This is a genomic window from Pontibacter indicus (assembly GCF_900156345.1).
Classification (GTDB): Bacteria; Bacteroidota; Bacteroidia; order Cytophagales; family Hymenobacteraceae; genus Pontibacter; species Pontibacter indicus.
Genome location: NZ_FTPP01000004.1, coordinates 1 through 57,671, shown reverse-complemented (window position 1 = coordinate 57,671; position 57,671 = coordinate 1). Strand labels below are relative to the sequence as shown.

The window sequence follows — 57,671 nt, the reverse complement described above, 5'->3', positions numbered from 1 at the left end:
CTTTGGCTGCTGCCCGTAAAGAAACTCACCGTCATAGGCACCATCGGGAACACGCAAGGCGTAAGCAGGGCCACCAGCCCCGACCCGAAGGCTATCAGCATAAAGGTCCAGATGCTTCCGCCGGAGGCGTCTTCGTTCGAAAAATCGATCAGAGCGGGCGTTACGGTTTCAGCAGTTTCCTCTTTTTCCAGAGCTTCCTCAGCAGCCAGCACCGAGTCCTGACTAAGGGCAGGCGGTACTGCCGTATCGAGACCATCCGGAGCCGTAGCCTGTGTTGTGGCTTGCTCAGGGGCCTGATTGATGGCTTCGGCAGGTGTCTGGGTAGGCGTAGAAGTCGGCGTTACCGCGCCGCTCGCAGCTGTTACTTTGATCTGCGCATTGGTAAAGGCAAAGTCATCGTCAAACGGGATACACTTGCCGTCGATGTCGGTGCATACCTGGTATTCGTAAGTACCCTTCACAACCAGGTCGGGCTGCAGCACTTTCACTTTCTGCCTGAACTGAGCGGTGCCTACAAAGTAGGTATACTCTCCTTCCCAGAGGTCATCGTATTTCTTTTTGGGATTTACGGGCTTGATCTTGCCCACCAGCTGGTAGGACGGGTGTTTTTCAAACTTGAACTCCGTCACCATCGGCCCCAGATCAGGGTCAAAATCAGAGGAGTAGAGGTACCAGTCCTTGTCTATTTTTACGTTGAAAATGAGCTCGACTTCCTCACCTACTTTGACTTCCTTTTTGGAAACATCGTAGCTCCAGGAGGCAGGCTTCAGCACCTGCGCCTGCGCCATTTGCGCTGCAAGAGTCATCAGGACCACCAGCAGCCAGGGCATCCGGAGTGCCAGCCTCGGTTTATTTCTCATAAGGGTATACCTAGTTAATTCTTTAGATCACAGACGCCAGCAAGGGCGCTACAAAAGTACGAAATTTGGACGAAAGCCCCATCCGTTCAGCAGCATCGTTCCCTCACCAAAGACAGAAGACCAGCAATTGCCTGCCTATGCCGCCCCCAGTGCCATGAATAACAGAAAACAGGTATAGGTTGTTTCCTGGCTGCACCGCATGCCGCTTCTTTTGCTCTTCCCTTTGTTTCAGGACTGTAGGCAAGCATAACAAATCACTGATAACCAACACAATGACGTTCACCCTGAGTTTCATACCGTTCACGGATATGGCAGGTATAGCAGGCGTTTCGAAGGAATCTTACACTCCCTCCAAACGTCTATTCTATATCAGTTTATATACAAATTGTCCATCTGAAACTATGAATCTAAACTTTCAGCCACAGGAATATACCCCTATTAAAACCGTCTGCGGCAGAGCGCTTGATTCTACCTTCAAGGCCATCAAGCTTGCGCGCGACGAGAAACACAATTTCCATATTGTGTACCGTACTTTCTCAGACGAATTCATTTACTCCTTCTGCAATCCCTTCCTCGATACTCCTTCAGAGCATGATTACAGAATAATTTCCGAAGAAGAGGCAAAGGCGATCTTTCTGCCGCTGCTTTCTGCGGAAAATGCCCGCGAGTTGTTCAGCACCGCCCAGGCACCCACCATGCTGGCTCAGTACTAGCCAACTGAAGACGTATCAACAAGAAAAGGTGCCCTGGCACCTTTTCTTGTTTTAGCCCTTTGCCGCCCCGTACGGCGCCTCAAATCCTGATTCTTGCTAATAGCCTATACATATATATTAAAAACACGTAATTTAGCTTAATTTTACGCTGCCGGAAGCAAACCGCGCCGTAACACACTATGGTCCTAAACATCTTACTCACTATATTCCTGGTATTGCTCAATGGCTTCTTTGTGGCGGCGGAGTTTGCCATCGTGAAGGTGCGCGCCTCACAGATCGAACTGCGGGCACAGGCGGGCAGCTCGATGGCCAGGCTTGCCCAGCACATGCTCACCCACCTCGATGCCTACCTCTCGGCCACGCAGCTCGGTATTACGCTGGCTTCGCTTGGCTTGGGTTGGATCGGAGAGAGTGTTGTGGCCCAGATCGTAATCAACGTAATGGAGTTCTTCGGCTTTCAGGGCAGCGCCGCGCTGGCCCACAAAATAGCATTGCCGATCTCTTTTGCCATCATCACGGTGCTGCACATCGTGTTTGGCGAGCTGGCCCCTAAGTCGCTGGCCATACAGCGCTCCGAGGCAACTACGCTGGCCATCACCCTGCCCCTTCGCTTTTTCTACTACCTGTTCAGGCCCTTTATCTGGATCCTCAACGGCTTTGCCAACATGGTGCTGCGCTCAATGGGTATCCGCCCTGTGCACGGCTCCGAAGTACATTCCCCCGAGGAGCTGCGCCTCCTCTTTGAGCAAAGCGCTGAGGGCGGCCTGCTGGTTGACTCCCAGCACGAACTCCTCGAAAACGTGTTCGAGTTTAACGAACGAATGGTGAAGCAGATCATGGTGCCCCGCACCCGCATGGTGGCCATAGATGTGAACATACCGGAACCGGAACTGATGGAGATCATTTTTGAGGAAGGCTATTCCCGCCTCCCGGTTTACGATGGCTCGATCGATAATATTGTGGGCGTGCTGTACGTGAAAGATATTCTGAGCCTGATGCGCCTGAATGAGCCGATCATTATTGAGAAGCTGATGCGCCCGGCCTATTTCGTGCCGGAGACTAAAAAGATCCCGCGCCTGCTGCAGCAGTTCCAGCGCCGCCACATGCACATGGCCATCGTGACGGATGAGTTCGGCGGTGTGTCGGGTATCGTGACCATCGAGGACATCATCGAGGAACTGGTGGGCGAGATTCAGGACGAATACGATGAAGAGGTGCCAATTGTAGAGCGTCTCGGCGATTTCGAGTACCGTGTGAATGGCGGTGCCCCAGTTTCGGATGTGAACGACTATTTGCCTTTCCCGATCCCAGAAGGTGAGGATTACGAAACGATAGGCGGCTTTGTGACCCTGCTCTATGGCCATATACCGGACGACATGAACGAGGCCGCTGACTTTAACGAGTACCAGATACGGGTGCTGGATAAATCGGATCGCCGGGTGGAATGGGTGCTCCTGACGGTAAAGGAGGATTTTCACTCCCAGATAGAGCCACAAACGGACGAACCAAATAATTAACAGAAAGGCTATACCGGACAGGTATAGCCTTTCTGTTTTGGAAGCCTACACCTCCGGGTTAGTAAACCAGCCGCTGTACATCACATAGTTGTTGGCTACTTTATCCAGGCCCTCGATCTGCTCATGGCTGAGTTGTTTTACCTTTTTGGCAGGTATACCGGCGTAGATGTAACCCGACTCACATACGGTGTTTTCCAGCACGATAGCGCCCGCCGCCACAATGCAATTTTTCTGCACCAGCGCGTTGTCCATCACAATGGCTCCCATCCCGACCAGCACATTGTCTTCCACGGTGCATCCATGCACAATGGCGTTGTGCCCAATCGATACATTGCTGCCAATGGTTGTAGCCGCCTTCTGATAAGTGCAATGGATCACAGCGCCATCCTGAATGTTGGTTTTGTCGCCGATCCGGATTGCATTCACGTCGCCCCGGACCACAGCATTGAACCAAACCGAGCATTCGCGCCCCATCAACACATCGCCCACAATGGTAGCATTCTCGGCTACGAAACAATCGTCGCCGAGCTGTGGGCTTATTCCTTTTACAGGTAAGATAACTGGCATATTTTAAGTTAGAAAGTTTAGAAGTTAGAAAGTTAGAAAGTTTAGAAGTTTGAGAGTTTTTTGCAGGGACAGGTCGCGACCCGTCCGAATCGTGCACCGGCAATGATGCAGGAAATGATTTCCGAATCTTGCACCAAACAATTAGCAACCAGCAATCAACAATTTAACAATTCAGCAATTTAACCATCAAATTAACCGCTTCCACGTCCCTTTGCTTAGGTTATATTTCAGTGTGCTGGGGAGGGCTTTCCAGAAGTATTTGTTTATTTCTACGGCGAAGCTGGGTTGCATGTAGCAGTTGATGGTGCAGCCTTCGCAGGCCGGCAGTCGCCCCTCCAGTTGCTTCAGTTCCTCTACCTCATCACTAAGGTATAGCGCACGCAGATTTCCCTGTATCGGGAAGCTTTTGGTGCCCAGGTGGTAGCAGGGTAACACCAATTCGTTTTCCGGAGAGATGACCAGTGTGGTGCTGGCGGCTTTACAAACCGGATCGGCCACCTTATTGCCCCCGTCCCGACGCAGTTGCACAAAGCCTTCGTTCAGGTATACGCCTTTGCGTTTTCCGAAAGCGGTCAGAAAATCTAATTCTTCTTCCGTGAGCTGCTCCCCTACCGCTACGTCATTGTACTCAAAAGCCGGGTTGATGATCAGCATCAGATTATTGGGCTGCGTAATGGTGCGGTATATCTCCTCGAGTTGGTCCAGATTGTGCCGGAAAACCGTGAAGAGAATATCGGGTCGCTCGCCCAGTTGCTTAGCCACTTCTATCGATTCCATCACAAAATCGTAGCAGGCCACACCGCGACCGGCATCGTGTTCATCTTTGTGGGCCGAGTCCAGCGAGAAGTGCAGCATGTCCACTTTACCTTTCAGTCGCTCCGCTAACTTAGGGTACAGCATGCCGTTGGTGGTAAGGGTAGTGATGAAGCCCATGTCGTGCGCCATTCCCAGCATCTGGTCGATTTGCCGGTGCAAGAGCGGCTCCCCGCCTGTAAAGTCAATCACCTGCACCCCCAGCTTTTTCAGGTCGCGCAGGTTTTGGGCCACATCCTCCAGTGTGATGTAGGGCGATGGCTTCTCCCAGATGTCGCAGAACGAGCACTTCGCGTTACAGCGGTAGGTAACGTAGTAGTTGCATAGCACAGGCTTCGATCTCAGACGCATCCGGGGAAAGTTGTTTACCCAAAATTAAGGATTCTGTCCGAGTATCAGGTATGGTAGTAGTTGAATTGCTAAATTGTTGGATGGTTGAATTGTTGATGGTTGATTGCTGATTGTTTGATCATGCACGATTCGGACAGGTCGCGATCTGTCCCTACAAGCTCTAACTCCTAAACTCTCTAACTCCTAAACTTTAGAACTCATGAAAAGACAGAACATCTCCTCCGGCGCGGTATGGGAAGATACGATTGGGTATAGCCGGGCTGTGCGCGTGGGCCATGTAGTAGAAGTGGCGGGCACCACGGCCATGGATGGTGACCAGGTAGTAGGTGTAGGCGATGCCTATGAGCAGACCCGTTTCATCCTCCAGAAGATAGAGAAGGCCCTGCAGGAAGCCGGCGCCACACTGCAGCAGGTAGTGCGTACACGCATCTACGTAACCGATATCAGCCAGTGGGAAGCGGTGGGTCGCGCGCACGGCGAGATCTTCAGAGACATAAAGCCCGCCGCTACCATGGTGCAGGTAAGCGCCCTCATCAGGCCGGAGCAACTTGTGGAAATCGAGGCAACCGCTATCCTGTAGGCTACACTAGAAATTAACAGTCACCCTATGCCGTAAATCAAATTTTCTATATATTAGATATTTGGTATTTACTCGCAGCCATCATTTTACAGGTATAGGGGCAATGGAACAGCACGAAATTGAAAAGGCGGAAAAGCATATTCGCAACGCATGGGTTTTAGGGATCATCTCTACGGTTTTAACCATTTTAGCTTCGCTGATAGGTACTTACCATGAAGATTTCAGGTATAGCTCAGGCTTCAACACATGGACGCTGTTTGACGCGGCACTGATCGCCGCACTCACATTCGGCATTTATAAAAAAAGCAGGTTCAGTGCGTTAGGCCTGCTGGTATACTTTGTGCTTTCCAAGTTTATTGAATCTGCCTATAACGGACAGTTTCCTCTTAGCTTTGGCACCCTGATTTTTGGGTACTTTTACCTGATGGGTACCATTGCCGCCTTTAAACTACACACCCATACCAAGCGCCTTGCCGAACTGGAGCATGGCCCTCAGAAACGGAGTATTGCATTTTATGTGCTGTCCGGATTTAGCGTGCTCGTGCTGGGTCTTTTTATCTGGCTAGTCGTGGTCGCCGCTGGTGGCCCGGGTACTGAGGTTGTTCCCGGCAGACAGCTGAAGGCAAAATATGTGAGTTTCGCCACCGACGAAGGTCTGTTAGACCCTACTGAGCAAATCCAATACTGGTACTCGGATGCTTTCAGCGACTTTACAGACGGTTTCTATTTTTTCACTGACAAAAAGGTAGTCGTGTACAACAACTCCTGGGACGAACCGGCCATCCTCATGCCCTTCGACTCTATCCAGAACATCACTTTCCATGCAGACCCCTCTTTCCTGGAGGACAGCCAATTGTTCCTCGAATTGAAGGACGGCACCTTCGTCAACTTTCCAGTCTCGAGCGAGAACGGCGGGGACCAACGCTTTCACAAACGGTTGCGGTCACTCTGGAAAGAAGCACAGGCCGCACAACTGACCAATACCCATATGGAACTGGAAGCGGGCGAAGTAAATGTTGTTTCCAAAGAGCAACTTTAAGTGACAGATCCGGAGACGGAGATGATTATTATTTGATTAATCCTATAACAAGACTTACTATACCCTATATTCACACGGTTACGTACTAAAAGGCTATTGATAATTCGTTATACCTGTGCCGCTTTGGCTAAGGTATAACCATGTAGAATTTAATCTGATAGCTATGAAAAATTTAGTGCTGACCATATTCGCGCTGTTTGCCCTTAGCACGGCAGCACAGGCGCAGTTCCTGACGGGTGGACTTAAGGCGGGCGTGGGCTCATCGAGCGTGAGTGTGCATGACGTCACCAGCAACCCCGCTGAGTATGCAAAAAAAGAATCTGTGACCAGTTACCATGCCGGTGCCTTTGCCCGCATCAACATCTTAGGCCTTTTTGTGCAACCCGAAGCCGTGTTTACACAGACGGGTGGCCGCCTAGAGTCGAACCCCAACGCCACGCTAGCCAACCGTGTAGCCGATATCAAGTTCAATCGCCTCGACGTGCCCATTATGGCAGGTATAAGCTTGGGCAATGTAGTGCGCCTGCAGGCAGGTCCGGTGGCCTCCACGCTGCTGAGCGCACGCCAGGACGGGCAGAGTATCAAGAGTTTTATGGAGAACTCTGACTGGGGCTACCAGGCGGGCGTTGGCCTCGACATTCAGCGCCTGACATTGGACGTGCGCTACGAACGCATCAACCGCAGCTTCGATAACCCAACTAATCAGAGCAATTACGACCTGGCTAATAAGCAGATCCTGGTAAGCGTGGGTCTGAAGTTGTTTTAAGGCATAGCCTCCATTAAGCAACCCGCTTAAAACAAAAGAGCCGAAGCAGTTTCTATACCTGCTCCGGCTCTTTTTATATTAAAGGCTATACCTGTTAGGGCATATACAGCTGTGCTCCCGGGCCAATCGGCAGGTCCAGCAAGATCCAGACAATAAACATTAGAACCCAGCCGATCAGGAACACGATAGAGTAAGGCAGCATGGTTGAGATAACGGTGCCTAAACCTGCTTTCTTGTCGTAACGCTGAATGAAGGCCACGATCAGGGCGAAATACGACATCATCGGCGAGATGATGTTGGTTACGCTGTCGCCGATGCGATAGGCCGTTTGGGTGAACTCCGGCGAGTAGCCCAGCAGCATGAACATCGGGATGAACACCGGTGCCATGATCGCCCACTTGGCAGAGGCAGAGCCCATGATCATGTTAATGGAGGCCGACACCAGGATGAACATGATCATCAACGGAATGCCGCTCAGTCCCAAGGTCTTCAGCACATCAGCCCCGTTAATGGCCAGGATCAGCCCCAGGTTGGTCCAGTTGAAGTAAGCCACGAACTGCGCTGCGAAGAACACCAGCACGATGTAAGAGCCCAGTGTCTCCATCGACTTGGACATGCCGCGCATCACGTCGCTGTCATTTTTGATGGTCTTGGCGCCGATACCGTATGCTATACCTGCAATGGCAGAAAGCAGGAAGATAAAGGCCACAATGCCTGACATGAAAGGCGAGTTGAGGATTTCACCCGTCTCCGGGTTGCGCAGGTAACCGCCTTCCGGCAGCAGGCCGCCAAGTACAAAAGCAGTGGACAAGATGATGGAGATGGTTGCGTAGAGCAGGCCTCTCTTCTCCTGCTTGTTCAGGCGGTCAATACTTTCCGGTTTTTCGTCTCCGTTATACTCTCCCAACCTTGGCACCACGATTTTTTCCGTCACCCAGGTGCCCAGCGCCGCCACTACAAAGGTAGATGCGAACATAAAGTAATAGTTGGCAGCCGGGTTCACGGTATAGTTCGGATCGATGATGCGGGCCGCCTCCGTAGACAGGCCAGCCAGCAGCGGGTCAATGGTGCCCAGCAGCAGGTTAGCGCTGTAGCCACCCGACACACCGGCAAAAGCTGCGGCCAGACCAGCCAGCGGATGACGGCCGGCCGCCAGGAAGATCACCGCAGCCAGCGGCACCAGCAGTACATAGCCTACTTCAGAAGCCGTGTTAGAGATAACACCTGCGAATACAATCACAAAGGTGAGCAAGCGCTTTGGTGAGGATAGCACCACCAGGCGAAGCACCGCCCCAATCAGGCCCGTGCCCTCGGCTATACCTATACCCAGCAAAGAAACAAGCACCGTGCCCAGCGGGGCGAAGTCGGTGAAATTGGTTACCATGCGGGTCAGGATCATGTGGAGTCCTTCTGCCGAGAGCAGGTTAACCGGTGTTATGATCTTGCCGGTGCCGGGATGTGTCACTGCCAAATCGAACATACTGGCTACCCACGAGAGGATGATAACCAGCAGGGCAAAGCCCGCAAACAGCGTGGCCGGGTGCGGCAAGGCGTTGCCAATACGTTCTATCACCGACAGAAACTTGTCAACTCCTGACTTTTTTGTCTTGATTTGCGTCATAAAAAGGTTGGTTTAAGGTTCCCGCCCGCGCAGCACTTGTTCAGGTAGAGGTGCCGGGCAACCAAGGCCATAGCAAACGGGGTTCCGAATTTGTTCAAAATTTTGCAGCCTCGCAAATTTTAACAAAAAGCCATACCTTCGCTTATCATCAAAAATTGCGTTACCCATGATCAGACCGCTACAGCCCGGCGACAAAATCGCCATCATCGCCACCGCCCGCCTCATCAGCCGCGAAGAAATAGCCGCCGCCATCGACATACTGCAAAGCTGGGGTTTGGAGGTAGAGGTCGGCCCTACGGTGGGGGCGCAGTACGGTGTGTTTGCCGGCGAAGATGCCCTGCGCCTGCAGGACCTGCAGCAGGCCCTCGACCGCCCCGATATCAAGGCCATTATCTGTGCCCGCGGTGGCTACGGTACCACCCGCATCCTCGATCAGGTAGATTTCAGTAAGTTCCAGCAGCACCCGAAGTGGATCGTTGGCTTCAGCGACATCACCTCCCTCCTTTGCCACATCCACAGCTTAGGTATAGAAAGCGTGCACGGCATCATGCCCCTGCTCTTCCCTACCGGCACTGTGGCTGCGCTGGACAGCCTGCGCCGCGTGCTCTTCGGTGAGGAGCTCAGCTACAGCACCGCTTCGCATGCCTTCAACCGCACAGGTATAGCCGAAGGCCAGCTGATCGGCGGCAACCTGGCCCTGTTGCACAACGTCTCCGGCACCAGCTCTGATTTCAACACAAAGGGCAAGATCCTGTTTCTGGAAGACGTGGACGAGTACCTCTACAGCATCGACCGCATGATGGTGCACCTCGACCGCGCCGGCAAACTCAAAGACCTCGCCGGCCTTATCGTGGGCCATTTCAGCGATATGAAAGACAACGCCATCCCTTTCGGAAAAGACGCCTACGAGATCATCGCCGAGCACAGCGGCAAGTATAGCTACCCTGTTTGCTACGGCTTCCCAACCGGCCACGAGCCGGACAACCTGGCGCTGGTGTGCGGCCGCACGGCAAGGCTGGAAGTTGCGGAGAATGGGGTGAGGCTGGAGTATGCTCATTCCTCATAACTACGCTATATTAGATGTTATAGGGAATAATTCCTTATAGACAGTAATTGTGCGTCTAAAGATCTAAATTACAAGGACATGGATAAGAGAATTGCAATTAAAATCATGTTATGGCTAATCGTAGCTATCACTATTTTTCACATGGCTATTCTTTTCAAGCTTATTCCCTATGAAATCACATGGGGTGGTAGATTGAAGAGTGATGCTGAGATGTACGTATTCGAATCGATATCTTTGGCAATCAACATCTTTCTGGGCTTCGTTCTTTTAATAAAAGGAGAGTATGTGAAGCAGATCTTGCCACTGAAGATTGTGAACCTTGTTTTATGGGCCTTCCTAGGGTTGTTTGTCTTAAACACGATCGGAAACATGGTAGCAAAGACAAATTTTGAGAAATTCTTTGCCATCATAACGCTTTCTTTCTCTATCCTAATTTGGATTATTTTGAAAAAAGCAAAAGCTATGAAGGCGCAACAACACCTATAGCGCTTATAAACGCACCATCGCCAATTCCGTCTCAACCTCGAAACAGCTGCCTCACAAACCGGAATGAATAACATCCTCATAAAAAGAGTTAGCCTAAACGACATTGCGCAACTGCAAAAAATCAGCAGGCAATTTTTTTTTGATACATTCTCAGCTACCAATACCGAGGAGAACATGAAAAAGTATCTGGAAGAAGAACTTTCTGTTGAAAAGCTGACGGCTGAACTAAACAATAAAGATTCCGAATTCTATTTTGCTACAGTTGATGATAAAATAGTTGGTTACCTAAAGGTGAACACAGGCCAGGCGCAGACAGAACTTAAAGGCGACAGCGGCCTTGAAATAGAACGAATCTATGTGTTAAAGGACTATCACGGCAAAGGTGTAGGTCAGATGCTTTATGAACATGCTCTCCAAATTGCACGGCAAATGCAAGTCGACTATGTATGGCTGGGTGTCTGGGAAGAAAACCGAAGGGCGGTCAATTTCTATAAGAAAAACGGGTTCGTCGAGTTTGACAAACATATCTTCAGACTGGGAGATGACGAGCAGACAGACCTTATGATGAAGCTTCTATTGTAGCGGTATCAGTATGCTAAGAACCCAAAACAAAACCCGAAACATCTCTCTGTATCATATGACCAAACGTCTACTCCTCCTTACTTTACTCCTTTGCATTTTTCAACCTTCCATGGCTCAGAAAAGAACCGATGAACAGCTGCGCAACCTGCTTTTGAAAGCAGGCAACGAGAGTGTGAACGTGCTGCTCCAGGATCTGGAGAAATATCGTGTGCAGATCATCTATACCGAGATCAACCGCGACAAGCACAACAAGCCTTCTTTCAAGAACCACTACTTTAACTACGATCCGGATCTTTATTTCAACCCGGCCTCTACGGTAAAGATGCCGCTGGCTTTCATGGCCTTGGAGAAGCTCAACACGCTTCAGAAGAAAGGGATAGACAAACACACGCCTGTGGTGTTCGACAGCAGCCAGGTTGGGCAGACGCCACTCCATGCAGACGCTACCGCTGCCAATGGCCTGCCCTCCATCGCGCACTTCATCAAACGGGCCCTGCTGATCAGCGAGAACGACCCTTATAACCGCCTGTACCAGTTTGTGGGGCAGCAGGAAGTCAACCGCAGCCTGCAACGGAAAGGCTACAAAGATTCCCGCATTGTGCGGCAGTTCATGGGCTTTACCACAGAGCAAAACCGTTACTCCAATCCGGTGCGCTTCCTGAATGCAGACGGCAGCACCAAATATGCCCAGCCGGCACTCTACAACACCGATTCCATTGACTTCAGCCAGGTCATCAAACTCGGCAAGGCGCACTACGACAGCCGCGACACGCTGGTGCAGGGGCCTTTTGATTTTACAGCGCATAACAAGCTGCCCCTGGAGGATCTGCAGCAGTTACTGCAGTCGGTGATGTTTCCGAAGTCGGTACCCAAAAAGCAGCGCTTCAACCTCACCAAAGACGATTACGACTTCCTGTACCGCTACCTGTCGCAGTACCCGTCCGAAACGCCATACCCTAAATACGACGACTCGATTTACTACGACAGCTATGTGAAGTTCTTCTTCCGGAACGACTCGCACCAAATGCCAAGACATGTGCGGGTATTCAACAAAGTGGGCTGGTCCTATGGCTTCCTGACGGATGTATCGTATGTAGCGGATTTTGAAAACCAGGTTGAGTATATGCTCTCGGCCACGGTGTACGTAAACAGCGACGAGGTGCTCAACGACGGCAAGTACGACTACGACACCCTCGGCTACCCCTTCCTCTATCATCTGGGGCAGATCATTTACCAGCACGAGCTGAAAAGAGAGCGCAAGTTTAAACCCGATTTGTCTGCCTTTCAGGTGCAGTATGAAAAGCGCGACGAAAACGACAAACGTCCTGCCTTAAGCGAAGTGGATAATTAAAGCATCTGATCAGGTATAGGTATAGCAAAAGAAGTTCGGCTATACCTATACCTGCAACTCTGTTTCCAAGGTATAGCTTTTTATCAGGCGGCCCTGTCTATACCTTTCGCACGCACCTGGTTGTAGTAATTGCAGACGCCGTTCAGCACGCACTTTTCGCACCGCGGGTAAGACCAGGTACAGATCAGCTGTCCATGTTTGAGCAGGTGTTTGTGAAAGTTGAAGAGTACCAAGGCATCTTTGGGCAGCATACCCAGTAGGATGTCGTGTGCTTTGTTGGCGGTGACTTTGGCTCCGATCAACCCCACCCGCTGGCTTATCCGGAACACGTGCGTGTCGACGGGCAGCACCGGCTTTTTGAAGTTGAACAGCAGCACCAGTGTGGCTGTCTTCAGGCCTACGCCCGGCAGGCGGGTCAGCCAGGCCAAGGCCTCCTCCACCGGCATATCTTCCAGGAAGTCAATACTGAACTCTCCCCGCTCCTCCTTGATGATGCGCAGCGCCTCCTGTATCTGGGGCACCTTCTGGCCCGGGTAGCGCGTGGTGCTGATGGCCTCGGCCAGGTCGTCGAAAGGCGCATTCATTACGCCTTCCCAGTCGCCGAAGCGCTCCATCATGGTATAGAAGGCCTTCTCCTCGTCTTTGTGGTTGGTGCGGTGCGAGAGCATCGTCGAGATCAGCTCGTGCATGTGGCTGCGGCGCGGGTCGAGCCGCAGGGGCTTGTACTCCTGGTTGAGCAGCTCGTGCGTAATCATTGTTTTCTCTTCAGCAGGTAGTTCGTATCCTTCCATAGCGCATGTGGGTTAGCCAGTTCTTCATTAACGGCTTTACGCAAAGGACGTTTCCGGTAAAATCTGCTGATTAAGACAAGAGTATATGTTCGAACATTTGTTCAGAAAAATTGCATTATATTACAACAAAATATTTACGTTCCCGCTATACCTGTAATCTCAGTCCAAAACGGCATTAACTTTCATTCTATGCAGATCAAATTCTTAGGAACAGGAGGTGCCTTTGACATCGATTACCTGAACTCTGCCGCGCTGGTGTCGCTACGTGGGAAGTGTATTTTGCTTGATTGTGGCTTTACAGTATACCCCACGCTGGTGCACAAAAACCTGCTGCACCGGGTTGACTACATCCTGCTCACGCACCTGCACAACGACCACTGCGGCAGTCTGGCCAATCTGCTGCTCCACAAGCATGTGGTGGACAAAGCCCCAAAGCCCGTTCTCCTCTACCCAAACGACCAGTTCAGGGCGCAGGTATATGAGTTTCTCAAAATACAGGTCAAGAATCCGGACAAGTACGTGGAGTTTGTGCCGCTCGAGCATTTTGAAGGTATAAAGGCTGTCGACACGTATGGCGTGCACTCAGAGGGGCTGCAGTCCTTTGCCTACATTTTCGAAGAAGACGACAGGCGCATTGTGTACTCCGGCGACTTGGGCAAGCCCGACGTGCTGTTCGACAGGCTGAGCCGCATGCCCTCGCTGCCTACCTGCGTTTACCACGACATTACCTTCAACCCCGAAAACACAGGCCATACCTTTTACAAAAAGCTGCTCCCCTACATGAACGGCGTGGAGATGTTCGGCTACCACTGCGACCCGACTCAGAACCCGGAGGACAACCCCATCAGGCTGGTATTTTACCAAAAAGACCTCCTGGCCTGACGCTTTTCGGAAAGCCTGTATCCAATTAGGTAAAACATGTGTATCAGATGAGGGTTAATGCTGCAGCATTACACCAAACCAGTTGGCACATGACATTTACGATGACTTTCCGCTCCAAGAAGAAACGGTCTTTCCTGCAGAGTCCGCTGCACATGGCCTATGCAGCCATTCTTGTGAGTTTTGTGGCCTACACGGGCTTCACTACACCTGATTTGCTCAACTGGCTGCTCGAGAACTCGCTCACCATCTCGGTGCTGATCGTGCTGGCGGCATTTTACAACATCTTCCGCTTCTCCGACACCAGCTATACCTTAATTTTCCTGTTTATGATGCTGCACGTGTACGGCAGTTATTACCAGTACGCCGACAACCCGTTCGGGGAGTGGATGAAGGAGCCGTTCAACTTCCAGCGCAACCACTACGACCGCCTGGTGCACTTCAGTTTCGGACTCCTGCTCACGTATCCGATCTACGAAATTGCGAGAAGAGGCTTTCATCTGAGTGTGTTCATCAGCAGTGTGCTCACGCTCTCGCTGGTGCTGGCGCTGGGTGCGGTGTATGAGATTGTGGAGTGGGTGGTGGCCGACCTGGTGTACGATGGCGATAAGCAGGGAATGGCCTACCTGGGTATGCAGGGGGACATTTGGGATGCGCAGAAAGACATGGTGCTTGCCTTGCTCGGAGCCGTCATCGCCCTCGGGTTTGCCCTGGCTCTGCGCAAACGCAACCAACCTGCCGACGACAAAAACTGACAATAAGAAAGGCGGCTATACCTTCTCAGGTATAGCCGCCTTTCTACTGGTTGATTTGAGTACTACAGTTCACCGCGCTCAGCGGCTTTCTTCATTTTCTCGTTTGCAAAAATCGCGATCTCTACACGACGGTTTGCCTGACGGCCGGCTGCAGTGGAGTTGTCGGCTACCGGGTGGTCGAAAGCCCAGCCCTGGGTAGTGATGCGGTTACGTGCAACGCCCTGCTGGGTGGCATAGCTCGCCACCGACTCCGCACGACGCTCCGACAGACGCTGGTTCAGGTCGCGGCTACCGGTGTTGTCGGTGTGGCCCTCGATGATGATGTTTGTGTCTTCGTATTTCTTCAGCGTGGCTGCCAATTGCTCGATGTCAGTTCTGGCGTTGGCGCGCAGGTCAGCTGAGTTTACGTCGAACAGGATGCCTGAGTCGAAGGTGATTTTGATACCCTCCCCTACACGCTCTACTTTCGCATTCTCGAGGTCACGGCGTAGTTCCTCGGCCTGTTTGTCCATACGGCGACCGATCAGAGCGCCAGCCGTGCCGCCTACGGCAGCACCGATAATGGCACCTGCAGCCGTGTTTCCTGCCGCCCTGCCAATGACGCCACCTACCACGGCACCGCCACCAGCGCCTATGGCACCGCCCTTGGCTGTGCGACTGGCATTACAGGAAGATAATAAGAAACCAAATACGGCAAGCGCCATCAAGTAAATTCTGATATGTTTCATTGTCTTAAGTTTTTAAATTTCCAATTACAGTTGTCAGATTAAGCCCTTAATACTCCAAATTCGCTAAAATGTTGTATTCACATATAGCACTTATACTGGTTCCTATACCTTGCGCCTTTACTAATCAACTTGTTAAAAGCAGCATCTGCGCAGGATAGATTTCAATAGATGAAGTGTATACGCAAACCCGCCGGAGTAATTTTCAATACCAGTAAAAAAGGGCCTTGGCGGCCTGTATAAGTGGGCTTTGGCTTTACTACGATGCACAAAAAAAAGCGCCCGCCAGGTATACCTGACGGGCGCTTCAGCACAGGTGCTATACCTGATGCCTTATTTTATCTCGCCGCTCTCGGCAGCTTTCTTCAGCTCTTCGTTCGCAATGATGATCACTTCTACACGGCGGTTTTGCTGGCGACCTTCTGCAGTCGTGTTGTCAGCAATCGGCTGGTCAAAGGCATAGCCTTTTGCCTGCATACGCGATCCGTCTACACCAAGTGTACGGGCGTAGTTGGCTACTGACTGCGCACGACGCTCAGACAAGCCCTGGTTCAGCTCGCGGCTGCCGGTGTTGTCGGTGTGGCCTTCGATTATGATGTTCGTTCCATCGTATTTCTTCAGCGTCTCTGCCAGTTTCGCAATGTCCTTTTTAGCAGCGGCGCTTAGCTCGGCAGAGTTTACGGCAAACAGGATACCTGAATCGAAGTTAACGCGGATACCCTCACCCACGCGCTCTACGTTCGCATTCTCCATGCTCTTCTGCAGCTCTTCGGCCTGCTTGTCCATGCGGCGACCGATGATAGCACCGGTAGCACCACCCACAGCAGCACCCACAATGGCACCAGCGGCCGTGTTACCCATTCTGTTACCAATAATACCACCTACCACAGCACCGGAGCCCGCTCCGATAATGCCGCCCTTGGTAGTCTTATTCATACCTTTCTTCTCCTGGCCGGTAGTAGAGGTATCAGTTCTGTTACCTGTTGTAGTAGAGGTGTCGCCTGTACCGGAAGCGGTAGGGCGCGTAGTCTGGCATGATGTAAACAGCATAGTTACTGCCAGCATTGATGTCAACGATAGTTTTACTAGTTTCATAGTCGTGTGATAAATTTGAAAAATTGGTTTTGGTTGATTTAGTATTGAAATCTGTTTAAAAATTGCTTTTGCGCCGAGTTTAGGCACAAGCGCGTCACATTACTTTTTGTGCATTCGCAATACTAATGCCAAACTTAGGCACAATATTGTGCTTTACCCAAACTATTACTTTCATAAGCCGAAAAGGTTCATTTCTACCTGTCAGGCTTATACTTTGTCCTGTTTGAGTACTAGCAGAAGAGCCTGTCAGCTTCACTAACAGGCTCTTGAAGGCTTATTTTTTATGCAATTGGCTTAAGACGACTTGGCTACTTTCTGAACCTTGGCAGTACCATTGCTTTCTTCCGAAGCAGGCATGATCATGGCCAGCAGGTCAACCAGGCGCTGCTTCAGTTCTTTGCGATCCACGATAAAGTCCAGGAAGCCGTGCTCCAAAACGAACTCTGCGCTCTGGAAGCCTTTCGGCAGGTCTTTCCCGATCGTTTCCTTGATCACACGCGGTCCGGCAAAACCGATCAGTGCACCCGGCTCCGCGATGTTGAAGTCACCCAGCATAGCGTATGAGGCTGTTACACCACCTGTGGTCGGGTCGGTGAGCAAAGAGATATAAGGCAGTTTCTCTTCTGAAAGCAGGGCAAGCTTGGCAGAGGTTTTGGCCATCTGCATCAGCGAGAAGCCAGCCTCCATCATACGGGCACCGCCTGATTTGGAGATCATCATAAACGGAGTGCGGTGCTTACGCGCATGGTCAATGGCGCGGGCGATTTTTTCACCCACCACAGAACCCATGGAACCGCCGATGTAGGCAAAGTCCATACAGGCGATGGTGATGTCGCGGCCACCCGACTTGCCATAGGCAGTGCGCACGGCGTCCTTCAGCCCGGTCTTGCGCTGCGTTTCGGCGGTGCGCTGTGGGTATGGCTTGGAGTCAACGAAGTCAAGCGGGTCGCCTGAGCTCATCTCCTCGTCCATCTCCGTGAACTTGTTGTCGTCGAACAGAATGGCAAAATATTCCTTCGAGCCAATACGATCGTGGTAGTTGCACTTCACGCAGGTCCGCAGGTTTTTTCGGTGCTCGGTCATGCTGGTCACCGTTTTGCAATCCGGGCACTTAAACCACAGGCCATCCGGGGTTTCCTTCTTCTCCTCTGTCGGCGTGATAATTCCTTTTTCTACTCGTTTAAACCAAGGCATCATAATCGTATCGGTCGTGCGTGCTGCACATTAAATGGTTATTTGGCCACACTCGTGTCCCCAAATCGGCAAATTTGGGCACAAATATAGCCTGCTCCGGAATACTCACAAAAAAGCATTTCCAAAGCAGGCTGTAAAATTAGTTAATAATCAGCAGTTCTGCTACTGATTAGGCAAGTGTAATGTCGTTGGCCAGGTATACGTCCTGAATCGCGTTCAGCAGTTCCACGCCAACTTTCATGTCTTTCTGGAACGCCTTACGACCCGAGATCAGGCCCATACCGCCGGCACGCTTGTTAATAACGGCTGTACGCACGGCATCCGCCAGATCCGACTCGCCCTTCGACTCACCACCGGAGTTGATCAGACCGGCGCGGCCCATGTAGCAGTTCGCCACCTGGTAGCGGGCCAGGTCAATCGGGTTGTCAGAAGAAAGCTGCGAGTACATCTTCTCGTGCGTCTTGCCAAATCCGATCGCCTTAAAGCCACCGTTGTTCTCCGGCAGTTTCTGCTTGATGATGTCAGCCTGGATCGTCACACCCAGGTGGTTAGCCTGCGCCGTAAGGTCGGCGGCTACGTGGTAGTCCACGCCGTCTTTCTTGAAGGCGTTGTTACGGGTATAGCACCACAGGATAGTGGCCATACCGAGCTGGTGCGCTCTTTCGAACGCCTCGGCCACCTCGATGATCTGGCGGGAAGACTCCTCAGAACCGAAGTAGATGGTAGCACCCACGGCCGTGGCACCCAGGTTCCAGGCCTCATCCACAGAGCCGAACATGATCTGGTCGAATTTGTTCGGGTAAGTCATCAGCTCGTTGTGGTTGATCTTCACCACAAACGGAATACGGTGCGCATACTTGCGCGACATCATGGCCAGGTTACCGAAGGTTGTCGCCACGGCGTTGCAACCACCTTCGATGGCCAGCTTGATGATGTTTTCCGGGTCGAAGTAGATCGGGTTTGGAGCAAAAGAAGCACCCGCTGTGTGCTCAATGCCCTGGTCTACCGGCAGAATGGACAGGTAGCCAGTACCCGCCAGACGGCCTGTGTTGAAAAGCTGCTGCAGGCTGCGCAATACCTGCGGGTTGCGGTTCGAGAGTGAGAACACGCGGTCCACAAAATCGGGGCCCGGGGCGTGAATCAGGTCTTTAGAAATGGTTTTGCTTTCATACTGAAGCAGGCTCTCCGCTTCAGAGCCAAGTAAGGAAACGATGTTATCGTATGACATTTTTTAAAATTTAAATAAAGGGACGTATTGAATTGCAGAACAAATATATAACGCTTTTTGAATACTCAGAAATTATCACCGTTTCAGTTTCCGTAGAGGTGTGCTGCCCCAACATACCGTATACCTTGCCAAAATGTTGCCATCTCCCTGACCCAAAATTTATACCTGCGAAATTTGCTATACCTGTGCCTGCTATACCTTACGTTGCGCCACATCTTATTTAAAGCAGGATTCGTTACATAAAGCACTAGGTATAAGCTTTTTAAACCTCCATCACATGGCACACAGACTTCTCAGAGATACCGTTCTGCCAATTCTGCTGCTCTTGGCAGGTATAGCAGGCTGCGCTTCTTCCACACAAATTCTGGGGTCCTGGAAGAGTCCGGAAATAGAGGCGCAAGAATACCGTCAGGTAGTGGTGGCCGCCCTGACCGATAATGTGCTGGCCCGGCAGGAAGTGGAGAACGACTTGCAGGCACAACTGCAGAGTCGTGGCATTGAGGCTACCCGCAGCATCGACCTTTTCCCGCCATCTACCGCTTCCAAGTCCGGGCCCGATGTGAACCTGCTCATGGAGCGCATCAAATCGAACGGCCACGACGCCATCCTGACTGCCGCCCTGGTTGACGAACAAACCGAGACGCGTTACGTGCCCGGCTCCATGGGCTACCGCCCCATGACCCGTTATATGTGGTATGGCAGTTTCAGAGGTTACTACACCTTCTGGTACCCCACTCTGTACGATCCCGGCTACTACACCGAGAACAAGGTATACTACCTCGAAACCAACCTCTACGATGTTGCTTCGGATCGCCTGGTTTGGTCAGCCCAGTCCAAGTCGTACAGCCCCCGAAACCTGCGCAAGGCAGCGAGCCAGTTTGCTGAGGTTACCGTACAGAAAATGACGGAAGACAATGTGCTGCCCTCTGTTGTAGCCCAATAAAAAAGGCGCTCTGTCAGGAGCGCCTTTTCTGTTCGTCAGGCATAGCCTTACTCATTGTAGAGCACGTGCAGCACGGTCTGGCCCACTGCCTTCAGGGTGTTCTTGCTGATGATGTCCATCGTGTCGGTGTGGCGGTGGTGGTAATGGCCGAAGTAGTCGTCCTGGTTCGCCATGTTGTACTCGATGATGTCGATCATGCGGATGCCGCCGATGGTGTTCACATAGTAATGGTCGTCTGTGATGGCCGGGGCGTTCACGTACTTGAAGTAGTCGGAATAACCGATGCGGTTGCCGGCACGCCATACCTTGTCCACGATGTTGCGGGCATACTGCATGGAGGTACCCTCGCGGGCAAACTTGGCATTCTCGGCACCCACCATGTCGAGCAGGATGCCGTAGCTTGCCTTGTAGTTCGGCTTATGCTTGTTCTTGCTCCAGTACTGCGAACCCAGGCACCAGTCGTCCTGCATGTAAGGATGGTCGCTGTTGTCAGGACGTCCGTAGTCTTCCCCATCAAAGAAAATGATGTCGATGCCTATACCTGGTTTTTGGTCCGCCGCCTGTATAGTGCGGGCAATCTCCAACAGCACGCCTACACCGCTGCCGCCGTCATTGGCTCCGTCAATGGGCTTGTTCTGATCCTTGTCGTCTTTGTCGGCAAAGGGACGCGTATCCCAGTGCGCGGCCAGCAGTACCCGCTTGGTCGCGTTCGGGTTGATGGTACCGATGATGTTGCGCAGGTTGAGCATGGTGCCGTCAAAAGCGCGGGCCTGAAAGGCCTGTACCTCTACCTCGGCCCCATAACTGCGCAGCGTCTCGATCAGCCACTCCCCTGTTTTGTAGTGCTCTGCCGTGTTGGGCACGCGTGGCCCGAAAGCTACCTGCCGGTCCACAAAGAAGTAAGCCGAGTCGGCATTGAATTCAGGCGCCTGCACCACAGCTTCTTCCACCTCTGTAGTCGCCACACGTTCGCTGGTGCTCCCGTTTTCAGAAGAGTCGCAGCTGTTAAGTCCCATCGCACCAAACACCAGCATGGCCAGTAACTTCATATTATTCTTCATAAGCCCAGTCAATTCCGGTTTTCAAGTCCTTGATCACGATGCCCTGCTTTTTCAGCTCGGCCCGAATGGCGTCTACCTTGTCGTAGGCCTTGTGCTCTTTGGCCTCTTTGTAAAAGCCAAGCACCAGCTCCAGCATTTCCTCCATATCGGCGGTCGGTTCCTCTTTCAGGCCCAGCACGTCGGTCACCAATTCGGTATAAGTCGTGCGGATGGTGTCGAAGGTGCCGCGGGTGAGCGCGCTGAGCTGCAGCTGCCCCAGGTATAGGCTGTTGATTTTCTTGAGCAGGTTGAAGAGTGAGGCGATAGTGCGGGCCGTGTTCAGGTCGTCGTTCAGGCCACGGAAGCAATCCTCCGTCAGTTTCAGCAGTTCCTCGTTCAGCTTCTCGTCCGGTGTTCCTATACCTTCCTCCGGGTAATTTAGCTTCTCGAGCACACGCATTCCGTTCATCAGCTTTCTATACCCTTTCTGGGCGGCCTGCAGCGCCTCGTTGCTGAAGTCGAGGGTACTGCGGTAGTGTGCCTGCAGGATAAAGAAGCGGATCGTCATCGGGCTGTAGGCCTGCTCCAGCATCTTATGGTTGCCGCTGAAGAGCTCGCTCAGGTTGATGAAGTTGCCCAGCGACTTGCCCATCTTCTGGCCGTTCACGGTGATCATGTTGTTGTGCACCCAGTAGCGGGCGGCATCGGAGTGGCTGTGGCTGGCCTGGCTCTGCGCTATCTCACACTCGTGGTGCGGGAACATCAGATCCAGCCCGCCGCCGTGTATGTCGAAGGTCTCGCCCAGGTACTTGCGGCTCATGGCCGAGCATTCCAGGTGCCAGCCCGGGAAGCCATCGCTCCAGGGCGAGGGCCAGCGCATGATGTGCTGCGGCGAGGCTTTCTTCCAAAGGGCAAAGTCAAGCGGCGAGCGCTTCTCGCCCTGCCCCTCGGTGTCGCGGGTGTTGCTCAGCAGGTCTTCGATGATGCGGCCGGAGAGCTTGCCGTAGTTGTTGTTTTTGTGATAGGCCGGCACGTCGAAGTATACCGACCCGTTCACCTCATAAGCCATGCCGTTCTCCAGAATTTCCTCGATCATCTGGATCTGCTCGATGATGTGGCCCGAAGCGCGCGGCTCAATGTCCGGCGACTTCACGTTGAGCGTGGCCATGTCCTTCTGGTACACGTTGGTATAATACTGCACCACTTCCATCGGCTCCAAATGCTCCAGCCTGGCTTTTTTCTGAATCTTGTCTTCCCCTTCGTCCGCGTCGTGCTCAAGATGCCCTACGTCTGTGATGTTGCGCACATAGCGCACCTTATACCCCAGGTACTTAAGGTAGCGGTAGAGCACATCGAAGGTCACGGCGCTGCGGGCATGGCCCAGGTGCGGCTCGCCGTATACGGTCGGTCCGCAGACGTACATGCCTACAAAAGGGGCGTGCAGTGGCTCGAAGACCTCCTTCTTGCGCGTGAGTGTATTGTATAGGTTGAGTTTGTGTTGCATGGTATGTTTATGCACAAAGCACCGCTCAGGGGCTTCTTGATGATACATGTATATAATAGCGCCGCAGGTATACGGTACGCAAAGTTATAAACTTAAATCTTATCCCTCCCGGCTACTCCGTTTCCTTCGGCTTTATGATATAAGTAGCCGATATGGGAAAATGATCGGAAAGCGCCATTTCGTAGTGCGTTCTGAAATCATGCGCCTCGAGTCCTTCGCTGTAGAACTGGTTATCGATACGCAGAAAAGGCAAGGGACCGTTGTAGGTAGCCCCCATTCCGTTTCCGGCCTTCTCAAATGAGTTGGTCATTTCCCGCACCAGTTGGCTGTAGGTATAGCTGAAAGGAATGTCGTTGAAGTCGCCGCTCACGATGGTGGGGTATGGCGAGGTCTTCACATGATCCAACAACTCCTGTACCTGCATGGCGCGCGCCCGGAAGCCCATGCGCAAACGGCGGGCCAGGTTACGGCTCTCCTTCTTGAAGCTCGCCTCATCCCCTATCGCAGAATAAGTGTTCTCGATATCCTCTGCCCGGATGCTCATCGACTGCAGGTGTACCGCGTATACCCGCACAGTGTCTCCTTTCACATCGATGTCTACCCAGGCCGCCCGGTTGGCGCTGCGCTTGGTTGTGTTCGAGAAATGAAGCGTATTACCTCTAATGATCGGGTACTTCGAGAAGATCACGACGCCAACATCCGAAACAATCCGATCGCTCTGGTAGGTGGAGGCAAACACATAGCGGTTATACCTTTTGCCGATCCGGTTGAAGTTGTTGAACTCCGTAGAGTTGACGCGGCTGTAAAATTCCTGCAGGCAGAATACATCAGCCGGGTGCGTGGCCACCCAATCCACCATCTCCTCTGACACATGCGGCACGCCTTTCACAATTTTGTCGTAGGCATTGAATATATGCACGTTGAAGCTGAGTACTTCGAGGGTTTTGGCCCCGGCAGGCAGCTCCTTTTCCCAGGAAATGGACAACAGCCGACCGTAGTGGTTCCAACCAAGACCGATCACGGCGAGTGGCAGAAACACATACCATGAGCGCTTGAATAGCCAATAGATGAAAAACAGAAAATTGAGTACCAGTGCGCCAGGCAGCGAAAAGGCCATAAAACCGGCAGGCCAGAATTCGTAAGGAGGCACACGCATGCTCAGCACACCCAGCAGGAGCCAAAGCACCACCAGGATGTTCAGGATTAGCCAGATTCTCCGGCGTATATGTTTGAATGTACCTGCCACGATGGCAAACTTACAAATTATGCGTGTAGGAATCTCAAGCCTCGCTTCAGAATATATTTAGGTACGGCAGCTGTACTTGGCTTAACAGGCGCAACTCTTCTGTACGTTATTTCTTACCGCTGCAAAGTGGCGGTTTCAAATGCGCTGGCAACTGACTAAATGCCGCCCGAAATGACCAGAAACAAGATAATTACAGCGTACTTCGCCAGAAATTGTTGTTTATATAATGTTTTTATAGTAAATTTGTGACATTATTTCCAAGGAGATGAGGGGACGCGAGGTCCCCTTCTTTATTTTCTTTAAATAAATATGGCAATAACGGCACAAAGTATTCGCGCTATGGCGGAAGCGAGCCTTCCGGAAAACGACCTGTTCATCGTGGATGTGGCCGTGTCGGATTCAGCGGTGCGTCCTAAGATAACGGTGCTGGCCGATGGCGAGCAGGGCATCACGATCGACCAGTGCGCCACGATCAGCCGCCGCGTGAACGCGAAGATCGCGGAGACCTACGGCGAGGAGGTGTCTTACGTGCTGGAGGTGAGCTCGCCGGGCGTAGACTTCCCACTCACGCAGCCGCAGCAGTACAAGCGCAACATCGGTCGCAGCCTGAAGCTGAAAATGCAGGATGGCAGCGAGAAAATTGGCAAGCTGGAAGAGGTGACCGAAACAGGTTTAAACCTGACACAAGAAATCAAACAAAAAGGCAAGAAGGCAACGTATGAGCCTGTGCAAATACCTTTCGGGGAGATTGTAAAAGCAAATGTTGTAATATCTTTTAAATGATAAAATAATGAACAGTTCAGTCCTGATCGAGTCGTTCGCTGAATTTGCGAAATTCAAGAACATAGACCGCCCGACGATGATGCGCATCCTGGAGGATGTATTCCGTACCATGATCCGCAAAAAGTGGGGTACCGACGAGAACTTTGACATCATCCTGAACGTGGAGAAGGGTGACCTCGAGATCTGGCGTAACCGCGAAATCGTGGACGACAACTCGGAGGATATCTGGGACCATGACAAGATCAGCCTTTCGGAGGCTCAGAAAATTGAGCCTGACTTTGAAGTGGGCGAAGAGGTATCGGAAGAGATACAGCTCGAGGACTTTGGACGTCGCGCTGTACTCACAGCGCGCCAGACCCTGATCCAGCGCATCAAGGACATGGAGAAGGAGCTGCTGTTCCAGAAGTACAAAGACCTGGTGGGTGAGATCATCTCCGGCGAGGTATACCAGGTATGGAACCGCGAGGTACTGCTGCTTGACCAGGAAGAGAACGAACTGCTGATCCCGAAAGGTGAGCAGATCCCGAAAGACCGTTACCGCAAAGGCGACGTAGTGCGTGCTGTAGTACAGCGCGTGGAGATCGTGAACGGCAACCCGAAGATCATTCTTTCCCGTACCTCCCCGGCTTTCCTGGAGCGTTTGTTCGAGAACGAGGTACCAGAGATTTATGACGGTTTGATCGCCATCAAAAAAATTGTGCGTGAGCCCGGCGAGCGTGCTAAAGTAGCCGTAGAATCGTTTGACGACCGCATTGACCCGGTAGGTGCCTGCGTGGGCATGAAGGGTTCCCGTATCCACAGCATCGTACGCGAACTGGAGAACGAGAACATCGACGTGATCAACTACACCGACAACCTGGAACTCTACATTCAGCGTGCCCTTAGCCCGGCTAAGATCACGAGCATGAAGATAGACAACGAGAACGGCCGTGTGTCGGTGTTCCTGAAGCCAGACCAGGTATCGCTTGCGATCGGTAAAGGCGGTCAGAACATCAAGCTGGCCAGCAAGCTGGTGGACATGGAGATCGACGTGTTCCGTGAGTCGGAAGTGTACGAAGAGGACATCAGCCTGGAGGAATTTACCGACGAGATCGAGGACTGGGTGATCGCAGAACTGCGCCGCATCGGCCTGGACACTGCCAAGAGCGTGCTCGCGGTTTCGAAAGAAGACCTGCTCCGCAGAACAGAGCTGGAAGAGGAGACGATCGAAAGCGTGCTCTCCATCCTGCGCGAAGAGTTGGAAGAAGAAGACAATCAATAGTTGTGAGTTGCGCTCCGTTACTGTAATTTTGAAAAATATACAGGACGGAGCCTAATTCTATACCTTGCAAGGCAACTATAGTATAATTAACAGAATAAATAAAGACAGCATATCAGAACATGGCAGAAGACAAAATCAGGAGGCTCAAACAGGTTGCAACTACTTTAAACATTGGTACAGCTACCATTGTGGATTACCTCTCTGCTAAAGGCTTTGACGTGGAAAACAAACCCACCACCAAAATCACGGCAGAGCAGTTCGGTATGTTGGCTAAGGAGTTCGCCTCCTCCATGCAAGACAAAATTGAGGCAGAAGAGCTCAACATCGGCAAGAAACCACAAAGCAACCAGATTGTGGAATCGGAGCCGCATCACGAGCCAAAGAAAACAACGGAGCCTGAGCAGGAGATTCTGATCAAGAACGCGCCACAGCCGAAGAGCGACGCCCCTGAGGCGAAGCCAAAAGTAGAGCCTGCGCCGATTGAGTCAAAACTCCCAGGTATAAAGGTACTCGGCAAAATAGAGCTTGACTCCAAAGGCCGCCCTATACCGAAGGCTGCGCCTAAGGCGGAAGAGCCAAAGGCACCTGTAGCTGAGCAGCCAAAAGCACCGGAAGCGAAAGCTCCGGAGCAGCCTGCTCCTGCCCAACAGGTAGAAAAGCCGGCAGCGCCAGTGCAGGAAGCACCTGTTGCTCCTGTAGCTGATACTCCTAAGGCGGAAGCCCCTCAGGCAGAGGCTCCGAAAACAGAAACACCACAGCCAGCGGCTACGCCTCCTGCCCCTGCTGCGGAACAAAAACCAGCTGAAAAACCAGTTGAAAAAACACCAGCTCCTGCGCAGGCAGCGGCACCACAGGCCCCGGAAAAGCCGGCACCTACAACTCCTGAAGAAAAAGGACCAGAACAAATAGAAACAATTACAGCAAAAGCCGACCAGCTGAAAGGCCTTACGGTGCTGGGCAAGATTGAATTGCCAGACAGCTCCCGCAGAAAAGGAACCAAGCCGGTAGCGTCTTCTGATGACAAGAAGGCCGGCAAGAAGAAAAAGCGCAAGCGCATTATTGTGGCCGGCCCGGAACAGGGTGGCGGCCAGGGACAAAGTGCTTCCAGCCCACAAGCTCGCCCCATTCAGCATACGGGTGGCGGTGGCGGAGGCTACCAGGGCAACCGTCCGGGACAGCGTCCTGGCGGCGGACATGGGGGACCAGGCGGCCGTGGACCACGCAATGCCCCGGGACCACGCGTAGAAAAAGCGGAGGTAACGGACAAAGAAATTCAGGAGCAGATCAAGGCCACACTGGCCAAACTGAGCGGCGGCAAAGGCGGCGGTGGCAACCGTGCCAAATACCGTCGTGAGAAACGCTCTGCGATTGCAGATGCTACGGAAGAGCGTCGTCTGATGGAGCAGGCAGAGTCAAAGACCCTGCGTGTAACAGAATTCGTGTCGGCCAATGACCTGGCGGCACTCATGGACGTGAGCGTGAACGACGTGATCAAGGTATGTATGCAGTTGGGTATGTTCGTATCCATCAACCAGCGCCTTGACGCCGAAGCCATCACCATCATTGCAGACGAGTTCGGATATACCGTTGAGTTCATTACATCGGAAGACGAGCAGGCGCTGGAAGAATCACTCGAAGAAAACGAAGAGGATCTGTTGGATCGTGCTCCGATTGTGACCATCATGGGTCACGTTGACCACGGTAAAACTTCCCTCCTCGACTATATCCGAAATGCGAACGTAACAGCCGGTGAGGCCGGTGGTATTACGCAGCACATCGGTGCCTATAGTGTGAAAACAGAAGGTGGCCGTACAGTTACTTTCCTCGATACGCCTGGCCACGAAGCCTTTACGGCAATGCGTGCCCGTGGTGCCAAGGTAACGGACGTGGTTATCATTGTGGTAGCGGCTGACGACTCGGTGATGCCTCAGACAAAAGAGGCCATCAACCACGCACAGGCAGCAGGCTCACCGATCATCATTGCCCTGAACAAAATAGACAAACCAGCCGCCAACCCAGACAAGGTTCGTGAAGAACTCGCTCAGATGAACATCCTGGTAGAGGAGTGGGGTGGTAAATACCAGTCGCAGGAAGTGTCTGCCAAGACCGGCCAGGGAGTGAATGACCTGCTGGAGAAAGTGTTGCTGGAGGCCGAACTACTCGAGTTGAAGGCTAACCCGGACAGAAACGCCGTAGGTACTGTAATTGAAGCATCGCTTGACAAAGGCCGTGGTTACGTAGCCACTGTGCTGGTGCAAACCGGTACACTCCGAATCGGCGATGTGGTACTGGCAGGCTCTCACTACGGTAGAGTAAAAGCCATGACTGACCACCGCGGTCGCAAAATGAAAGAGGCTGGTCCATCTACCCCGGTACAGCTGCTCGGCCTTGACGGTGCGCCGCAGGCCGGTGATAAGTTCCAGGTGATGGAGTCGGAGCGTGAGGCCCGTGAGATTGCAAGCAACCGCGCGCAACTGCAGCGTGAGCAAAGCCTGCGTACACGTAAGCACATCACCCTCGACGAGATCGGCCGTCGTTTGGCGATCGGTACCTTTAAGGAACTGAACGTGATTGTGAAAGGTGACGTGGACGGTTCAGTAGAAGCCCTGTCCGACTCCCTGTTGAAGCTTTCAACTGCCGAGGTTCAGGTGAACATCATCAGCAAAGGCGTGGGTGCTATCTCCGAATCGGACGTGCTGCTTGCATCGGCTTCTGACGCGATCATCATCGGCTTCCAGGTTCGTCCGTCTCAGAACGCCCGCCGACTGGCAGAGCAGGAACAGATTGACGTGCGTCTGTACTCGATCATCTACGATGCGATCAACGAAGTGAAGGATGCGATGGAAGGTATGCTTGCTCCTACCATGAAGGAGGAGATTACCGGTAACGCTGAAGTTCGCGAAGTATTCCGCATCACGAAGGTGGGTACGATTGCAGGCTGTATGATCACAGACGGCACGATCCAGCGTAACGCCAGAGTTCGACTGGTACGCGACGGCATCGTAGTACACGATGGCGAGATCCTGGCACTGAAGCGCTTCAAAGACGATGTGGCAGAAGTACGCCAGGGCTACGAGTGCGGTATCAGCCTGAAAGGGTACAACGAGATCGAGATCGGCGACGTGATCGAAGCATACGTTGAGAAAGAAGTGAAGCGCACGCTGTAAATAGCGGACTTCATGAATTATAAGAAAGGCTCCTGCGCAAGCGGGAGCCTTTTGTTTTTAAAATTTCTATTGAAGGACAAACAACAACGCCTATACCTTGAAAAAAGCTATACCTGAGAATTTGCTACGGCTGACCACTTGCTATACCTCAGGAAGGCTATACTTCAAAAGAGAATCCATACCTGCTCCGCTGAGAGCCTTCTTCAGTTGATGCAAGAGTCAGCTCCATCAGTGCCACGAGCTAAACTGAAAGTTCCTTGGGACATCCGCCACGCGAGGTTATTATAAGAGGCCTGCCCCCACAATGCCGTCAACTTAAGCAAAGGCTAACCTAGCTGTTATCTCGACAGAATGGAGAGATCCTAATTATTTAAAAGGGCCCTTAAATTATATGGTCACGACATTGCCTGGTTCTATACCTTAAACCTAAACTGCACGAACTATCCAAACGTGCTTACCTGAGCACAAAAAAAGCCCCGCCTGAAAAATCAAATGGGGCTTCTTTATGATTTCGGGGTGTTCTAATACAATGAATACCGGGCCAGACGGCGCTTGTCGCGCTTGTGCTTGCGGTGCATTTCTTTTTCTTTTTTCAGAATGGCCTCCATGCGCTTGCTTCCTTTGATGCGATCTTTGGTGAAGCGGGTGCGGCTCGAGTTTTCATAGGCATTCCAGCGTGTGTCCATACCGGCAGCGCGCGCGCCCACGGCATCAACAGAGGTACCTTTTTCCTGCACTCTTGCAGTGCCCCAGTATTCGTCTTTCCCTGAGTTCAGCGTATTGCTCGAAGAACTGGAAGTCTGTGCCATCGCATCTGACACAAACAGAAGGAAAGCAAGAGAAAATAGCAACGATATGATTCTTTCCATAAATCCACTTTTGACGATGTACCTATACAACGTACATCGTACGCTAAAGTATATATTTTTAGCGAATAACAAGATGTGTGCGACAAAAGTTTACTATTCGAATTTATAAGAAAATCCTATTCCCAGGGTTTCTTTCAGCTGCAAACGGGGTCCTTTTCCGTCCAACGTCCCATCACCGCTCCGGTCCACATCGATCAGGATATCGTCATCGTAGATCATGTGCAGGAAGAGGCTGGCCGACAAAAATTTGTTCACCTTGAAGTTCACCAGGTTCTCCCAGCTCACATCGATGTTCTTGGCATTGTGCAGGTAGTTCGAAAATAGGTCGGCCTTGGATTGTAGGGTCACATTCTTGAAGATTTCATTGCGAAAGCGCACGTTCACAAAGCCACCGAACTCTTCGCGCAGCCGCTCTCCTGTACCCGGTATAAGATTACCTTCCAAGTCACGCTGCGCTGGCTCTACCCCGAAAGCACCGTAATCGGCCATACGCTGGTTGAGCACTGCCGTGAACTTGCCAGTAAAAGGAGAGATGAAGACCGAGAGCTTAGAGTTAGGCTTGTAGTCCATCCCGATGGAGGCCAGCACAAAGGCGGGCGCCATGAAATTGGAGATCACCGAATCCCGCTCCGGGGTATAAGTCGGGCTAATCTGGGTGCGGGTGTTGAGCTGCGCCGTGTAAAACCATTTGCTCGAGGCCTGCCGCCCGTACTTCAGGTTCAGTTCTAGCCGATCGTCACTCTTGCGGAGGCGCTGTTCCTGCAGCTTTACCGTACCGTAAGTCAGGTCCAGGGTATTGTTCCAGGCGTTTTTGCCCTTTTTGTAATTACCATAGAGATTCAGAATACCCAGTGCCGACAGCGAACTCTGCCCGCCTGCCGCCCAGTTACTCAAACTCACCTGGCTGAAATTGACCGTACCCGTGCCACCAAAATCCCAGATGTTGGGCGCCGCTGCCGTATCAGCCAAAGGATTTTGAACAGGAACCGGGATGTCCTGGGCGGAAGTAGAGACTAAGCTGAAATGTGAAAGAAGTATAAATAGGGAAAGAATGCGCAATAGGGCCTTAAGCATGAAAATAAGGTATAAAGTGATCGTAATGCCATTGAAAAATTGTGCAAATATAACAAATCGGGGACAAAGGGGCGGATCTGTGTTGAAACTTTAGCGAAGGGCCATTAGAACTGAGCCATTGCCGGATTGCATTTTAGGGATTTAACTAAATCACCCCTATATTTGCTGCTGTTATCTAAATACCCATATAGCATTACACTATGTCTCTATACGAAAACCTGCTGCTCAACCTTGAGAATGGCGTTTTGGTTATTACCATCAACCGTGCAGATAAGCTCAATGCCCTCAACATCGACACCATCCGGGAGATCAAGGCTGCCATACAGCAAGTGTATGACGACCCTGCTGTGAAGGGCGCTATCTTTATCGGTGCCGGCGAGAAAGCCTTTGTGGCGGGCGCCGACATTGCGGAGATCGCGGAACTGAGCGACGTGAACGCACGCGGATTTGCGGAGCGCGGCCAGGAGGTTTTCAGCATGATCGAACGCTGCACCAAACCAGTAATTGCAGCCGTGAATGGCTTTGCGCTGGGTGGTGGTTGCGAGCTGGCCATGGCCTGCCACATGCGCGTTGCCAGCGAGGGTGCCCGCTTTGGTCAGCCGGAGGTAAACTTGGGCCTGATACCTGGCTACGGGGGCACACAGCGCCTGACACAACTCATTGGCAAAGGCAAGGCGATGGAGTTGATGATGACCGCCGACATGATCGGTGCGGCAGAGGCCAAAGCACTCGGACTGGTAAATCACGTAGTGCCAGCCGAAGAACTGATGCCGAAGTGTATGGAAATCATGGGCAAGATTCTGACCAAGGCGCCACTGGCCATCGGACTTGTAATTGACTGCGTGAACGCCGTGTACGACAAAGACGAGGACGGCTACCAGACCGAGGCGAACTCGTTTGCCCGCTGCTGCTCTTCCGAAGATTTTGTGGAAGGCACCAACGCATTCCTGGAGAAGCGCAAGGCTATCTTCAAAGGCGCCTAATGCTATACCTACAGCAACGCGCTATACCTATCATAAAAGACAGGTATAGCGCGTTCTGTCTTTTTAAGCTTACACCTATACCTACCTGCCCTAAAACAAACGCATGAGCATCGCCAAAAAACTGGTCGGGCAAACGGCTGCCTACGGACTTAGCAGCATCGTGGGCCGCGCGCTCAATTATTTGCTTGTACCTATCCATACCTATGTCTTCCATGCGGAGGCATTTGGTGTCGTGTCGTTGTTGTATGCTTTTGTGGCGTTTTTCAATATCGTCTATACCTACGGCATGGAAACGGCCTTCTTCCGTTTCGCCAACAAACCCGAGAACGAGCCTAAGGAAGTATACAACCGCGTGCTGAGCACCATTATCCTGACCAGCACAGTTTTTACAGGTATACTGCTGCTCTTTTCGCAGCCCATCGCCGATTACGTTGGCATTCCGGAGCACAAGGAATATGTGGTGTGGCTGGACATTGTGCTGGCCATCGATGCCATCGTAGCCATACCTTTTGCCTGGCTGCGACATCAGAACAAGGCCATCAAGTTTGCGAGTATCAAGCTGCTCAACATCTTCATCACGGTTGGCGCCAATACGTTTATCTTCCTGCTCATGCGGCAGATAGCTGAAGGCGAGTATCTGCAAAGTCTTCAGCCACTCGCCTCACGCCTGTATAATCCTGATTTTGGAATTGGCTACATCTTTCTCATCAACCTGGTGGCCAACGCCGCCTTGATCCCCATGCTCTGGAAAGAGTTCAGCATTTTCAGGTTCAGGCTCGACTTTGAACATCTTAAACCCATGCTCGCCTATGCCTGGCCCCTTTTGTTTATGGGTCTGGCAGGTATGGTGAACGAGGTGATCGACCGTATTATGCTGGAGCGTTTCCTGCCGGAGGGGTTCTACCCGAACCGGAGCAATTTCGCTGCAGTGGGTATTTACAGTGCCTGCTACAAACTCGCCATCTTTATGACGCTGGCCATACAGGCTTTCCGTTACGCTGCCGAGCCATTCTTTTTCTCGCAGGCGCAGGAAAAAGACTCGCCACAGGCCTTTGCCCTTGTCATGAAATGGTTTGTGATCGCCTGTGCTTTTATCTTCCTGTTCGTTTCCATCAACGCTGATCTTTTCGCCGATCTGTTTCTACGCAGACCCGAATACCACGAGGGTCTCATCGTAGTGCCGATACTTCTGTTGGCCAACCTCTTTCTGGGTATCTATTACAACCTCACCGTCTGGTTCAAGCTCACCGACAAAACACATTTCGGCACCTACATCAGCTTTGGCGGCGCGGCCGTTACGATTGGTTTCAACCTGCTGCTTATACCTATATTGGGCTACATGGGCTCGGCCATCGCCACGCTCATTTGCTACGTAGGTATGGCACTGGCCACTTACCTGCTCGGCAATGTGCACTACCCGATCCCCTACCCTGTCAAAACCATTCTGGGCTACATCGCGCTGGCTACGGTGCTGGTGCTGGTGGCCTATCTTATACCTGTCGAGAACTTCTGGCTGCGTCATGCATACCATCTGGCCTTATGTGGCGTTTTCCTGGCGGTGATCTGGTTCAGGGAGCGGTCTTACTTTCTAACTAAAAAATAATCTTTATCTTTAATAGATGAACAAGACGAACGTACCGGTTAAAGTCATTAACCAATCCAAACATGCGCTGCCGGTTTACCAGACCGAGCACTCGGCAGGTATGGACCTGCGCGCCAACCTGGAAGCACCTGTTACCCTAAAGCCGCTGCAGCGCGCCCTTATACCTACCGGCCTTTTCATGGAGCTACCCGAAGGGCACGAGGCACAGATCAGACCCCGCTCCGGACTGGCCTACAAGCACGGCATTTCCATCGTAAACAGTCCTGGCACCATCGATGCCGACTACCGTGGCGAGATCAAGGTGCTGCTGGTCAACCTGAGTGATCAAGACTTTGTGGTGGAAGATGGTGAGCGCGTGGCCCAAATGGTGGTGGCCCGTTACGAGCGTGTGGCTTGGGCTGAAGCTGAAGTACTGACCGACACCGAACGTGGCGCTGGCGGCTACGGCAGCACGGGTACCAAGTAAACCGTCACACAAGGTATAGCCCGTCTTTTCTTTCTTTTTAGCGAGGGCTTAAACCAAACATTCAGAATACAGTATTAATCAAAACCAATAGTGGCCGGGCCCCTCGTCCGGTTACATTTTTCAATCCATAAACAAATAGCTATGAGGATTATTGTACCTATGGCAGGTATGGGCAAGCGCATGCGCCCACACACACTTACAGTTCCTAAACCGCTTATACCTATCGCAGGCAAGCCCATCGTGCAGCGCCTGGTAGAAGACATTGCCAAAGTTTGTCACGAGCCGATCGAGGAAGTGGCGTTCATCATCGGTCACTTCGGCGAGGCCGTGGAGCGCGACCTGGTAGCCATCGCCAAGTCTGTGGGCGCCAAGGGCAGCATCTATTACCAAGAAGAAGCCCTGGGCACGGCGCACGCCATCATGTGCGCGCAGGATTCGCTGGAAGGCAAGGTAGTGGTGGCTTTTGCCGACACCCTGTTCAAAGCCGACTTCCAGCTCGACACCAACGCCGACGGCACCATCTGGGTGCAGCGCGTGGAGGACCCGCGTCCGTTTGGCGTGGTGAAGCTGGGCGACAATGGCGAGATCACCGACTTTGTGGAGAAGCCGCAGGAGTTCGTGTCGGACATGGCCATCATCGGCATCTACTACTTCAAAGACGGTGCTTACCTGCGCAGCGAGCTGCAGTACCTGCTTGACAACGACATCAAAGACAAGGGCGAGTACCAGCTGACGAACGCGCTGGAGAACATGAAAAACAAAGGCACGAAATTTATTCCGGCCGTTATTTCAGAATGGCTCGATTGTGGCAATAAAAACGCAACCGTTTACACCAATCAACGCTATTTAGAGTATATCAAAGACGAGAAGGACTTAGTGGCTACGTCCGCCCAGATACAGAACTCCGTGATCATACCGCCCGTGTATATCGGAGAGAATGCCGTGATTCACAATTCAGTGGTAGGCCCGCACGTTTCCATAGGAGACAACACCAGCGTACTCGAGTCTATTGTGAGCAACTCGATTGTTCAGAAGGACTCCACCATCAAAAACGGAAACATAGCAAACTCAATGGTAGGTAATTTTGTTTCCTATGAAGGTCGCCAGTCGGACCTGAGCCTTGGTGACTACAACACGCTCAAAGATTAGCATACCCAATTTATGACCCGATTCAGAAACATTGTGCTCGCTACTTGCTGCCTTGCACTGGTCGCGACCGGCGAAAGCCAGGCCCAGTCTAAGAAGAAAAAGAAGAAGGGCAAGGAGAAGAGCGAGACGGAGCAGGTAGCTGTACCTGTGCCGCAGCCCGAACCGAGCGAGCAGGAAAAGCTGCTGAGCGAGGCATTGTTTCTGGAGGGCATGAAATTCTTTATGCTGGAGGACTACAAGCAGGCGCTTGGCCAGTTCCAGAAGGCATACGCCGTTACCCCCAACAACGCGGCGCTCAACTACAAGCTGGCCGAGACCTACCTGTTGATGGAAAACCCGAAAGCGGGCGTTTCCTTTGCGCAGGCCGCCATCGCCAACGATACCCAGAACCCCTATTACTATCTGCTGCTGGCGCAGCTGCACGCCGAACAGAAGCAGTACACCGAGGCGGCTCAGGCCTACAACGACCTGATGCGCAACGTGCCTGACCAGGAGCAGTACCTCTTCAACCTCGCCGAGCTATACCTGGCACAGTCCAAGTACGACGATGCACTGAAGACCTATGACCGCATCGAGAAAAAATACGGCGCGCTGGAGCAACTCTCCATGAACCGCCAGCAGATATACCTGCGCCAGAAGAACATCGGCAAAGCCCTTGCCGAAGGCGAAAAACTGATTGCGGCCAACCCTACCGAGATTCGCTACCTGCTGGCCCAGGCCGAGCTCTATAATGCTAGCCAAAAGCCGGATGTGGCCATCGAAACGGTTAACCGCGCGCTCCGCATCGAGCCGAACAACCCGTTCGCCCACCTGATGCTCTCGGACCTGCACCGCCAGAAAGGCAACCTGGCGGAATCTGAGAAACAGGTAAAGATCGCTTTTGCCAGCACCGACCTCGACATCGACACCAAAGTGCGTATCCTGGTGGATTTTATCCGGCAGCTGCCCAACCCGGCCATAGAAGGTATAGCCCTTGAGCTGGCGGACCTCACCATAGCGTCCCATCCTGAAGAGGCAAAAGCCTACGCAGTGGCCGGCGACCTGCAAACCATCATCGGTAAAAAAGAGTCGGCCCGCGGCAATTACATCAAGGCGGTGAAGTTCGATGACTCGCACTTCAAGATCTGGCAGCAGATTGTGCTGCTGGATGCAGAACTGGGTGAGTCGGCCGATTTGGTGAAGCACTCGGAACAGGCGCTTGAGTTGTTCCCGAACCAGGCTGTGTTCTGGTTCTACAACGGCACCGGCCACCTGATTGAAAAAAACTACGACCGGGCTGCCAAGTCGCTGGAGCATGGCAAGCGCCTTTCGGCCAGCGAACCTGAGCTGGTAACGCAGTTCAACGCCCAGTTGGGAGACGTTTACAACTCCATCAAAGAGTATAAAAAATCAGACGAGGCCTACGAGGCCGTGCTTACGCAGGACCCCGACAACGAGCACGTGCTCAACAACTACAGTTATTTTCTGTCGCTGCGCGGCGAGCAACTGCCCAAAGCTAAGGCTATGGCCGGCCGGCTAGTCGAGCAGCATCCCGCTAACCCCACCTACCTGGATACCTACGCCTGGGTGCTCTACAAAATGGAGGATTATGAAGGTGCGCTGAAATACCTGGAGCAGGCCATTGCCGTTTCCGAAGATGCCACCATTGTGGAGCATTACGGCGACGTACTATTTAAACTAGGAAAAAAAGACGAGGCGGTCCGGCAGTGGGAAAAGGCCAAGCTTAAGGGGGAAGCATCTGCTTTCCTTGACAGAAAGATAAAAGAAAAGAAACTCTATGAATAAACAGCTCCTGCTATACCTGCTGGGTATACTCCTGTTTTCCGCCTGCAAAAAAGAAACGATCCCTTCTGCCGCCACTGCTGCCACCGAAACAGTGGGCAACGTCACTGTCCAAAATTTGGAATTCACCTACCTGAATGCCCGTGGCCAGCTTAAGTTTGATGACAAAGGCCAGAGCACGACGTCAGGTTACGCCCTGCGCATGCAAAAGGACAGCGTGATCTGGATCTCGGTACTACCAGGCTTAGGTATAGAGGCTGCCCGCATCAAGCTCACACCCGATTCGGTGTACATGATGAACCGCATCCAGCGCGAGTACGCCGCTACTGACTACGCCTTTTTGAGCAAGCGCTTCAACGTAGCCCTCGACTTTCAGGTCGTGCAGGCCATATTGCTGGGCAACTACCAGGCCAACGGCTCCGAAAAAGCAACTACCCAGGGACAGATGCAGCATGTGCAGCAGCTGCGTGAAAACCTGCTCTTTGATTACTTCATCAGCTCCGAGAATCTGAAACTGCAGCAGCTTAATGTCAAAGACCAGCAATCTGGCAACAGCATTGTGGTGCAGTACGAGAGCTTCCAGCCACTGGGCGATGTTCCTTTTGCGCACAACATGCTGGCGCAGATCCTGCAGTCGGGCCAAATATCCGACTTTAACTTAAACCATTCCAAAGTGACCGTTTCCGAAGGCGTGCTGGAGTTTCCGTTCAGTGTTCCGTCTGGTTACAAGCGCCTTTAGCCTAATAAAATCCCCGCGGTTCTGGTACGGGCAATATAGTTTTGCCATATTTGTAGGCTAAGTGTAGTATACCCCCTATTTCTGATGAAGGCCCTTTACAAATCAGCCTTTTTCCTGATTATCCTGCTGTTGCCTTTGGTGACCCAAGCCCAGAAACAAAAGTCGAAGGCGCAGCTCGAGAAAGAGAAGAAGGAGAACCTAAACCGTATTAAAGAAGCGAACCGCATTCTGCAGCAGACCAAGGTGCAGAAGGAGGCTTCTATTGGCCAGCTCAACGCCATTCAGGAGAAAATTACGGTACAGAAAGGGGTGATCAGCACCATTTCCAGGGAAATACAGCTACTGGAATCGGGCATGAAGGAAACGGAAGGTATAGTAGGCGAACTGCAGGCCGACCTGGAAAGCCTGAAAGCCGAGTACGCCACCATGGTGTACGCCGCCTCCAAAACCGCCAACAGCTACAACAAGCTCATGTTCGTCTTCGCTGCCGACTCTTTCAACCAAATGGTGCGCCGCCTGCGCTACCTGCAGCAGTACTCCGAGGCCCGCAAGAAACAGGTAGAGCAGATCAATAAGGTACAGGCGGCTCTTACGGGCCAACTGCGCACACTGGAGTCGCAGCGCGAAACGAAGCGTGGTTTGCTGAACAAGCAGGTGGTGGAAAACAAAAACCTGCTCTCGCTCCGCAGCCAACAGGACACCATGATCCAAAAGCTAAGCAAGCAGGAAGAGCAGCTCAAAAAAGAAGTGGCCCAGCGCCAGCAGGCCGTCCGAAAGCTGGATAACCTCATCGCCGACATCGTGAAAGAGGAGATTGCCCGCGCTGCCCGTGCCGCTCGCGAAGAAGGACGCGCCACCAGCGGAAGCTCCAGCAAGATCACCCTCACACCGGAGGCTGCCCTTATCTCATCTTCGTTTGCGGGAAACCGCGGTCGCCTGGCCTGGCCAGTAGAGCGCGGCTTTATCTCGCAGAAGTTTGGCCGGCACAATCACCCGGTACTGAAAGGCGTAGTGATAGAAAACCGAGGAATCGACATCCAGACCAGCCAGGGAGAGCCAGCCCGCGCCATATTTGAAGGCAAGGTCCTCACGGTGGCCAGCGTGCCAGGCATGAACAACATTGTAATGGTGCAGCACGGCGAGTACTTCGTGGTATACGCGAAGCTGCGCACAGTTAATGTGAAGGAAGGCCAGGATGTGAAACCAAAAGATGTGATTGGCACAGTGTATACCGATGCAAACGGCACAACCGAACTGCAGTTCCAACTCTGGAAAAACAACACCAACCTGAACCCGGAAAGCTGGATCAGGCCAAAGTAGACCTCCTGTTATACCTGATAGAAAAAAAGCGCAACGGGCCATTTAACACCATGGCCCGTTGCGCTTTTTAATTTTCTTTAGATCATAGCTCCGGTCTCTGTACCCCTATAAAAGAAAAAACACCCTACAAAGCAGGGTGCCTTTCCAAGCTATGAAAACAAACTTAAAATTATATTTAGACACTTTCTCCGGTTCAGGAGGGCTGTGTTAAATTTCTATGGATTAATTTACAACCTTTTGATTACACTTGCAAACAGAGAATTAAAAAAACTTAATATTTATTTTTTCCGCCTCTTTTGCTCTTTCCGTCTGTGCCTCTTCCAGGCAACCGGGTGTGATTCTGTTGTACATGGCACATTACAACTAGCTTGCCAAAAATTAAATAAGCATCAACTATTTGATTATCAGTGTAAATACCTATGCCAACTGCATTCATTTTTCCCTATATCGGAAACATTTTTTTCATTTTGGGAAAAACAAGGGGCAAACAGGTTCGAAATAGCAAGCCGGAAGGAAGACCTCGAATATATTTTTTCCTCTATACGCCCAGTTTCAAACGAGGTTGCAACTCACTTGCATCGCACTTTCAACAGGTCATTCACGCACCGCACCTGATCCTTTCGCGCAAAGTGGTTTACCCAGATAATAACAGGCAACTAAACTAATGTTCTTAAATGTGGGTTAAATTAAAATATAAGCTTTATTTTTGTAGCAATTCATTCTTAAAACTTTAAGACCATGGTAATTACCAACATTTTTGCATTTATCGGAGGTTTAGGAGGCACAGAGGTAGTCCTGATCTTGTTTGCTATCCTGTTACTTTTCGGTGCCAAGCGTATACCTGAACTTGCAAGAGGACTGGGCCGCGGCATCCGTGAGTTCAAGGACGCCACTAAGGAGATCAAGTCTGATATCGAGAGCTCTGTTAAAGACGACCGCAGCAATACGAAGTAATCTTCTCAGAATAATATTTTATGATTCTTAGTACGGTTCTCCTCTTCCTGGCAGACGTAGGAGGAGGAGAATTACTCGTTGTACTAACCGCAGTACTTCTCCTTTTTGGATCAGACAAGCTCCCTGGTCTGGCACGCGCTGCCGGTCGCGGTATGCGCAGCTTCAACGATGCTAAAAGAGAAATCCAGGACGAGCTGGAACGCTCCATCAAGGACATAAAAAAGCCTGACTAGTTTGAAATCATACCACTCACTTCGTGACATTCGCAGCGAGATTGCCAACGGGCAACTTTCGTGCAGACAGCTGGTAGCGCACTACCTTCATAATATTAAGCAGAAACCTGAGCTGAACGCTTTCCTGGAGCTATTCGAGGAAGAGGCATTTGCCCAGGCCGACGCAGTAGATAAGAAACTCGCTTCGGGGCAAGCCGGCAAGCTGGCAGGTATGGTCATCGGCCTTAAGGACGTGCTGGCTTACGAAGGCCACTCGCTGCAGGCATCCAGCCAGATCCTGAACGGTTTCAAATCACTCTATACCGCTACGGCTGTGCAGCGCCTGCTTGCCGAAGATGCCATCATCATCGGTCGCCAGAACTGCGACGAATTTGCGATGGGTGCTTCGAACGAGAACTCCTCGTTTGGCCCCGTACTAAATGCCGATGACCCGACACGCGTGCCCGGTGGTTCGTCCGGAGGGTCAGCTGTAGCCGTGCAGGCCGACCTGTGCCTGGCATCGATCGGCTCCGACACGGGTGGTTCGGTGCGCCAGCCCGCTTCTTTCTGCGGTGTGGTGGGCCTGAAGCCTACGTATTCGCGCATTTCCCGCTACGGCCTTATAGCTTACGCCTCCTCTTTCGACCAGATCGGTGTCATCTCGAAAAGCGTGGAAGACGCAGCCCTGCTGCTGGAAGTAATGGCGGGCAGCGACGAGTATGACAGTACCGTAAGCCACCGCCCGGTGCCGGCCTACAGCCAATTGCTGCAGTCAGACAAAAAATACAAGATTGGTTACATCCGCGATTGCTTCGAGAGCGAAGGCCTGGACGCTGAGGTGAAAAATACCATCCTGGGCGTGAAAGACATGCTGCAGGAGGCAGGACATCAGCTGGAGGCTGTAGAGTTCCCATACCTGGACTACATAGTGCCGACGTACTACATCCTCACCACAGCAGAAGCCAGCTCCAACCTGGGCCGCTTCGACGGGGTGAAGTACGGCTACCGCAGCGAGAACGCCACCGACCTGACTTCGCTTTACAAGAAAACGCGTGCGGAGGGCTTTGGTCCCGAGGTGCAGCGCCGCATCATGCTGGGCACTTTTGTGCTGAGCGCCGACTACTACGACGCCTACTATACCAAGGCGCAGCGCGTTCGCCGTCTCATAAAAGATAAGACGGACGAGTTGCTGCAACATTATGATTTTCTTATATTGCCTACCGCTCCTACTACGGCCTTTAGGTTAGAGGAGAATACGGCGAATCCGTTGGCCATGTACCTGGCTGACATCTTTACGGTTCAGGCCTCGCTTGCTGGTGTTCCTGCCATCTCTATTCCGGTAGGTCGCGATGCCAATGGCCTTTCCATCGGGTTGCAGTTAATGACCCGCTCATTTGAGGAGCCGCAACTGCTCGCTTTCTCAAATTACATACTGGACAAGCTAACCGTTGAAGCATAAATTATAATCATGCAGTTTAGACTCTTTACAGTACTTGCAGCACTGGTTGGAAGTATGTGGGCTTCCCATGCCCAAGCTTCTGACTTTTCGATCAGGTTTGAAAGGCTCACAGAAAAAGACTCACTAAAGAAACCACAGGCAGACACCACTTTCCTTTCACAAGAGGAACTGGCCCTCCTTGTGGAGTACATTCCGTATGAGCCCGATGATGTGATTCAGGACCGGCTGAGCTGTATTGAGGCTGACATCCCCTTGGTATTTAACAAGTTCGTGCGCAACCACATCGACTACTTCACTGTCCGCAACAGAAAGTATACGCGCACCATGATCTCCCGCGAGAATGTGTACTTCCCGATCTATGAGAAGTACCTGAAAAAGTACAACATGCCGCAGGACATCAAGTACCTTTCCATTGTTGAGTCTGGCCTGAATCCGAAAGCTGCCTCTTGGGCAGGCGCTGTTGGTCCTTGGCAGTTCATCAAATCCACCGGCAAAGAGTATGGCCTGAACCAGGACCAGTACATCGACGAGCGCATGGACATTGAGAAATCGACGGATGCGGCGATGCGATTTCTGAGCAGGCTATACCGCACCTACGGCGATTGGGAACTGGCAATGGCTGCCTACAACTGTGGCCAGGGCAACGTGAACAAGGCGATCCGCAGAGCGGGCGGCGGCAAGAAGACATTCTGGGAGATCTTCCCATACCTGCCAAAGGAGACGCGAAGCTATGTACCTTCCATGACGGCGGTGATCTATGCCATGAAGTATGCGCCGGAGCACAACATCTTCTCCGACTCTATCCTGTACGCACCCAACTATACCTACCTGAACGTCAATCATGCACTGGATCTGGAGAAGCTGGCAGCAGAACTGCACGTGGACACACTGGCACTATTGGCCCTGAACCCGGAGATCAAAAAAGCAAAGCTTCCGGCCACCGTCCGCAATTATAAGCTACGCGTTCCGGCTCAGACCGCACAGCTACTGGCTGCCGAACAAAGCTGCATTCTGCTCGCTGCCACACCAACACCTCCGCCAGTTAAACAAGCCTTGCCTGCCGAGGCACCCGTTATGCTGGCCTCTGCCACCACAACCCACGACGCGCCAAAAGACAGCCTGGTGCAGAAAACATACGTGGTGCAGCGCGGAGACAACCTGTTCGCCATCGCCCGCAAGTTCGGCGTGAGCATCGACGAGCTGAAGGAATGGAACAAACTCGCAGGCTCTGATATCAGGGTACAGGACAAACTGCTGGTCTGGCAGCCTGCCCCGGAAGCTGCTCCGGTCTTGCTGGCATCTGCCAGCAACAGCACAAGCAAGGCAGCCAGCACGCCGGCCAAGTCTAAGCCAGCCCAGAGCCAGGCCCAGCCAGCGCGCGTTTACCACGTGCAACCGGGCGACACGCTCTGGACCATTTCCCAACGCCACGAAGGGGTAACGGTCGAAAAGATAAAGAAGCTGAACAAACTCAAGAACAGCGCCATCAAACCAGGTCAGCAGCTCATCCTGAGCTAAGCCGACAGGTATAGATCGAACGAAACACTCTTCTACCGGAAGGGTGTTTCGTCGTTTATACCCTTCCTGCTTTATCAATTTATTGCAATAGAGACGGCAGCAGCACCTGAAACTTAGCTGCCTGATAAAAAACACAATATTCTGCTAGATGGAGATTTACAAGGGTGTATCTTTGTCGATTACGGCTTTGATAAACCATAAAATCTTATCAAATTGGCTTTAGGCTTCTGTCCAGTGCAAAAGCCGTACAGTGCAAGGGAATAAAAACACGAGACAACACCAACAACGCATACCATGATCAAAGTAAACAAAGAGGACGCACTCAACTATCACATGCAGGGCCAGCCCGGCAAAATAGAAGTCGTGCCGACCAAAATGCTGAGTACCCAGCATGACCTGGCTCTGGCTTACTCTCCTGGAGTAGCCGAGCCCTGCAAAGAAATAGCCGCTGACAAAGAGAATGTTTATAAATATACTGCCAAGGGAAACCTGGTAGGCGTTATCTCCAACGGAACAGCCGTACTTGGGCTGGGCAACATCGGTCCGGATGCATCGAAACCAGTGATGGAAGGCAAGGGCGTACTTTTCAAGAAGTTCGCAGGTATAGACGTGTTCGACATCGAGATTGACTGTACCGACCCGGAAGAGTTTGTTCGCATTGTGAAGTCGCTGGAGCCTACTTTCGGCGGCATCAACCTGGAGGACATCAAAGCACCGGAAAGCTTCAAGATCGAGAACGCCCTGAAAGAGCAGATGAACATTCCGCTCATGCACGACGACCAGCATGGCACGGCCATTATCTCGTCGGCGGCATTGCTCAATGCCCTTGAGCTGGCAGACAAAAGAATAGATGAAGTTCAGATCGTGATCAATGGCGCAGGCGCTGCCGCCATTGCCTGCACCAAGCTGTACGTGGCCCTGGGTGCCAAGCTGGACAACATCGTGATGTTCGACAAGGACGGTATCATCCGGCCGGAGCGCAACGACCTGGATATCTACAGAGCGCAGTTCGTCACCCTGCGCAAGATCCACACCCTAGCGGAGGCCATGGAGAACGCAGACGTGTTCATCGGGCTTTCGGCCGGCAATGTACTGGCACCTGAGCTAGTGAAGCGGATGGCGCCTAACCCGATCATTTTCGCGCTGGCCAACCCTGACCCGGAAATCGACTACGACCTGGCCATGGATACCCGCGATGACCTGATCATGGCAACCGGCCGCTCTGACCATCCGAACCAGGTGAACAACGTACTCGGTTTCCCTTACATTTTCAGAGGAGCCCTGGACGTGCGCGCCACCGAGATCAACGAGGCCATGAAACTGGCGGCTGTACGTGCCCTCGCCGAACTTGCCAAAGAACCGGTTCCGGAAATGGTACACAAAGCCTACGGAGACAACACCATCTCCTTTGGCCGCACCTACCTGATCCCGAAGCCACTCGATCCGCGTCTGATTACGGCGGTGTCCCCGGCGGTTGCAAAAGCTGCCATGGAAAGCGGCGTAGCCAAAAGCCCGATCACCAACTGGGAGGCATATGAGGTAGAGTTACAGGAGCGCATCGGCATCGACCAGAAGCTGATGACGCGCATTACGAACCAGGCGAAGAAAGATCCGAAGACGGTGGTGTTTGCGGAAGCAGACCACTACAAGATTCTGAAGGCAGCCCAAATCGTAAAAGAGCAGCGCATCGCTAACCCGATCCTGCTGGGCAACAAAGCCCGCATCGCAGCCATCATCGAGGAAACCAACCTCGACCTGCACGATTGCGTGATCATCGACCCATACGAAGAGGACGCGAAGCGCGAGGAGTTTGCGCAGCTGCTCTATAAGAGACGCCAGCGCAAGGGCCTCACTCTGTTCGACAGCCGCCGCCAGATGCGTGACCGCAACTACTTCGGCGCCATGATGCTCGAAACGGGCGAAGCAGATGCGCTTATCTCGGGCCTTACCCGCGACTACTCCAAGACCATTCTGCCATCCCTGCAAATAATTGGGGTTGAGGAAGGTATAAACAAAGTGGCAGGCATGTACATCATCCTCAACAAAAAGGAGCCGTACTTTTTCGCCGATACGACTGTGAACGTGAACCCAACCGCCGATGAACTGGTAGACATCATTGGCCTGACCGCCCGTGCCGTGCGTTTCTTCGACACGGAGCCGCGTATGGCTGTGCTCTCGTACTCCAACTTTGGCTCGGTGCAGGGCGATATACCGAACAAGGGTGCCGAGGCAGTGCGCAAGGCGAAACAGCGTTACCCAGACCTGCTGATCGACGGTGAGATGCAGGCGAACACGGCCATGAACAAGAACCTGCTGCGTGAGCACTATCCGTTCAGCCAGTTGGCCGAAAAAGGAGCGAACACGCTTATTTTCCCGACACTTACTTCGGGCAACATCGCCTATAAACTGTTGCAGGAAATAGGTGGTGCTGAGGCAATTGGACCGGTACTGATGGGTATGCGCAAACCGGTGCACATCCTACAACTAGGCAGTTCTATCCGCGAGATTGTTAACATGGTGTCCATTGCTGTCGTAGATGCTCAAAACTATAACAATAAACATATATAGATGATCGCATACATTGACGGTAAGTTAGCACTGAAAGATCCAACGTATGTCATTGTCGATGTCAATGGCATAGGTTATCAGATCAAAATATCTCTGAACACGTACTCGTCACTGCCTGAGGGGGAGCGCTGCAAGCTGCATACCTACCTGCACATCAAGGAGGATGCGCATACCTTGTATGGTTTTACGACAGCCGCCGAGAAAGACACCTTCCTACACCTGATCTCGATTTCAGGTGTAGGCCCCAACACAGGTCTGATGATTTTGTCGTCGCTTACGGTGGATGAAGTGCAGCAAGCCATTGTGCGGGAAGATGTGCGTACGATTCAGCATGTGAAGGGAATCGGGGCGAAAACCGCGCAGCGCATCATATTGGAATTAAAAGATAAAATAAAGAAAGAAACCATGCTGGCCGGTAGCACGGCGGTTCCTGTTTCTGCGCACAATACGTCACGTGCAGAAGCGTTATCAGCATTAGTTACACTAGGCTTTGCCAAGAACGTGGCCGAGAAAACGCTTGATGCCATCATCAAGCGGGAGGACAGAAGCCTGAGCGTAGAGGAACTAATAAAATTTGCCCTGAAGTCTTCTTAGTCGGTTTAATCGGTAGAACCCAACTTGATCTGGAAAGGTAAAAAAAACAGCCTGCTGTTTGCAACGGTTGCTGCTATCACTATGCTGGCATGGTGGTCGCAGGCCGCAGCAGTGCGCTCAAACAATAGGTATAGCACCCTTATTTTTTCAGATATTTTCGTCCAGGATACAATTCCGCAGGATTCCGCCCGCCTGCAACGCTACATCCCGAGCCGACGCCCAACCTTTACCCCAAGCGACCGCCTGGGTAGTCCGCTCGGTACACGCCCAAGTTCCTCTCCCCTATTATTAGGCCAGCCCTCCAATATTGAGCTGGAGATACAACTCGACGACAGCCTGCGCCAGTACAACATCAACGAGCGCATGGGCGAACTGGACTACCGCCTGCCTTCCACCATGTCGTGGGAGGAGTATTCCCGTTACCAGCGCCAGCAGGCCATCCGCGACTACTGGCGTACCAAGTCCGCTGGTCTGGATGGTGAGAGCGTGGTGAGTGGCCGTCGCCTGGTGCCGAAGATTTACATCAGCCCGGTATTTGACCGCGTGTTCGGTGGCAATTTTGTCGACATCCAGCCAAACGGTAACGTTAACCTCAAGTTCGGAGCCCGCTTTAACCGCAACGAGAACCCGTCTATACCTTTACGACAGCAGCGCACCGGCGACTTCGACTTCGACCAGAACATCTCACTTAACCTGGTGGGTAAGATCGGCGAGAAGATGCGCCTTAACTTTAACTGGGACAACAACGCCAACTTCGAGTTCGAAAACAACATGAAGCTGGACTACACCGGTTTCGAAGAAGAGATCATCCGCAAGGTAGAGGCCGGTAATGTGAGCCTGCCGCTGAACAACTCCCTGATCACGGGTGCTCAGAACCTGTTCGGTATCAAAACACAGCTGCAGTTCGGTCGACTGGGCGTCACGACAATTGCCGCCAACGTGCGGGGCCGCAACGACGAGGTGGTAATTCAAAACGGAGCGCAGAACAAGCCGTTTGAGATACGGGCCGACAGTTACGACCGCGACCGTCACTTCTTCCTATCGCAGTTCTTCCGCGGCCGTTATGACAAAACGCTGCAGAACCTGCCGCTGGTGAACTCGGGTATTGTGATCCGCCGCTTGGAGCTGTACGTGACCAACAACAACCGCTCGACTGAAAACCTACGCAACATGGTCGCTTACATGGACCTGGGTGAGGCCGACCCGTTCCGGAACCAGTTTGAGCGCAACCCGCTGGCCCCAGCTAGCAACAACGCCAACACGCTCTACAGCCTGATCAACACCAACCCGCAGGCCCGCAACAACGACCAGGTGGACACTTACCTGAACAGCCTGGGTCTGCAGAAGGCCATCGACTTTGAACACGTGCGCGCCCGCCGACTGGACCCGCGCGAGTATAAGTTCAATCCACAACTTGGCTACATCTCCCTCACCACCGCCCTGCTGCCCGACCAGGTGCTGGGCGTGGCCTTTGAGTATACCTACAACGGCCAGACCTACAAGGTGGGCGAGTTGATGGAGGACTACCAGAACCTGCGCGACGACCAGGTGATCCACATGAAGTTGCTGAAGGCGACCAACCCGGCATTGGAGTACCCGACCTGGGACCTGATGATGAAAAACGTCTATAGCCTGGACGCGACACAGGTGAACCGCCAGAACTTCCAGCTTCAGATCGTTTACAAGGACGATGAAACGGGCGTTGACATCACCAGCTTAAAAGAACCAAGCCCGATCCAGAACATCCCGCTGATCGAAGTGCTCAACCTCGACAACGTTAACACAAACAATGACAAGCCCCGTGACGGCAACTTCGACTTTCTGGAAGGTATCACCATTGACCCAGAGACAGGACGTATCATCTTCCCGGTGGTAGAACCATTCGGCTCATACCTGGCCAGCAAGTTTCAAGGGCGTCAGGATTTAGTGGAGCGCTACGTTTTCCAGGAGCTCTACGAACAGACGCAGACGGACGCGCAGCAAAACACCCTAAAAGCAAAGTTTTTCCTCAAAGGCCGTTTCCAGGCTAGTTCTACGGACGAGATTATGCTGCCTGGTTTCCGCATTGCCGAGGGCTCTGTGGCGGTATATTCCGGCGGCACGCGCCTGGAAGAGGGTACTGACTACCAGGTTTTCTATGACCTTGGCCGTATCAAGATTCTGAACCCCAGCTACATTGCCTCAGCCAGCGACCTGCGCGTGACCTACGAAAAAGCCGAACTGCTCAACATACAGCCCCGCACCATGCTGGGCGCCCGCTTCGACTACCGCGTGAACAACGACCTGAACCTGGGCGGTACGGTGCTGCACCTGAACGAAAGGCCGTACATCAACCGTGTGAGCATCGGCGACGAGCCTACCAACAACACCATTTACGGGCTGGATGTAAACTTTAACCGCGAGTCGCGCTTCCTGACCAAGATGACGGACATGATCCCGTTCATTCAGACCAAAGCGCCGTCTAGCGTGACTTTCAGTGGTGAGTTTGCGCACCTGGTGCCCGCTGCCTCCAAGTCGCCGGTGAACGAAGACGGCACCTCATACCTTGACGACTTTGAAGGAGCCGAAACACCGTTCAGCTTGGGTGGCTTCAACAACACCACCTGGCGATTGGCTGCCACTCCTGCCCCACTGGCGCAGGGCACTGGCCTGGAATACGCCTACAACCGCGCCCGCGTGGCCTGGTATACCATCGACCAAATCTTCTACCGCGACAGCGAAGGCCTGCGCCCGAGCAACATCAACGACGAGGAACTCGCGAATCACTACGTACGACCTGTGCCCCGCTACGAGGTGTTCCCGGGCCGTGACCGGGAGATCGCCAACGCCTACGAGTATACCTTCGACATGGCCTACTACCCACGGGAACGTGGGCAATACAACTACAATCCGGAACTGGACGGGCAGGGCAGGCTGCAGGGCGACCCACGCAAGAACTGGGGCGGTATCAGCCGCGAGATCACCTTCGACACCGACTTCGACAATGCCAACGTGGAGTATGTGGAGTTCTGGCTGATGGACCCTTTCCTGACCGGCCCGAGAGGACGTAAAGACGAAAACGGTAACCCAATCGTGAACAACGAAGGCGGTGAGCTGGTGATCAACTTGGGCAACGTATCGGAGGATATTCTGAAAGACAACCGCTATGCCTTTGAGAACGGCCTGCCGACTTCCGCTACCGACAACCAGAACATGCAAACCACCGCCTGGGGCCGCGTGACCACCCAGCAGTTCCTGACCGATGCTTTCTCGGCTGTGCCAGGCGCACGCGGTTTCCAAGATATTGGTTTGGATGGTTTAGGTGACAATGCAGAGCGCGAGTTCTTCCAGAATAGTTTCCTGGGCCGTATACCGGGCGGCGCGCCTCAGTCCGTGCTCTCCGACCCCTCAGCCGATAACTTCCTGCACCACCTCGACGAATCTTATGACCAGCAGAACGCCGGCATTCTGGAGCGTTACAAGCGTTTCAACGGCATGGAAGGAAACTCGCCGGAGCAGAGCCGTTTTTCTAACTATGCCTTCCCGGACAAGGAAGACCTGAACCGCGACAACGTGATCAGCGACCTGGAGCAGTACTACGAGTACAAGATCAAACTGCAGCCGGGCGGCATGAGTGTAGGCGAGAACTACATCGTGGACAAGATCGTGGATACCAGGACCGGTGAGAACGTGACCTGGTACCAGTTCCGCGTGCCGGTGCGCCAGCCGACGGGCAACGTGGGCAACATCAGCGGTTTCAAGTCCATCCGTTTCATGCGCATGTACATGACGGAGTTTGCCGATCCGGTGGTGCTCCGCTTTGTGCAGTTCCAGTTTGTGGCCAACCAGTGGCGCACCTTCCTGCAGCCGATCACGGACGGTAACCCTTGCCTGAACTGTACTGACGATGCCCGCTCATTTACTGTGTCTACCGTGAACATCGAAGAGAACGGCGAAAAAGTACAGGACGAAACGCTCATCCCTTATGTGATGCCGCCAGGTATAGAGCGCCTGCGCGACTATGCCGCCACCAACAACCGCCGCCAGAACGAGCAGGCGATGCAGCTGTGCGTGGAGGATCTGAAGGACTCTTTCTCGAAGGCGGTGTACAAGAACCTGACCATCGACATGCTGATCTACAAGCGCCTCAAGCTGTTCCTGCATGCCCAGTCACGCGACCCGAACACCCGCGACAACGATGTGCAGGCCTTTGTACGCATCGGTACCGACTATACCCAGAACTACTACGAGTACGTGGTGCCGCTCAAACTGACACCGCCCGGCACGACCAGTCGCGAAGGCATATGGCTCGCTGAGAACGAAGTGGACGTGGCCCTGGAGGATTTTGTGAACGCCAAAGTGGAGCGAAACCGGATTGCAGGAGGCTGGGACAACCGTCGTCCGTTTGAGGTCATGCTGGAAGGTGGCAAGATGATTCGCGTAGTGGGTAACCCGGATTTCAGTGAGGTGCAAAGCGTGATGATCGGTTTGCGCAACCCGACCGTGCCCGGCGAAGACGCCCGTCCGCAATCGGTGTGCGTGTGGGTGAACGAGCTACGCGTAACAGACTTTAGAAACAACTCCGGCTGGGCCGCCAACGCCCGCCTCAACACCAAACTGGCCGACTTTGCCAACGTCACGGCAACTGGTAGCTATACTACCATCGGTTTTGGCGCCCTGCAGCAGAAGATCGCGCAGCGTGCCCGCGAGAACACCGCCGTGTTTGATGTAAGCGCCAACATCGTGGCCGATAAATTCCTGCCTGAAAAGCTAGGCATTAAAGTGCCGGTGTCGGTGCAGTACGGTACCATGAACAGCGCTCCGCAGTTTGACCCGCTCGACAAGGATGTGCCGCTGGAGCAGTCGCTGACCAGGTATGAGACGAACGAAACGCAGCGGGAGTACAGGCGCGAAGTAAGCACCCGAGAGACCCGAAAGAGTGTGAGTTTACTGAACGTGCGGAAGGAACGGACCAATCCGGAGGCCAAGGTGCGCCCATATGACATTGAGAACCTGTCTTTCTCATACTCATATGCCGAGCGCCTGTTCACCAACATTGAGACGGACCGCGACTTCACCCGCACCTATACCGGGGCGGTGGCCTATACCTATACCAACACGCCGCGCAACTACGAGTTCTTCGCCAAAAGCGAGAAACTCAAATCGCCATACCTGCGCCTGATCAAAGACCTGAACTTTACGCCGCTGCCAAGCCGATTCGCCTTCCGCGCCGACCTCGACCGCAGGTATAACGAAACGTTCCTGCAGCGCCGCGATCCGGGCTCCGGCCTGATCACCTCCCGCGGTATAGAGCCTACGTTCCAAAAGTACTTCTTCTTCAACCGCATCTACGACCTGAAGTGGGACATCAGCAAGAGCCTGTCGCTGGACTATACCGCCACCAACCGCGCCGTGGTGGACGAGCCGGACTACCGCATCAACCGCGACGTGGACTCCCTCCGATATAAGAACAAGGTGATCTGGAACAACCTGCGCAACTTTGGCCGCAACACGCACTTCAACCAGCTGGTGGCTGCCAACTACAAAGTGCCGTTCGACAAACTTCCGCTCACCGACTGGCTGGGTGCCGAAACCCGCTACGCCGTTACCTACATCTGGACGGCGGGCTCTACTGCCCTGAACCAGGATGCTCCTTTCAAGCTAGGTAACACCGCTGAGAACAACTCTGAGTTCAGCGTGAACGGCCGTTTTGACATGGTGAAGCTCTACAACAAGGTCAAGTTCCTGAAAGAGGTGAACAGCCCGTCGCAACCGCAGGCCGGTCCGCCGGTGCCCGCCCCCGGCGACTCGGTGGTACAGAAGCGCTCTGAGATGAAACTGGCCAAAGGGCTGGCCCGCTTCCTGATGATGACCCGCTCGGTGAACTTCACCTACCTGCAGAACCGGGGCACCATGATGCCGGGCTACCTGCCACGCACCCACATGTTCGGTTTCGACGATGGCTTCGATGCGCCGGGGCTTCCGTTCATATTGGGTCGCCAGTACGACCTGGACGAGCTGTATAACCGCGCCTTCACCAACGGCTGGTACACCGACAGCAGCCAGTACCTGAACACGCCATTCAGCAGCATCAATACTGAGACCTTCACAGCCAGGGCCAACATGGAGCCTTTCCGCAACTTCAACCTGCAGCTCGATGCTCGCCGCAATGTGTCGGAGATCGACGAGGTGTTCTACCGCAAGCAGTTCGATGACTTCGGCAACATCGGCACCGTAAACGAACGCCAGAACCCGATCAGTACAGGCTCATTCAGCACGTCCTTCTTTGCGCTGGGCACCATTTTCGAGAAGACAGCAGACGGCACGTCGGCTGCCTTTGACAACTTTATCCGCAACCGCTACGAGATACGCGAGCGACTTACCAACGCCAATGCGGCCGCCGGCGACTCGGGCTATACCCTGAACTCGCAGGATGTGTTGCTGCAGTCTTTCCTATACGCCTACCAGGGGCGCGATGCCAGCGGTTACCAGGCCAAGGGAGGCAACCCGGTGAAGCGACTGCCTATCCCTAACTGGCGCATTGACTACAATGGCCTGTCACAACTCGAATTCTTTAAACGCTGGTTCAGCCAGGTAAACCTCACGCACTCCTACAACTCGACCTACAACGTGACGAGCTTTACCACCTCACTGGCGTACGAAAACAACCCGGGTGACTACCCAACCCGCCTCAATGAGTTCGGGCAGCTGATTCCGTTCTACATCGTGAACCAGCTCACAGTGCAGGAGCGACTGGAACTGCTGGGTGTGAACTTTAGGACCAACACCAATCTGACCGGCCGCCTTGGGTACAGGATCGAGCGCAACCTGTCGCTCAACCTTACCAACGCCCAGGTAACCGAAACCAACGTGAAGGACTATACCTTCGGCTTCGGGTATGCCACGACCAACTTCCGTATACCTTTCCGGATAGGCGGTGAGCGACGCACGCTGGAGAACGAGCTGACCATACGCATGGACATGTCAGTGCGCGATAACCAGACCGTGCAGCGGGCCATTACACAGGACGAGCAGGGCAACGAGATCAGCCAGAACCAGATTACCAACGGTACCCGCCAGCTGCAACTGCGCCCTACCGTGGATTATGTGCTGAGCCAGCGCGTGAACATCCAGTTCTACCTGTTGCGCACCGTGTCCGATCCTAAAATATCCACTTCTTTCCGAAACAGTGTGTCGGAAGGAGGAGTACAGTTACGTGTTAGCCTGCAATAGTTTTTTCATTGCGAAAAAGACCGTATTTTTGGATATCATTTAACCCAAAGCAATAGATATGAATTTACCTGACAACCTCAAGTATACCAAAGACCACGAGTGGGTGCGCGTAGAAGGCGACATAGCTTACATTGGCATCACGGACTTCGCGCAGAGCGAGCTGGGCGACATCGTGTATGTTGACATCGACACGGTGGACAAAGAAATCAGCCAGAACGATGTGTTCGGTACGGTAGAGGCAGTAAAGACGGTGTCTGACCTGTTCAGCCCACTGAGCGGCACGGTGCTCGAGTTCAACGAGAAGCTGGACGGCAGCCCTGAGCTGGTGAACTCCGATCCTTACGGCGACGGCTGGATCATCAAATTGTCTATCGGCGACACAAGCGAAATCGAAGGCCTGCTGACAGCTGAAGGCTACCGCGAAGTAATCGGTCAGTAATTTTGCAAGTATAGAGGCAGGTTTGATCCTACGGTATAACTTCTTTACCATTATTTGGGCAGCAGTGATCATGGTTTTGACGCTGCTGCCCTCCTCTTCTATGCCCTCCCTTTCTATTTGGGAGATCTTCTCTTTTGATTCCTTTGCGCACGCCTTCATGTTTGCCGTGCTCACCTTCCTGATGGTGGTGGGTTTCAAAAAACAGTATACTTACATGCGTGTGCAGCTCCACGCCATCCGATCAGCATTTTTTGTGAGCTCCATGTTCGGCATCGCGATCGAACTGCTGCAGCACTTTTTTATACTTGGCCGTCAGGGCGATATTGTGGATGTGCTGAGCAACACCATTGGCTGCATTCTGGGCGTCCTGCTCTTCAAGTGGATCTACGAGCTGTAGCGCACCCACACCTCTCTCCTATAAGGTTTCTTGTTTAAACACAGGTATAGCCCTGATTTTCAGCAAGTCATACTCAATTAGCTATTGCCTATATGGTAGCTATTGAGTAGCTTTAGTGCTATTCTATGCCCCTATGCCACCACGCTACAAACTGAAACAAACACACTGGCTCCCTGTGCTCTTCCTGCTGGCCCTGCTCCCGCTTCAAAGCCAGGCACAACAGGCTCCATCAACTCTTCCGAAACAGACAGTTCGCAAACTGGCACCTCATCTGCAGCGCCTCTCCCAAACAGCACCCGCTGCCTCGTACCGGATACAGGTTTCCAACAAAAAGGCGTTCTATACCTGGCTGCAGCAACACCAGCCAGCTGTTACCATTAAAGATTCTGGCTCACAAGGCAATATGTTGCTGATCAGCGGCATTAAACCAGCGCAGCTGCTGCAATTGGCCGCATCATCAGAAGTGCTATACGTGGACAAGCCCAACCGTAGGGCTGTGGAGGAACTGGAGCTGAAAGACACAGATTTTGTGGTGAACAACGTATACGCTGCACAGGCTGCCTTCCCGGAGATGGCGGGGCAAGGTATGGCGGTGTCCGTAAAAGAGGCCGCCTTCGACCCGGACGACATTGACCTGCAGGGTCGCGTTCTCAATCCGGAAACGATACAGGGCAACCGCAGTTCGCACGCCACCACCATGGCCACCCTGTTGGCAGGCGCCGGCAACTCAGGCCCTAGCGGCAAAGGCGTGACGCAGCATGCCCTCCTCGCCCACTCCAGTTTCGAAGAACTGTTCCCTGACAACAGCGCAGATTTGTTAAGCCAAGGTATAAGTGTGCAAAACCACTCCTATGGTGTAGGGGTGGAAAATTATTATGGCCTGGAGGCGCAGGCTTACGATGAGCAAAGCTTCCAGCACCCTGCGCTGCTTCACGTGTTCTCTTCTGGCAATAGCGGCGACAAAGCCGAGTCAAGCGGCACCTATGCTGATCTGCCAGGTATAGCCAACCTGACCGGTCAGTTCAAAACCTCCAAAAACACCCTGAGCGTAGGGGCACTCGACCCGGATGGGCAGGTGGGGATACGCAGTTCCAGAGGGCCCGCATATGATGGTCGCATCAAACCGGAGTTGGTGGCCCATGGCGCTGCAGGCACGTCTGAATCGGCGGCAGTGGTATCAGGTATAGCCTTGCTGGTGCAGCAGCTTTACAAAGCGCAGCACGGCAGTCTGCCACCGGCCTCGCTAGTAAAAGCAGCCCTGATCAACAGTGCAGAAGATGCCGGCAGTCCCGGCCCCGATTTTGCGTCAGGCTTTGGCAATGCGGATGCGCTTGGAGCACTTCGCAGCATAGAAAGCCAGCGATTTAAGCTCGATGCGGTGACCGCAGGCCAGACGCGCACGTTTCAACTGAACGTGCCCAAGGGAGTAAGGCGCCTGAAGGCCACCCTGGTCTGGCATGACCCTGCCGCAGCCCCTGACGTTGAAACAGCACTTGTCAACGACCTGGACCTAGTGCTGCGCCATCCTGCTTCCGGCAAGAGCTGGCTTCCCTGGGTCCTGAGCACTTTCCCCCACCCCGACTCGCTGCAAAAGCCTGCCCGTCGCAGACCGGACCGCTTAAATAACGTAGAGCAAATCACAATCGGGGCACCGGCAGCGGGTACCTATACCTTGCAGGTGTCGGGTTTTCGTGTGCCGGAGGGCGCGCAGGAGTTTAGCCTGGTGTATGAACTGGAGCAAGGCCTGGAATGGCTATACCCCATGGCTACCACAACCCTGACAGCTGGCCAGGCCAACCGTATTGCCTGGCAGCCCAATGCCGCTACTGGTGTGGCCGAGCTACAGTACCGCCTACAGGACTCCGATAACTGGCATACCGTAGCATCAGGTATAGATTTGCGCCAAGGCAGCTATACCTGGCAAGCGCCTGACACAGTAGCGCAGGCTCAGCTACGATTGTTTGGTACAGGTATAGCCCTGCAGACAGAAGAGTTTATCCTGGCCCGTCCGGCCACTATACAGATCGGTTTCAGTTGTGAAGAGCAGTTGATGGTGCACTGGAGCAAGCAGCCCAATGCGCAGGAGTACCAATTGCTCCAGCTTGGCGCCACACACCTGGAGCCGCTTACCATCACATCCGACACGCTCGCTATCATCGACCGGAGCGCCCTGCAAGGTCGCTACCTGGCTGTGGCCCCTCTTATCCAAGGCGCTCAGGTAACTTATAGCCGAAGTATTCCGACGGATGCAGAGACGTCGCCGTGTTACATCAGCAGTTTCCAGCCTCACCAGTTGGTAACGCCCGATGTAGCTCGTTTCAACCTGAATCTTAGCACAACCTACCAGTTGGCCCACCTGCGCCTCGAGCGCCTGGAGAAGGGCAGCTTTAAACCAATTGACAACGGCAGCCCAACTGCCGGCCTGCAGTACCAATTCCTGGACCCAAAGCCCATACCCGGCCGAAACGTATACCGCGCCAGTGCGATCACAGCTAATGGCAAAACGATCTACAGTCAGGAAGAGGCTGTGATATACACCCCGCAAAACTTTGTGCAGGTATACCCCAATCCGGTTGCAGTCGGACAGCCCCTGTTCGTTGCCGTGGAAAACGAGACAGTAAGCGTACAGATCATCGACCGCCTGGGCCGGCCTTTGCGGGAATCGCATGAGACAGGTATGCTAAAAGAACTGCAGACCAGCGGCCTCCTGCCCGGGCTTTACATCATCCGCCTGACAAACGAAAAAGGCACTGTACTGTCGAGTAAAGTGGTGGTGCAGTAAAGGTATAGCTGTCCTTTCTTTATAGGTATAAGGTGCCACTGCCTCTTCCATACCTATACCTATACCAGTTTGTCCCGAGCGCAGTCTCTGGGAGACTCTTCTATAGCCGACACGAGCGTGGACGCCTTTTCCTGTTCCAAAACTATTCTGGAATGGGCCTTGACGAGAGAATTGTTCCCTTAAGTGGACCAGAGGGGTGTAAGGCTACAAAGCGGCCTGCATGTGTGCCCAATGCTAGTAAATCCGCAGTAGTAAATACACCTATAATCCCCTCATCTTCCATTGCTATACTTCAGCTGGAAAGGCAAATCTGAGAATGTTATAGGACAAGGTAAGGCGTGAACGCTCGCACCATTAAGTTTCGCTATACCTAAAACAAGGGCAGGTATAGCAGCCACAACTGCCATGTACATGCTTAAACTCACAAACTTGAGCGCATAAAAAAGCACAGCCCCTTTGGAGAGGCTGTGCTTTTTACAGCTTTAAGAACCTAACTATTGGTACAGGTATCGCAGGGCTGTTCTGTCGTTTGAGTTGAAGTAGCGGTTCACACCAGTGCCGATGCAGGCCAGCATCCAGGAGTTAGGATCGGCGCCGGTTGGCGTGCCCGGGATATGAACGGCACCCA

At 52.9% G+C, this 57,671-nt stretch carries 47 protein-coding genes (1 of these 47 running past the window's edge); 32 read left to right on the top strand and 15 right to left on the bottom strand.

The genetic code is table 11. The annotated features are described in order from the left end of the window. A protein-coding gene (locus B0B12_RS17220; RefSeq protein ID WP_076671461.1) for a protein-disulfide reductase DsbD family protein crosses the window boundary here: on the bottom strand, nucleotides 1-860 show its 5' end (the start). 1,354 nt of this gene lie to the left of the window's left edge; the window shows 860 of its 2,214 coding nt (coding positions 1-860); the start codon lies at nucleotides 858-860; its stop codon lies beyond the left edge, outside the window. 401 nt (nucleotides 861-1,261) lie between these two features. On the opposite strand from B0B12_RS17220, the gene B0B12_RS17210 reads away from it, so the two are divergent. Together B0B12_RS17210 and B0B12_RS17205 are read left to right on the top strand one after the other, a co-directional pair. Next, nucleotides 1,262-1,573, top strand: a complete 312-nt coding sequence (locus B0B12_RS17210; protein WP_076671455.1) for a hypothetical protein — start codon at nucleotides 1,262-1,264, stop codon at nucleotides 1,571-1,573. Nucleotides 1,574-1,752: 179 nt separating this feature from the next. Then, nucleotides 1,753-3,090: a hemolysin family protein gene (locus B0B12_RS17205; protein WP_076671452.1), complete on the top strand. Its 1,338-nt coding sequence runs from the start codon at nucleotides 1,753-1,755 to the stop codon at nucleotides 3,088-3,090. 45 nt (nucleotides 3,091-3,135) lie between these two features. On the opposite strand, the gene B0B12_RS17200 is transcribed toward B0B12_RS17205, so the two are convergent. Then, entirely contained in the window at nucleotides 3,136-3,657 is a 522-nt protein-coding gene (locus B0B12_RS17200) for a gamma carbonic anhydrase family protein (RefSeq protein ID WP_076671449.1), read from the bottom strand. Between the two features lie 186 nt (nucleotides 3,658-3,843). Next, on the bottom strand, nucleotides 3,844-4,821 hold the full coding sequence (locus B0B12_RS17195; protein ID WP_076671447.1) for a radical SAM protein: 978 nt from the start codon (nucleotides 4,819-4,821) through the stop codon (nucleotides 3,844-3,846). A 199-nt stretch (nucleotides 4,822-5,020) separates the two neighbouring features. On the opposite strand from B0B12_RS17195, the gene B0B12_RS17190 reads away from it, so the two are divergent. From B0B12_RS17190 to B0B12_RS17180, 3 genes are all read left to right on the top strand, one after another. Beyond that, nucleotides 5,021-5,401, top strand: coding sequence for a RidA family protein (locus B0B12_RS17190; protein ID WP_076671445.1), 381 nt, complete (start codon nucleotides 5,021-5,023; stop codon nucleotides 5,399-5,401). Between the two features lie 103 nt (nucleotides 5,402-5,504). Further along, a complete protein-coding gene (locus tag B0B12_RS17185) occupies nucleotides 5,505-6,440 on the top strand; it encodes a hypothetical protein (RefSeq protein WP_076671442.1) in 936 nt (311 codons plus the stop codon). Between the two features lie 163 nt (nucleotides 6,441-6,603). Further along, nucleotides 6,604-7,206 (top strand): outer membrane beta-barrel protein, encoded by a 603-nt coding sequence (locus B0B12_RS17180; RefSeq protein WP_076671440.1) that lies wholly within the window; start codon nucleotides 6,604-6,606, stop codon nucleotides 7,204-7,206. A gap of 94 nt (nucleotides 7,207-7,300) precedes the next feature. Here B0B12_RS17180 and B0B12_RS17175 read toward each other — a convergent pair whose 3' ends face one another. Continuing rightward, nucleotides 7,301-8,827 (bottom strand): AbgT family transporter, encoded by a 1,527-nt coding sequence (locus B0B12_RS17175; protein WP_076671439.1) that lies wholly within the window; start codon nucleotides 8,825-8,827, stop codon nucleotides 7,301-7,303. Between the two features lie 166 nt (nucleotides 8,828-8,993). Here B0B12_RS17175 and B0B12_RS17170 point away from each other — a divergent pair, with 166 nt between their 5' ends. The 4 genes from B0B12_RS17170 to B0B12_RS17155 all read left to right on the top strand — a co-directional run bounded on the left by B0B12_RS17170 (nucleotide 8,994) and on the right by B0B12_RS17155 (nucleotide 12,312). Continuing rightward, the gene (locus B0B12_RS17170; RefSeq protein ID WP_076671438.1) at nucleotides 8,994-9,893 is read left to right on the top strand and encodes a S66 peptidase family protein; all 900 of its coding nucleotides are present in this window, start codon (nucleotides 8,994-8,996) and stop codon (nucleotides 9,891-9,893) included. A 78-nt stretch (nucleotides 9,894-9,971) separates the two neighbouring features. Then, nucleotides 9,972-10,379 (top strand): hypothetical protein, encoded by a 408-nt coding sequence (locus B0B12_RS17165; protein ID WP_076671437.1) that lies wholly within the window; start codon nucleotides 9,972-9,974, stop codon nucleotides 10,377-10,379. Nucleotides 10,380-10,442: 63 nt separating this feature from the next. Then, nucleotides 10,443-10,961: a GNAT family N-acetyltransferase gene (locus B0B12_RS17160; protein WP_076671436.1), complete on the top strand. Its 519-nt coding sequence runs from the start codon at nucleotides 10,443-10,445 to the stop codon at nucleotides 10,959-10,961. 109 nt (nucleotides 10,962-11,070) lie between these two features. Continuing rightward, nucleotides 11,071-12,312 (top strand): serine hydrolase, encoded by a 1,242-nt coding sequence (locus B0B12_RS17155; RefSeq protein WP_244554752.1) that lies wholly within the window; start codon nucleotides 11,071-11,073, stop codon nucleotides 12,310-12,312. 83 nt (nucleotides 12,313-12,395) lie between these two features. Here B0B12_RS17155 and B0B12_RS17150 read toward each other — a convergent pair whose 3' ends face one another. After that, nucleotides 12,396-13,103, bottom strand: coding sequence for an endonuclease III domain-containing protein (locus tag B0B12_RS17150; protein WP_076671433.1), 708 nt, complete (start codon nucleotides 13,101-13,103; stop codon nucleotides 12,396-12,398). A 189-nt stretch (nucleotides 13,104-13,292) separates the two neighbouring features. Here B0B12_RS17150 and B0B12_RS17145 point away from each other — a divergent pair, with 189 nt between their 5' ends. Both B0B12_RS17145 and B0B12_RS17140 read left to right on the top strand, forming a co-directional pair. Continuing rightward, a complete protein-coding gene (locus tag B0B12_RS17145) occupies nucleotides 13,293-13,985 on the top strand; it encodes an MBL fold metallo-hydrolase (protein WP_076671430.1) in 693 nt (230 codons plus the stop codon). An 89-nt stretch (nucleotides 13,986-14,074) separates the two neighbouring features. Beyond that, nucleotides 14,075-14,737 (top strand): DUF2238 domain-containing protein, encoded by a 663-nt coding sequence (locus B0B12_RS17140; protein ID WP_244554751.1) that lies wholly within the window; start codon nucleotides 14,075-14,077, stop codon nucleotides 14,735-14,737. 62 nt (nucleotides 14,738-14,799) lie between these two features. On the opposite strand, the gene B0B12_RS17135 is transcribed toward B0B12_RS17140, so the two are convergent. The 4 genes from B0B12_RS17135 to B0B12_RS17120 all read right to left on the bottom strand — a co-directional run bounded on the left by B0B12_RS17135 (nucleotide 14,800) and on the right by B0B12_RS17120 (nucleotide 18,979). Further along, the gene (locus tag B0B12_RS17135; protein WP_076672110.1) at nucleotides 14,800-15,441 is read right to left on the bottom strand and encodes a YiaD family glycine zipper/OmpA-like lipoprotein; all 642 of its coding nucleotides are present in this window, start codon (nucleotides 15,439-15,441) and stop codon (nucleotides 14,800-14,802) included. A gap of 354 nt (nucleotides 15,442-15,795) precedes the next feature. Beyond that, nucleotides 15,796-16,512 (bottom strand): YiaD family glycine zipper/OmpA-like lipoprotein, encoded by a 717-nt coding sequence (locus tag B0B12_RS17130; protein WP_076672108.1) that lies wholly within the window; start codon nucleotides 16,510-16,512, stop codon nucleotides 15,796-15,798. Nucleotides 16,513-16,851: 339 nt separating this feature from the next. Beyond that, nucleotides 16,852-17,751 (bottom strand): acetyl-CoA carboxylase, carboxyltransferase subunit beta, encoded by a 900-nt coding sequence (gene accD, locus B0B12_RS17125; protein WP_076672106.1) that lies wholly within the window; start codon nucleotides 17,749-17,751, stop codon nucleotides 16,852-16,854. A gap of 169 nt (nucleotides 17,752-17,920) precedes the next feature. Next, nucleotides 17,921-18,979 (bottom strand): class I fructose-bisphosphate aldolase, encoded by a 1,059-nt coding sequence (locus tag B0B12_RS17120; protein WP_076671428.1) that lies wholly within the window; start codon nucleotides 18,977-18,979, stop codon nucleotides 17,921-17,923. A gap of 277 nt (nucleotides 18,980-19,256) precedes the next feature. Between B0B12_RS17120 and B0B12_RS17115 the strand changes: the two genes are divergently transcribed. Further along, complete coding sequence (locus B0B12_RS17115) at nucleotides 19,257-19,922, top strand: DUF4136 domain-containing protein (protein ID WP_076671427.1); 666 nt, start codon at nucleotides 19,257-19,259, stop codon at nucleotides 19,920-19,922. A 47-nt stretch (nucleotides 19,923-19,969) separates the two neighbouring features. Here B0B12_RS17115 and B0B12_RS17110 read toward each other — a convergent pair whose 3' ends face one another. The 3 genes from B0B12_RS17110 to B0B12_RS17100 form a co-directional block, all read right to left on the bottom strand. Then, on the bottom strand, nucleotides 19,970-20,983 hold the full coding sequence (locus B0B12_RS17110; protein WP_076671426.1) for a M28 family peptidase: 1,014 nt from the start codon (nucleotides 20,981-20,983) through the stop codon (nucleotides 19,970-19,972). Then, on the bottom strand, nucleotides 20,973-22,466 hold the full coding sequence (cysS, locus tag B0B12_RS17105) for a cysteine--tRNA ligase (RefSeq protein WP_076672104.1): 1,494 nt from the start codon (nucleotides 22,464-22,466) through the stop codon (nucleotides 20,973-20,975). The genes B0B12_RS17110 and cysS overlap by 11 nt, the downstream gene beginning before the upstream one ends. 112 nt (nucleotides 22,467-22,578) lie before the next feature. Beyond that, nucleotides 22,579-23,712 carry an endonuclease/exonuclease/phosphatase family protein gene (locus tag B0B12_RS17100; RefSeq protein WP_076671425.1) on the bottom strand — a complete coding sequence of 378 codons (1,134 nt, stop codon included), beginning with the start codon at nucleotides 23,710-23,712 and terminating at the stop codon, nucleotides 22,579-22,581. Between the two features lie 339 nt (nucleotides 23,713-24,051). Here B0B12_RS17100 and B0B12_RS17095 point away from each other — a divergent pair, with 339 nt between their 5' ends. The 3 genes from B0B12_RS17095 (at nucleotide 24,052) to infB (ending at nucleotide 28,923) form a co-directional block, all read left to right on the top strand. Continuing rightward, entirely contained in the window at nucleotides 24,052-24,495 is a 444-nt protein-coding gene (locus B0B12_RS17095; RefSeq protein WP_076671424.1) for a ribosome maturation factor RimP, read from the top strand. Nucleotides 24,496-24,502: 7 nt separating this feature from the next. Next, the gene (gene nusA / locus B0B12_RS17090; protein WP_076671422.1) at nucleotides 24,503-25,756 is read left to right on the top strand and encodes a transcription termination factor NusA; all 1,254 of its coding nucleotides are present in this window, start codon (nucleotides 24,503-24,505) and stop codon (nucleotides 25,754-25,756) included. A 119-nt stretch (nucleotides 25,757-25,875) separates the two neighbouring features. Continuing rightward, a complete protein-coding gene (gene infB / locus B0B12_RS17085; protein WP_076671419.1) occupies nucleotides 25,876-28,923 on the top strand; it encodes a translation initiation factor IF-2 in 3,048 nt (1,015 codons plus the stop codon). 521 nt (nucleotides 28,924-29,444) lie between these two features. Here infB and B0B12_RS17080 read toward each other — a convergent pair. Together B0B12_RS17080 and B0B12_RS17075 are read right to left on the bottom strand one after the other, a co-directional pair. Further along, on the bottom strand, nucleotides 29,445-29,792 hold the full coding sequence (locus B0B12_RS17080) for a hypothetical protein (RefSeq protein ID WP_076672102.1): 348 nt from the start codon (nucleotides 29,790-29,792) through the stop codon (nucleotides 29,445-29,447). A gap of 93 nt (nucleotides 29,793-29,885) precedes the next feature. Next, nucleotides 29,886-30,761: a DUF3078 domain-containing protein gene (locus tag B0B12_RS17075; protein WP_244554749.1), complete on the bottom strand. Its 876-nt coding sequence runs from the start codon at nucleotides 30,759-30,761 to the stop codon at nucleotides 29,886-29,888. 305 nt (nucleotides 30,762-31,066) lie between these two features. Between B0B12_RS17075 and B0B12_RS17070 the strand changes: the two genes are divergently transcribed. The 17 genes from B0B12_RS17070 to B0B12_RS16990 all read left to right on the top strand — a co-directional run bounded on the left by B0B12_RS17070 (nucleotide 31,067) and on the right by B0B12_RS16990 (nucleotide 57,043). Further along, nucleotides 31,067-31,849 (top strand): enoyl-CoA hydratase/isomerase family protein, encoded by a 783-nt coding sequence (locus B0B12_RS17070; RefSeq protein WP_076671414.1) that lies wholly within the window; start codon nucleotides 31,067-31,069, stop codon nucleotides 31,847-31,849. Between the two features lie 103 nt (nucleotides 31,850-31,952). After that, nucleotides 31,953-33,452 carry a lipopolysaccharide biosynthesis protein gene (locus B0B12_RS17065; protein ID WP_076671412.1) on the top strand — a complete coding sequence of 500 codons (1,500 nt, stop codon included), beginning with the start codon at nucleotides 31,953-31,955 and terminating at the stop codon, nucleotides 33,450-33,452. A gap of 16 nt (nucleotides 33,453-33,468) precedes the next feature. Further along, nucleotides 33,469-33,918: a dUTP diphosphatase gene (dut, locus tag B0B12_RS17060; protein WP_076671409.1), complete on the top strand. Its 450-nt coding sequence runs from the start codon at nucleotides 33,469-33,471 to the stop codon at nucleotides 33,916-33,918. A gap of 141 nt (nucleotides 33,919-34,059) precedes the next feature. Beyond that, nucleotides 34,060-35,067, top strand: a complete 1,008-nt coding sequence (locus B0B12_RS17055; protein WP_076671407.1) for a sugar phosphate nucleotidyltransferase — start codon at nucleotides 34,060-34,062, stop codon at nucleotides 35,065-35,067. A gap of 12 nt (nucleotides 35,068-35,079) precedes the next feature. Further along, complete coding sequence (locus tag B0B12_RS17050; protein WP_244554748.1) at nucleotides 35,080-36,852, top strand: tetratricopeptide repeat protein; 1,773 nt, start codon at nucleotides 35,080-35,082, stop codon at nucleotides 36,850-36,852. Beyond that, entirely contained in the window at nucleotides 36,845-37,588 is a 744-nt protein-coding gene (lolB1, locus tag B0B12_RS17045) for a lipoprotein insertase outer membrane protein LolB1 (protein WP_076671404.1), read from the top strand. Before B0B12_RS17050 ends, lolB1 begins: the two co-directional genes overlap by 8 nt. Before the next feature lie 84 nt (nucleotides 37,589-37,672). Then, a complete protein-coding gene (locus B0B12_RS17040) occupies nucleotides 37,673-38,908 on the top strand; it encodes a murein hydrolase activator EnvC family protein (protein ID WP_076671401.1) in 1,236 nt (411 codons plus the stop codon). Between the two features lie 738 nt (nucleotides 38,909-39,646). Further along, a complete protein-coding gene (tatA, locus tag B0B12_RS17035; protein ID WP_076671398.1) occupies nucleotides 39,647-39,862 on the top strand; it encodes a twin-arginine translocase TatA/TatE family subunit in 216 nt (71 codons plus the stop codon). 20 nt (nucleotides 39,863-39,882) lie between these two features. Further along, entirely contained in the window at nucleotides 39,883-40,095 is a 213-nt protein-coding gene (locus B0B12_RS17030) for a twin-arginine translocase TatA/TatE family subunit (protein WP_076671395.1), read from the top strand. A gap of 1 nt (nucleotide 40,096) precedes the next feature. After that, nucleotides 40,097-41,533 (top strand): Asp-tRNA(Asn)/Glu-tRNA(Gln) amidotransferase subunit GatA, encoded by a 1,437-nt coding sequence (gene gatA / locus B0B12_RS17025; RefSeq protein WP_076671392.1) that lies wholly within the window; start codon nucleotides 40,097-40,099, stop codon nucleotides 41,531-41,533. 9 nt (nucleotides 41,534-41,542) lie between these two features. After that, the gene (locus B0B12_RS17020; RefSeq protein ID WP_244554747.1) at nucleotides 41,543-43,051 is read left to right on the top strand and encodes a lytic transglycosylase domain-containing protein; all 1,509 of its coding nucleotides are present in this window, start codon (nucleotides 41,543-41,545) and stop codon (nucleotides 43,049-43,051) included. Nucleotides 43,052-43,345: 294 nt separating this feature from the next. Beyond that, complete coding sequence (locus tag B0B12_RS17015) at nucleotides 43,346-45,619, top strand: NADP-dependent malic enzyme (protein WP_170871903.1); 2,274 nt, start codon at nucleotides 43,346-43,348, stop codon at nucleotides 45,617-45,619. Further along, on the top strand, nucleotides 45,620-46,213 hold the full coding sequence (gene ruvA, locus B0B12_RS17010; protein WP_076671386.1) for a Holliday junction branch migration protein RuvA: 594 nt from the start codon (nucleotides 45,620-45,622) through the stop codon (nucleotides 46,211-46,213). It abuts the gene before it with no gap. 81 nt (nucleotides 46,214-46,294) lie between these two features. Further along, nucleotides 46,295-53,425, top strand: a complete 7,131-nt coding sequence (gene sov, locus B0B12_RS17005) for a T9SS outer membrane translocon Sov/SprA (RefSeq protein WP_076672096.1) — start codon at nucleotides 46,295-46,297, stop codon at nucleotides 53,423-53,425. A gap of 58 nt (nucleotides 53,426-53,483) precedes the next feature. Next, entirely contained in the window at nucleotides 53,484-53,864 is a 381-nt protein-coding gene (gene gcvH, locus B0B12_RS17000; protein ID WP_076671383.1) for a glycine cleavage system protein GcvH, read from the top strand. Nucleotides 53,865-53,886: 22 nt separating this feature from the next. After that, on the top strand, nucleotides 53,887-54,261 hold the full coding sequence (locus tag B0B12_RS16995; RefSeq protein WP_076671381.1) for a VanZ family protein: 375 nt from the start codon (nucleotides 53,887-53,889) through the stop codon (nucleotides 54,259-54,261). Between the two features lie 133 nt (nucleotides 54,262-54,394). After that, entirely contained in the window at nucleotides 54,395-57,043 is a 2,649-nt protein-coding gene (locus tag B0B12_RS16990; RefSeq protein ID WP_076671378.1) for a S8 family serine peptidase, read from the top strand. A gap of 494 nt (nucleotides 57,044-57,537) precedes the next feature. Here the strand turns inward: B0B12_RS16990 and B0B12_RS16985 are convergent, their stop codons facing one another. After that, nucleotides 57,538-57,657, bottom strand: coding sequence for a M57 family metalloprotease (locus tag B0B12_RS16985; protein WP_342039376.1), 120 nt, complete (start codon nucleotides 57,655-57,657; stop codon nucleotides 57,538-57,540). Nucleotides 57,658-57,671: the final 14 nt, after the last annotated feature.

Bases quoted from the DNA above. Each gene is read 5' to 3' on its own strand.
- B0B12_RS17210 (WP_076671455.1), top strand. From the start codon at position 1,262: ATGAATCTAAACTTTCAGCCACAGGAATATACCCCTATTAAAACCGTC.
- B0B12_RS17205 (WP_076671452.1), top strand. From the start codon at position 1,753: ATGGTCCTAAACATCTTACTCACTATATTCCTGGTATTGCTCAATGGC.
- B0B12_RS17200 (WP_076671449.1), bottom strand. From the start codon at position 3,657: ATGCCAGTTATCTTACCTGTAAAAGGAATAAGCCCACAGCTCGGCGAC.
- B0B12_RS17195 (WP_076671447.1), bottom strand. From the start codon at position 4,821: ATGCGTCTGAGATCGAAGCCTGTGCTATGCAACTACTACGTTACCTAC.
- B0B12_RS17190 (WP_076671445.1), top strand. From the start codon at position 5,021: ATGAAAAGACAGAACATCTCCTCCGGCGCGGTATGGGAAGATACGATT.
- B0B12_RS17185 (WP_076671442.1), top strand. From the start codon at position 5,505: ATGGAACAGCACGAAATTGAAAAGGCGGAAAAGCATATTCGCAACGCA.
- B0B12_RS17180 (WP_076671440.1), top strand. From the start codon at position 6,604: ATGAAAAATTTAGTGCTGACCATATTCGCGCTGTTTGCCCTTAGCACG.
- B0B12_RS17175 (WP_076671439.1), bottom strand. From the start codon at position 8,827: ATGACGCAAATCAAGACAAAAAAGTCAGGAGTTGACAAGTTTCTGTCG.
- B0B12_RS17170 (WP_076671438.1), top strand. From the start codon at position 8,994: ATGATCAGACCGCTACAGCCCGGCGACAAAATCGCCATCATCGCCACC.
- B0B12_RS17165 (WP_076671437.1), top strand. From the start codon at position 9,972: ATGGATAAGAGAATTGCAATTAAAATCATGTTATGGCTAATCGTAGCT.
- B0B12_RS17160 (WP_076671436.1), top strand. From the start codon at position 10,443: ATGAATAACATCCTCATAAAAAGAGTTAGCCTAAACGACATTGCGCAA.
- B0B12_RS17155 (WP_244554752.1), top strand. From the start codon at position 11,071: ATGGCTCAGAAAAGAACCGATGAACAGCTGCGCAACCTGCTTTTGAAA.
- B0B12_RS17150 (WP_076671433.1), bottom strand. From the start codon at position 13,103: ATGGAAGGATACGAACTACCTGCTGAAGAGAAAACAATGATTACGCAC.
- B0B12_RS17145 (WP_076671430.1), top strand. From the start codon at position 13,293: ATGCAGATCAAATTCTTAGGAACAGGAGGTGCCTTTGACATCGATTAC.
- B0B12_RS17140 (WP_244554751.1), top strand. From the start codon at position 14,075: ATGACATTTACGATGACTTTCCGCTCCAAGAAGAAACGGTCTTTCCTG.
- B0B12_RS17135 (WP_076672110.1), bottom strand. From the start codon at position 15,441: ATGGCGCTTGCCGTATTTGGTTTCTTATTATCTTCCTGTAATGCCAGT.
- B0B12_RS17130 (WP_076672108.1), bottom strand. From the start codon at position 16,512: ATGCTGTTTACATCATGCCAGACTACGCGCCCTACCGCTTCCGGTACA.
- accD (WP_076672106.1), bottom strand. From the start codon at position 17,751: ATGCCTTGGTTTAAACGAGTAGAAAAAGGAATTATCACGCCGACAGAG.
- B0B12_RS17120 (WP_076671428.1), bottom strand. From the start codon at position 18,979: ATGTCATACGATAACATCGTTTCCTTACTTGGCTCTGAAGCGGAGAGC.
- B0B12_RS17115 (WP_076671427.1), top strand. From the start codon at position 19,257: ATGGCACACAGACTTCTCAGAGATACCGTTCTGCCAATTCTGCTGCTC.
- B0B12_RS17110 (WP_076671426.1), bottom strand. From the start codon at position 20,983: ATGAAGAATAATATGAAGTTACTGGCCATGCTGGTGTTTGGTGCGATG.
- cysS (WP_076672104.1), bottom strand. From the start codon at position 22,466: ATGCAACACAAACTCAACCTATACAATACACTCACGCGCAAGAAGGAG.
- B0B12_RS17095 (WP_076671424.1), top strand. From the start codon at position 24,052: ATGGCGGAAGCGAGCCTTCCGGAAAACGACCTGTTCATCGTGGATGTG.
- nusA (WP_076671422.1), top strand. From the start codon at position 24,503: ATGAACAGTTCAGTCCTGATCGAGTCGTTCGCTGAATTTGCGAAATTC.
- infB (WP_076671419.1), top strand. From the start codon at position 25,876: ATGGCAGAAGACAAAATCAGGAGGCTCAAACAGGTTGCAACTACTTTA.
- B0B12_RS17080 (WP_076672102.1), bottom strand. From the start codon at position 29,792: ATGGAAAGAATCATATCGTTGCTATTTTCTCTTGCTTTCCTTCTGTTT.
- B0B12_RS17070 (WP_076671414.1), top strand. From the start codon at position 31,067: ATGTCTCTATACGAAAACCTGCTGCTCAACCTTGAGAATGGCGTTTTG.
- B0B12_RS17065 (WP_076671412.1), top strand. From the start codon at position 31,953: ATGAGCATCGCCAAAAAACTGGTCGGGCAAACGGCTGCCTACGGACTT.
- dut (WP_076671409.1), top strand. From the start codon at position 33,469: ATGAACAAGACGAACGTACCGGTTAAAGTCATTAACCAATCCAAACAT.
- B0B12_RS17055 (WP_076671407.1), top strand. From the start codon at position 34,060: ATGAGGATTATTGTACCTATGGCAGGTATGGGCAAGCGCATGCGCCCA.
- B0B12_RS17050 (WP_244554748.1), top strand. From the start codon at position 35,080: ATGACCCGATTCAGAAACATTGTGCTCGCTACTTGCTGCCTTGCACTG.
- lolB1 (WP_076671404.1), top strand. From the start codon at position 36,845: ATGAATAAACAGCTCCTGCTATACCTGCTGGGTATACTCCTGTTTTCC.
- B0B12_RS17040 (WP_076671401.1), top strand. From the start codon at position 37,673: ATGAAGGCCCTTTACAAATCAGCCTTTTTCCTGATTATCCTGCTGTTG.
- tatA (WP_076671398.1), top strand. From the start codon at position 39,647: ATGGTAATTACCAACATTTTTGCATTTATCGGAGGTTTAGGAGGCACA.
- B0B12_RS17030 (WP_076671395.1), top strand. From the start codon at position 39,883: ATGATTCTTAGTACGGTTCTCCTCTTCCTGGCAGACGTAGGAGGAGGA.
- B0B12_RS17020 (WP_244554747.1), top strand. From the start codon at position 41,543: ATGCAGTTTAGACTCTTTACAGTACTTGCAGCACTGGTTGGAAGTATG.
- B0B12_RS17015 (WP_170871903.1), top strand. From the start codon at position 43,346: ATGATCAAAGTAAACAAAGAGGACGCACTCAACTATCACATGCAGGGC.
- ruvA (WP_076671386.1), top strand. From the start codon at position 45,620: ATGATCGCATACATTGACGGTAAGTTAGCACTGAAAGATCCAACGTAT.
- sov (WP_076672096.1), top strand. From the start codon at position 46,295: ATGCTGGCATGGTGGTCGCAGGCCGCAGCAGTGCGCTCAAACAATAGG.
- gcvH (WP_076671383.1), top strand. From the start codon at position 53,484: ATGAATTTACCTGACAACCTCAAGTATACCAAAGACCACGAGTGGGTG.
- B0B12_RS16990 (WP_076671378.1), top strand. From the start codon at position 54,395: ATGCCACCACGCTACAAACTGAAACAAACACACTGGCTCCCTGTGCTC.